The organism is Halomonas sp. BN3-1, from assembly GCF_003056325.1.
Classification (GTDB): domain Bacteria; phylum Pseudomonadota; class Gammaproteobacteria; order Pseudomonadales; family Halomonadaceae; genus Halomonas; species Halomonas litopenaei.
Genome location: NZ_PYVV01000013.1, coordinates 114,767 through 168,232 on the forward strand (window position 1 = coordinate 114,767; position 53,466 = coordinate 168,232).

Genomic DNA, 53,466 nt, shown 5'->3' on the forward strand with positions numbered 1-53,466 from the left:
CGCCGTGGGTGATGATGACATCGGCGTCGATCAGGGCGCCAAAGAAGGCGGGACGCAGCACGCCCCACTTGCTGTCGTCGAATACCAGGATCCGCTGGGCGGCGGTTTCGATGGCGGCCTGCTTGGGCGCCACTTCATGAAAGTGAAAGCAGCTCAGGCCCCGTGCGGCATGCACCCCGGCGGCGGAGAGAAAGGCGCGATTGATGCCGAGTCCCCGGACCTGGCGGGCGATGTCATCGCCGTCGAAGGACTGGGAGACGCCCTGATAGACGCCGCCCAGCAGGATCAGTCGGATGCCATCGAAATGGCTGACCGCATTGGCCACGTTAAGGGCGTAGGTCACCACCGTCAGGTCTCGTCGGCTGGCCAGTTCTGCGATCATCGGCACCAGGGTGGTGCCGCAATCGATAAACAGGGTATCGCCGTCTTCCACGTAGCCACTGGCGCGGCGACACAGACGCGCCTTGATATCGGCGCCGCGATCCTGTTGAGTTTCCAGGTCGTAGACTGGCGTGAAGTGGGGGTCGTCGCGGCGAACCAGATGCCCGCCCATCAGCATCAGAGGGCTGTCCTTGGTGGACACGTCGCGCCTCAGGGTCATCTCTGACACACCGCAGAGGATGGCGGCGTCCGCCAGCCTCAGGCTGCCGCCTCCGGCGAGCGCCTGCAAAAGGCGCTCCTGTCGCTGAATACTGCGCTGATTCATGGATTCTCCCCCGCGCCTCGACGGTCATGGCTTGCTGCCGTCGTTTTTCAATAAGCATGCCCTGAACTACCGGGTTCAGCCAGTGCCCGGGCAGGTAAGAAAACGCCACTGCACAAATGTTATTTTTCTCACATCAAGTGTTACTATACACTCATTGACGGATGGGCCCAGCCCGTGCCGGCCAATTCCGCTCGACAACAATCACTCGACACGAGCCGCCGCCATGCCCCATCACCTCTATAATTCCTGTTCTGATACCCCATTCGGCATAAGAGATTTCCGCCCCGTTCGAGGCAATTGCCCGCTATCAACGCGATGCGGGACGCCAGACCAGGCCCGAAGTGCGATGATCTATTCTTCAACGTTCATATTTTGATGAGGCGAAGGAACCTATGACACTCCTGATGAGCCTGGTCGGCATGGCCACCCTGATCGCCATCGCCGTCGCGTTCTCCTACAACCGCCGTGCCATTCGCCTGAGAACCGTGGGGGGCGCCTTCCTGATCCAGGCTGGTCTCGGGGCCTTCGTCCTTTACGTGCCCTTTGGCCAGAAGGTCCTGAAAACCGTATCGGACGCCGTCAGCCAGGTGGTGCTCTACGCCAACGACGGCATCGATTTCCTGTTCGGCGGCCTGGCCAACGCCGACAGCGTCGGCTTCGTGTTCGCGGTCAAGGTGCTGCCGGTCATCATCTTCTTCTCGTCGCTGACGGCGGTGCTCTACTACCTGGGCATCATGCAATGGGTCGTGCGCCTGCTCGGCGGCGCGCTGCAGAAGCTGCTCGGCACCTCGCGTACCGAGTCGCTGTCCGCCACCGCCAATATCTTCGTCGGCCAGACCGAGGCGCCGCTGGTCGTGCGGCCCTTTATCGCCCGCATGACCGCCTCCCAGCTATTTGCGGTGATGTGCGGTGGCCTTGCCTCGGTGGCGGGCTCGGTGCTTGCCGGCTACGCCGCACTCGGCATCCCCATGGAATACCTGGTGGCCGCCTCCTTCATGGCGGCCCCCGGCGGCCTGCTGTTCGCCAAGCTGATCATGCCGGAGACCGATCCCGAGGCGGACAAGGCCGACCGCGTCTCCGAGGTCATCGAGGACGAGGACAAGCCGGCCAACGTGCTTGACGCTGCCGCCGGTGGCGCCTCGTCCGGCCTCAAACTGGCGGCCAACGTGGGCGCCATGCTGCTGGCCTTCATCGGCTTGATCGCCCTGCTCAACGGTATCCTCGGTGGCGTCGGTGGTTGGGTCGGATTCGAGGATCTCAGCCTCGAGCTGATCCTGGGCTGGGTGTTCTCGCCGCTGGCCTTCCTGCTCGGCATTCCCTGGGAAGAGGCGACCCTGGCGGGGTCCTTCATCGGCCAGAAGCTGGTGGTCAACGAGTTCGTCGCCTTCATCAACCTGGCCCCCTATATCGACGGCGAGCAGCTCGTGGCCGCCACCGGCGAGGTGATGAGCGACCATACCGCCGCGGTGCTGTCCTTCGCGCTGTGCGGCTTCGCCAACCTGTCCTCCATCGCCATCCTGCTGGGCGGGCTCGGCAGCATTGCCCCGAGCCGTCGTCACGACATCGCCCGCTATGGCCTCAAGGCGGTACTGGCCGGCACCCTGTCCAACCTGATGTCGGCCTGCATCGCCGGCTTCTTCATGACCCTGGGCGCCTGATCCCACGTCGCGGATCCAGCGCCCGCCCTCATATCTTCGGCCGCCCGAGGCGGCGGCCTGTCCCACTCCAGGAGCCTCCCATGTCCCCCCAGTCGACCAACCCCTCCGTGATCGCTCGCCAGGCACTGTCCTTGATGGATCTGACCAGCCTCAACGATGACGATACCGACCATGTCGTCGAGGCCCTGTGCCAGCGGGCCAAGACGCCGCTGGGCCACACTGCTGCGGTGTGCATCTATCCGCAGTTCGTGGTGCCGGCGCGGCGCGCCCTCACCGCCCACAACCTCAGCGGCCAGGTCAAGATCGCCACCGTGACCAACTTCCCCCACGGCGAAGACGATGTCATGGCAGCCGCCCGCGCTACCCGCGAAGCGGTGGCTTCCGGTGCCGACGAAGTGGACGTGGTCTTCCCCTACCGCGCCTTCATGAATGGCGATGATCAGATCGGCCAGGAGCTGGTCGAGATGTGCAAGGCCGCCGCCAGCGGCCGCACCCTCAAGGTGATCCTGGAAACCGGCGAGTTGAAGGACGCCGAGTTGATCCGCCGGGCCAGCGAGCAGGCCATCGCCGGTGGTGCCGACTTCCTCAAGACCTCCACCGGCAAGGTCGCCGTCAACGCGACGCCCGAGGCCGCCCGAGTGATGCTGGAAGTCATCCGCGACGCGGACCGCCCGGTCGGCTTCAAGGCCGCCGGGGGCGTTCGCAGCGTCGAGGACGCCGCCGTCTATCTGGAGCTTGCCGCCGAGATCATGGGTGCCAACTGGGCCCGTCCCGAGACCTTCCGTTTCGGCGCCTCGGGCCTGCTCGACAACCTGCTGATGACCGCCGGTGTCGGTGTCGACGGCGGGGGCCAGTCCGGAGGCTACTGATGCTGTTGCAGGATATTCTTGCCGCCAAGCGTGACGGCCAGGCGCTGTCCAGCGAGGCCATCCGCCAATTCGTGATGGCCATCGCCGATGACAGCGCCGGTCAGGAGCAGATCGGCGCCTTCGCCATGGCCACCTATCTCAACGGCATGACGCTGGATGAGACGGTGGCGCTGACCGAGGCGACCCGGGACTCCGGCAGCGTGCTGGACTACCGACAGCTTGATCTGCCGGGGCCTATCCTCGACAAGCATTCCACCGGCGGCGTGGGCGACCCGGTATCGCTGATCCTCGGCCCCTGGCTCGCCGCCTGCGGAGCCCACGTGCCGATGATCTCCGGTCGTGGTCTGGGCCACACCGGCGGCACCCTGGACAAGCTCGAGGCCATCGCCGGCTATGACGTCACTCCTCGGCGCACCACCTTCGAGCGCCTGCTCAAGGACGTCGGTGTGGCCATCGTCGGACAGAGCGGCGATCTGGCGCCGGCGGACAAGCGCCTCTACGCGGTGCGCGACGTCACCGCCACCGTTGCCTCGTTGCCGCTGATCGTTGCCTCGATCCTCGGCAAGAAGCTCGCCGAAAACCTCGATGCCCTGGTCATGGACGTCAAGATCGGCAACGGCGCCTTCATGGCGAACGACGACGAGACCCGAACCCTGGCAGCCACCATCGCCGACGTCGCCCGACGTGCCGGCACCCCGACCACGGCGGTGCTCAGCGACATGAACCAGACCCTGGCCGAAAGCGCCGGCAACGCCATCGAGGTACGCGAGTGCCTGGCGATCATGCGCGGTGAGCAGCGCGATTCGCGGCTGTTGACGCTGACCCGCCGCCTGGCGGTGGAAGCGCTGCTGGCCGGCCGACTGGCGACGTCCAAAGAGGACGCCGAACGCCAGCTCGAGGCACGCCTGGCCAGCGGCGACGTGGCCGAGCGCTTCGAGCGCATGGTGGCAGGTCTTGGCGGACCGACCGACCTGCTGGAAAACGCAGGCGCCCTGCCCGCCCCGGCCCCGGTGATCCAGGACGTCCTGGCCGAGCATCCGGGACGGGTGGCACGCCAGGACGTCAAGGCGCTGGGCATGGCGGTGGTCGAGCTGGGCGGCGGGCGCCGCCGTGCCGGCGACGCCATCGACCATCGTGTCGGACTGGACGCCATCGCCGCCATCGGCCAGACGGTCGACCGTCACACCCCGCTGGCGCGCATTCACGCCGCCAGCCAGGCGGACGCTGACAGACTCGCGGCACGGGTACGCGAGGCCTTCACCTTCGGCGACGAGGGCACGCCCCCGCCACTGGTGCACGAGACCTTGTGCGATCCTTCGATAACGGGAGAGACACCATGAGCCGCGCGATCGTGCTGGTGATGGATTCCTTCGGCATCGGTGCTGCCCCCGACGCCGAGCGCTTCGGCGACGCCGGCGCCGATACCCTGGGCCATATCGCCGAGGCCTGTGCCCGCGGGCAGGCCGACGACCGTGGCCGCCGCGGCCCGCTGCAACTTCCCAACCTGGCCCGCCTGGGGCTCTATCACGCCCACCGCGAGGCCACCGGCGCCAGCGCCGCAGGCATCCAGCTGGGCGAGGTCGACGGCGCCTACGCCCACGCCATGGAGGTGTCCTCGGGCAAGGACACCCCGTCCGGGCACTGGGAAATCGCCGGGGTCCCGGTGCGCTTCGACTGGGGGTACTTCGAGGACAGGGAGCAGAGCTTTCCGCCGCTACTGCTCAAGGCATTGATCGAGGAGGCGGCGCTACCCGGTGTGCTGGGCAACTGCCACGCCTCAGGCACCGAGATCATCGCCCGTCTGGGTGAAGAACACTGCGCCAGCGGCAAGCCCATCGTCTACACCTCCGCCGACAGCGTCTTCCAGATCGCCGCCCATGAGGACAGCTTCGGCCTTGAGCGCCTGCTGTCATTGTGCGAGACCGCCCGGCGGCTGCTCGAGCCCTACAATATCGGTCGGGTGATCGCGCGCCCCTTCGTCGGTGACGACGCCGCGAGCTTCCAGCGCACCGGCAATCGTCGCGACTACAGCGTCGAGCCGCCCTCGCCCACGGTGCTGTCGAAGCTTCACGACGCCGGCGGCGAGGTCGTGGCCATCGGCAAGATCGCCGACATCTACGCCCACTGCGGCATCAGTCGTCTGATCAAGGCGTCGGGCCATGACGCTTTGATGGCGGCGACCCTGGCGGCCATGGATGAACCGGTGGCGAGCGACACCCAGCGCCTGATCATGACCAACTTCGTCGACTTCGACATGGTCTACGGCCATCGCCGCGACGTGTCCGGCTATGCGGCGGCGCTGGAAGCCTTCGACCGACAGTTGCCGGCGCTGCTCGAACGGCTGACCGACGACGATCTGCTGGTGATCACCGCCGACCACGGCTGCGACCCCACCTGGCAAGGCAGCGACCACACCCGCGAGTTCATCCCGGTGCTGGCCAGCGGCGCCGGGCTTGCGGCCGGATCGCTGGGGCGTCGGCAGAGCTTCGCCGATATCGGCCAGAGCCTGGCGAGCTATTTCGGTCTTGCCCCCATGGCCGACGGTGAGAGCTTTATCGAGCGCAAACGAGCATTGGATAGACGAGGAGCTTAGATGGCTACCCCCCACATCAAGGCCGAACGCGGTGATTTCGCCGACACCGTGCTGATGCCCGGCGATCCCCTGCGCGCCAGATACATCGCCGAGACCTTTCTCGAGGATGCGCGACTGGTCAACGAGGTGCGCAACATGTACGGCTACACCGGTCGCTACAAGGGACGCGAGATCTCGGTCATGGGCCACGGCATGGGCATCCCCTCGGTATCGATCTACGCCAAGGAACTGATCACCGAATTCGGCGCCAGACGGCTGATCCGCGTGGGTTCCTGCGGCGCCGTGCGCGACGACGTCAAGGTACGTGACCTGATCATCGGCCTCGGCGGCAGCACCGACTCCGGCGTCAACCGCTCGCGCTTTCGCGGCCTCGACTTCGCCGCCATCGCCGATTTCGACCTGACCCGCGCCGCCGTGGACGCCGCCGGCGCCCAGGGCACCCCAGTCAAGGTCGGCAACATCTTCTCTGCCGACCTGTTCTATCACCCGGACCCAGCGCTGATCGACTGCCTGCGCAAGTTCGACATCGTCGGCGTCGAGATGGAGGCCGCCGGGCTCTACGGCGTCGCCGCCGAATTCGGCGCCCGCGCACTGACCATCTGCACGGTATCGGACCATATCGTCAACGGCGACAGCCTCTCCAGCGACGAGCGCGCCACCAGCTTCGACGAGATGATGACCATCGCCCTCGAGACCGTGCTCGAGGACGACCACCAGCAAACCAGCCGCCAGGAGACCCCCCGATGAGCGATCCAAGGACGACAGAGACCGTCGACGCCGATATCGTCAAGGCGCTGATCGAGGTACGCGGCCGCGCCTACGTGCCCTACTCCAGCCACCCGGTGGGCGCCCTGCTGATCAGCGACTCGGGAACCCGCTACGTCGGCGCCAACGTCGAGGTCGCCCACTACAAGGGGCTGTGTGCCGAGGCCTCAGCCATCGCCGCCATGGTCACCAGCGGCGAGACCCGGCTGAAGGAGGTCTACGTCATCGGTCCCGGCGAGCATCTGTGCACCCCCTGCGGTGACTGCCGTCAGCGCCTGCGCGAGTTCTCCTCCCCCGAGACCCTGATCCGGGTGGTGGACGCGGACGGCCAACTGCTCAAGCGCTACACCATGGACGAGTTGCTGCCGGACTCCTTCGGGCCGGAAAACCTGGGCAAGGACTCCGCCTTCGCCAGCTAGGCGAGCGAATTCACTTCCTCGGAGTTGTCCGCTCTGGCATTGCCGAATCGGCTCGATTTGCCTGGCAGACCTGCCGGAGCGCCAAACGAACTGACTCGGCAACCGGAGCCCTACTGGATGCCCTGAAACAATCTCGGATTGTAGATCCGTGCCCGGATGTCGATGAGCGAGACTTTATCCATGTCCGGGTGCAGCGGATTCACCACCGCCACCTGATCAATACCCGCAGCAGCGGTACTTGGCACCAGCAGTATCAAGTTGCGGGCCGCCGACAGGAACGCGGTACCGAGTCGCCGCGTGTGTTCAGGAGGGGGAAACAGGTCCCAGCCATCAGGCAATTCATCGACTCCGACCTTCTCGACGGCGCTGCTTTGTACGTCATAGATGCCCAGGCGAAAATCCTTCGGGACCAATCGCGGGTCTGGAATATAGTTACCCATTTCCAGCATGGCGACGGAGGCGCTGGTACCGAAATACAGCACCGGATGGCCGGGGTCATTCCAGCGCGCTCCATCGTGATAGCTGGCACCGCGCCCGGACAGGTTGGCCAGAAAACGCTCAGGAGCGATACGGTACAGCCTCATCAACTGAAGTCGCCGTGACTGATCTTGCGCAGCACCTGTCGTACCAGTTCACGGCCAGCAAAGGTATCCAGGAGTTCGATCGGGCGCGAGCCGGCGAGTGCGGGTACCTCGGCGTGCAGCCATTGATGACCGACCGCTTCGTCAGCGAACACCTCACCTACCTCGACAAACAACTTCAGCGTGTCGAGCACTTCTTCGCTTTGCGCACGCCCCAGCGCCTTGCGCTTGTAGAAGCGATGCAGATTGCCGGAGTCCGTCTCCAGCAGTCGTACAAAGAGATCGCGGTCGGCCGACAGTGCATCAATCGCCTGTTTGAGCACGCTTCCCGGCAGCCCTTGCCTGACGGTTCTGATAAAAGCGGCTGAATCGGTGTACACCTCGCGGGGCAGGTCGATCTGCGCCATCACCCCGCCACCCGCTGCACGGTCCTTTTCGAGAAGCTCCATCGCGGTCTCCCGGCGCTCACTCGCTGGCACGGCGCCAGCAACGTTCCCACCTGTACGCTTCAGCATACCTCAGATCGAAGTTTTACCAACATCAATATGACCTAAGCCCAGCAAGGGTGCCCCCTCGCCGACTCGCCACCGCACAGCTGAACGCGTCACCGCCAGCGGGCAGCACCGGCCCGAGGGATTCAACTCGTTCTGGATCACCAGCCCCTGCAATATCATCCACCTGGTGTCACCCGCCGATGACTCGCCCCCCTACGATATGACAAAGGAAAACTGAGCCAACCGCATGCGGCTGCCACAGCCCACCGGACGCAAAAAAGGCCACCACGGGTGGCCCACAAGGCTTGCTGGACTAGCCTGAGATCGGATCTATCAGATGTGCGGTGGAGTCTTTCGCGTGGCGAGACTGGCAGCGACATCACGCACTTCGGCTTGCGCTCTCTATCACTTGATTGCGTCTTCGCTCACTGGTGTCAGCACCGTCTACCCATCCCGCTACTTTCTCCTACGACGAAGGCGTTCCGACAACCCATTCGAAATCTCTTGCACCTTTCCACGCAACTCGTGCTCCTCTGCCATGCCCTTGGCAGACTGCCATGCTCCTTCGGCAAGGCCTCGGCTTGCATTAGCGACCTCAACAAGTTGCTGCTTGCTCAACCACTCCATCATGCCAGGGCGCACCTTGAGCCTGTCATTTACGGCGTGGAGTTCGGTCTGATAGATCGCCGGGTGTACACCGCACATGGCTATTACTCGCAAAGTGTCGGCTAACCTTTGCTCTGGATACAGCCTACCCGAGCCAGCAAGAAGACTCAGTCGCTGGAGGCACTCACCGCAAAAGGCGTGGTCATCCTCAAGGCGCCAAGCCAAGTAGCCTCCCTCCCGGCTATCAGGCAGACAACCAAGCTTCTGGTTCAACTGAGTTTGTTTATCAGCCAATGCTTTCACGACGCGCTGCTGAAGGGCATCCAGGTCCCGGTGAGCTTGCAACTCCCACTCACGGTGGGCCTTCGCCTTGATCCGCCGCAGTTGCTCGGTCAACTGGGGGGCCGTCATCTGTGCCAGCGCGGGCGACCCTGATCCAAACACCAAAGCGCCGGCAGGGCCGAACAGCAGCATACCCAGGGAAGCACCTGCCACGCTTCCACCAGCGGCTAGTCCCGTACGTACCATACCGTCGAACAGCACCTGCTCCACGGCCTGCTTTCCGGTAAGCTGACCGCGCCGGTAAGCGATGAGGCCCCTTGCGACGCTGATTGTGCCGGCGAGACTGATTACACTGGGGTTGAGCAGTTCCACACCGGCGCCCAAGGAGTCGCGGGTGACCTGATTAACCACCTCGTTGCTCAAGCCTTCGATGAAAAAGACGTTGTCTGCCCACTCCTCGGGTATCTGGGAGGCCAGTTCAGCATTTGCGATAACAGGATAGTCATACCGTTCGAAGTGTTCTCTCAAGCCATCCAAGGTGGCATGAAACTTGACTTGAAATGGCTGACCATCGACCAAGATATCCCAGCCCGGCTGATTGGCGGTCTCCGGTAGGCTGACGGTATGACCTGCGGCCGTCAACTGGGCAGCGACAGCCCGCTCTGCCACGTAGCCCTTGAGCTGGCTGACACCACCCAATACTTCCCTCTCACCGCCAGAAAGCAGTTGAACAGCCATCTCAGCGAAGCTGAGGCTTCCATCAATATCCTCACTGCGCACAAAGTTGGCCGCCTCGAGCACAGTGGGATCAACGGCTGCTACCGAATAGAGCACATCACCCACCGTGAGCGTTGCCATCGCGGCTACTGTCGAGCGCTCGCTTACCTGGTGCGTTTCCCCGCTAATCCGAGGGTCAATGGCGATATCATCATCAGAGATAAACGATGGCAATGGCTGGGCCATGGCCTCAAGTACGTCATCGGGCGGTAATGCGACAGAGTGAGTGGCTACGACAGCTAGGCGCTGCCACTCATCGCGATAGCGCTGGAACTCCTCATCACGGATTCCTACAACGCTGGACAGATGCGGCGCCAGAGCAAAGCAACTCCTGGCGGAGTCGAGGCCGGATGGGCCTTGCAGCTTACCCTGCAGCGTGAGCATAGCGACCACTCTTGCCGCCACCGCAGCCCTGATCTTGTCGCGTGCAGAGCGCAGGAACAACCACCCGCCCCCACCCGCAACGGTCAGAATGGTGATCGGGTTGGACAGCACAGAAACGATCGAGACCAGGAGAGGCCCACTGGCCAGAGGAATAAAGGCTGAGGCCTGAGCGGCCAAGATGTAGGCCGAAAAGCCCGCCGCACTAACGCCGGCACCAAAAGTGCCAAGAGAGCCTCCAAGCAGCAGCGCCTTGCGGAGCGCAGCATCGTTATGACGATTTGCCTGTGTCTCGTCCAAAAGCCGCTGGTGACTTTGTTCATCCAGCGCATCGAGCGAAGCGACAGCGCGTCTAAGCAGTTCACGACGCTGCTCAGCGGTGGGCGGAGCTTCCTCATCCGTAAGCGTCTGCTCAAGCAGTTCGTCCAAGACCGGAAAAACCACATCATCCAGGGTGATGGCGTGCTGCCCCTTCGCCAACCAGCCCCGCTGTTGGAGCCAACGACGCCCCGAGTCAACCAACTTGGGTGGGTCCAACACATGAATCAATCGCGCCGTCAGATCATCCGCCAGGAAACCGCAGCCTCGGAAAGTAGTGGTCAGCCGCGCGGGCAGACCCAACGCATTTCGCAAGCGAACCCATAGCAGCAGCCTAAGCAAATGATCATTGTGCTCGGATTCTAGCCAGTAGCGCTGACGTTCGCTGAGCTCTCTGGCCCCTTCCACTGCCTCAGGCGCGCTCAAGCGTGGCAGCACGTCTTGGGACTGGCTTCCGCGCCTCCGCTTAACCCACTGGCCAAGCTGCCGGCCGATAGCTCCCGCGCGTTCGCTATTCTGTTCAGCGCGCTTAGCCAGACGGCGTTGCCAATGACTGTCATCGAACAATGCTAAGCAGGTAGCGAGAAGCTCACGGTTTGCACTTCCCAGCCCAGACAGAGTGTCTGTAGGCGAGAAAGAAATCTCTGAGGGCAGTTCGCGTCTATCTGCCATAGGCCTCACTCCTGAGTTGAAGCTCGAACGGGCAGCCGTTTCCGTCAGCTTTCATGAAGTTTAGCGTCATCCAACATCCGCTGGAGCTCGTCCACGGACTTTTCCGCCTTCCACCTCATAGTCGTTGACCAAGGCATTGCAGTTACTTGCACGACGACCTGCCCAGCCTGACAGTGCTCGCCGGGCTCGGTCATGCCGGGGAATCACCGACAAAGTCTAGGCTTACAATCGATGCACCAGCGAAGATGAAATTGCGTCCATCGCTACCTTTGCCTACTAGGTAGCGGAAATTATGGGCCAGATTCTCTGCAGCCTCCTTTCCTTTCAAGAACGCTTCTCCGCAAAGACGCCCCGCCGAGTCTCGATGGCCCGACAGGGCTATACTCACCAATGTCCTTGCCTACCGCCTGCAGCAGCTTCATCTGCCCCGACCATCCTGTGGCGATGGGGCGCCGCCGGGCGATCTCTGAAGCACTGCTACCTGGGAGTTCCCCATCGCCACCCGGGTAGGGGCCAGCCGTGTTCAGATCTCACCCACGCCCGCTGCTGGCATCGAGGTCTCACAGATGAATGCCAACTTCTCTCCCGGCGAAAATATCGCCATGAAGATTCCGGCCCACGAGTACGAGGCGACCGTTGCCTTCTACCGCGAGATCCTGAAGTTCGAGGAATTGACGCCCCCCGGTGACCGGGAGACGCCACGCTTTGCCTTCGGCGACAAGATACTGTGGCTGGATCGCGAGCCGCACTTGAGCCAGGCGGAGATCTGGCTTCAGATCTTGGCCAGCGACATCCAGGCCGCCTCGAGCTACCTCGAACAGCGTGGCTGTCAGCGCTGCGACGAGATCGAGCAGCTGCCGAAAGAATTCAACTCGTTCTGGATCACCAGCCCCTGCAATATCATCCACCTGGTGTCACCCGCCGATGACTCGCCCCCCGACGATGTGAGATTGGAAAACGGAGTCGATTGACTGCAGCTGCCGCAGCCAGCCGGACGCAAAAAAGGCCACCACTGGTGGCCACAAGGCTTGCTGGACTTGCCTGAGATCGGTTCCATCAGACGTGCTGTAGTGTCTTTCGCGTGGCGAGACTGGCGGTGACGCCACGCGATTCGAAGGCTCGTTTGTCCCAAGTGGTGGCCGCGCTTGCTTCAGGCCGCTTTGGGTTCATGAGCCCCACGACGTCAGACGCTTTGCTTCAGGCCACCTTTCCCTTGCTGAAGCGCTTCTTCAGGTAGGCGACGATGTCCATGGATTCGTACATCCAGGTCTCGCTGCCGTCTTCATTGGTGATCAGCAGGCACGGCACCTGAATCTTGCCGCCGCCTTCCTTCAGTGCCTTGCGGTGCGCCGGGTTGGCGCCCGCGTCGCGGATATCCACCTCGACGCCGAGCTTGTCGAGTTCACGGCGCACAAAGGCGCAGAACGGGCAGTGGGCGAAATGGTAAAGCGCGAGATCCTTGGCAACGGTCATGGTGACGACTCCCTCGTGGGTGATACCGCTCGTTGACGATGTGGTCGGTGACGTCACTCCCTTCAAGAGTCGACGACACCCGAAACAGTTGGTGCAGGCGACGGCGCGTTCCGGAGGTTCAACCTTGGCGCTGAGCCTTGGTACCAGACCTTGCCGCCGCCCGACTTGCTAACTTGGTGTCGACACTCACGAGTTCCTGACAGCCTTTCCCGACTTTTCTCACCTCAGTGCAATGTATGCGGGGTACAGCACAACGCCGTCAGGTCCCCGGATCGGGCGAGGCGCCGGTAGCACTGGTTTGATGATGGGGGTCTGCCACCCCGGCCTGGCCTCGGGCGCGCCCGCTGGCATCGCGCCCCTGGTGGTCGGCCTCGCCCTCGCTGGTGGTACCATCGAGACGCCCGCCGCCACGGCCTTCCATGCTGACGCTGAGGCGCGGCGCGCCCAGTTCGACGCCCATCTCCTCCATGCGCTGCTTGAGCAGCATGTTGAAGGCACGGGCCACGTCCCACTGCATTTCCGGCGAGGTGCGAAAGCGCATCCGCAGGATCGCGCAGCCATCCTCGAAACGATCGATACCCTGCATTTCCAGCGGTGACCAGATGTGGTGGCGCATGATCGGATCCTGGCGCAGATCCCGGGCGGTCTCCTGCATCAGGGTGGTGGCGTCGTCGATCTTCATGTCGAAGGGAATGCGGATCTTCATCAGCGCCACGCCGAACTGCCGCGACATGTTATGAATGGAGTCGATACGCGAGAAGGTCAGGATATGCACGATGCCGTCCAGGTCACGCAGGCGTACGGTCCTGAGCGTCAACCCTTCCACCGTGCCCATGTGGCCATTGATCTGAACGAAGTCGTCCACCGCCAGGGAGTCCTCGATCAGGATGAAGATGCCGGTGATCAGGTCCTGCACCAGGGTCTGGGCGCCGAAGCCGATGGCCAGACCGATCACCCCGGCACCGGCCAGCAGCGGCGTCACGTTGACCCCCAGATTGGCCAGGCCGACGATGGAGGCGATGATCACGATGGCTGCGAAGATCACGTTGCGAATCATCGGGGTGATGGTCTGGGCCCGCGCCTGGTTGACCCGACGCCCGCGCGAGCGCGCCGAGGAGGTCAGCGCCCGCTGGATGGCGGTATCGGCGAAGATCCACACCAGCCAGGCCAGCAATACGGTAAAGGCGATCGCCAGGATCGCCTGGCCGATGCGCACGCTGGCCACCCCTTCGCGGCCGATGCCCACCAGCGAGCCGCCCCACACCTGCAGCGACAGCTCGGCGAACACCAGCCAGGCAAGCACATGCCCCAGGGTATAGGCGAAACGTTCGAGCCGGCGGCGATACTCGCTGTGGTGGCGGTGGCGACCCCGGCTGTGGTCATGACGCTCGTTCTGGCGGCGCAGCAGCGCGGTGACCACCAGCGTCAGCACCAGCAGGGCGGCGTTGATGATCGAACGGGCCAGTGCGGTACCGACATCGCCTCCGGTGACGAAGATCGCCACCAGCGAGGCCCCCACCAGCAGCAACGCGGGAATATGCCACAGCCGACCGATCACCCGAGTGACCTCGGTGGGACTCGAGCAATCGCTGCGGATGGTGTAGGTGCGGTTGCGAATCAGATGCTTGATCGGCCGCTTGAAGCGAACGATGAAGCGGAAGGTCAGCACCGCGGCCAGGATATTGGCCAGCACCGAGGCTAGCGAGGACAGGTCGACCCCCAGCAGGTCCACCAGACGTTCGGTCTTGAAGGCGTCGCCGAGGGCGATCAGTGCGCCGATGACGAACAGCGGACGCAGAGCCCGCTGCTGCAGCAGCTTGACCGCGGTATAGCGATGCCCGCGGGTGAACACCGAGATGACGATCTCGACCACCACCGACAGGATGCGCCCGCACAGTGCGGCGTAGGCGATCACCGATACGACGGTGCGCCCGGCGCTGCCGGGCACCAGCTGTGACACCCCCAGCACCGCCAGAAAGGCCAGCGCCCAGGGCAGCATGCGGCGCAGAAAGTGAGCCGCCAGCAGCCACGCCTTGGGCTCTCTCGGCAGGTCCATCGGCCAGCCCCGGCGGGACCCGATCAAACGCCCCAGCGCCACCAGGATGATCACCATGCCACCCCAGATCGTCAGCAGGATGCTGAACTCCACGGCGAACTGGGCCAGCGCGCTATGGCTGGTGTCGGCGATCAGGCCATTGATATCGCGCCAGCCCTCCGCCAGCTTGGCGCGCCACTGGGCCATGGGCGAACCGGCCCCTTCGGCCTGCTCGCCAAGCTCGGTGAAGGTATCGGCAAGCGCCCCCAGCAGTCCCTGGGAACTGGTGCCGGTTTCCGCTGCGGCCTGGCCCGCGTCGCGCAGTGACCTGAGGCTATCGAGCAACTCCTGACGGCTCTGGTCGCTTTCCAGCGTCTGGATCAGGGTATCCAGGGATCGCTGCAGCTCTTCGGAGGAGGCTTCCTGTGGGGCCTGTTCACCGCCCCCGGCCAGGGCCTCCAGCGCCAGGCCCTGGGCCGACGCCTGAACGGGCAAAATACATGCCCCAATGAGAAAGAGAAGCACAAACCATTGAAATATGTGAACTATTTTACTTCTATGCAGCAACATTCGTGCTCCCTGCCGGTGAGGACTCGGCGCCGCCGCCGATGAAAAGTGACCGCCTATGGTAGTCTGCGAAGTAACGTCCCACTAATGCCTTATCAGGATGCCGCCATGAAAGCTCAAGCGCCACCCGAGCCCACCACCGCCGACGGAGACATCCGCAAGGTGGGAGTGGAAATCGAGTTCGCCGGCCTGGACCCCATGGCCACCGCAGAGATGGTCCAGTCCCTGTTCGACGGTCGTATCGAGGTCCAGAGCGCCCACCGGATGAAGGTCAGCGACACCCAGTGGGGCGACTTCAAGATCGAACTGGACTCTCAGTACGTCCACCCCGAATCACCCGAGGACGCGGCCAAGACACCCGGCGACGACTGGGATCGCATGCGCCGCGACCTCGACCGTCGCTCTCGCGAGCTGCTTGGCGACATGGTCACCGGACTGGTGCCGACGGAGATCGTCTGCCCCCCGGTCCCCTGGGATGAGCTCGACAAGCTCGACGCGCTGTTCGACGGACTGCGCGAGCACGGCGCCAAGGGCACCGAGGCCAGCCTGATGTACGGTTTCGGTCTGCATCTGAATCCGGAGCTCCCGAGTCTCGAGGCCGAGGACATCCTGCGCTATCTGCGCGCCTACCTGCTGTCCGCCGACTGGCTGCGCGAACAGATCCGGGTCGATATCACCCGGGAGGTGCTGCCCCACGCCAATCCCTTCCACAAACGCTACTGCCTCAAGCTGTTCGACGAGGACTATGCTCCCGATATCGACCAGTTGATCGATGACTATCTGGCCGACAACGACACTCGCAACCGCGATCTGGACATGCTGCCGTTGTTCGCCCACCTGAGGCCCGACCATCCCCACGAGCTGTTTCGCAAGGAACTTGTCCAGCCGCGACCCACCTTTCACTACCGTCTGCCCAACGCTCAGCTTTCCGAAGCCGACTGGGGCGCGGTGACCGAATGGAACCGCTGGCTCGAGGTAGAACGCCTGGCCTGCGCGCCCGAGACCTTGCATGAGCGTATGGCGGAGTATCGAGCCCGTCACCTCGACAGCTCGCTGTGGCAAAAGATAAAGCACAAGCTCAAGGGAGACTCCAAGGATGGCTGAACGCCCGGTGATCGGTATTTCCACCTCCGACCACAAGAGCCTGCTGGCCTGGTGCTTCGACTGGTTCGCGGTGTGGCGCCATGGAGGCAAACCGCTCAGGCTATCGCCGTCGCGGCCACGACCGGACCGGCTCGATGGCCTGATCGTCGGCGGAGGTGATGACATCCAGGCGCATCTGTACGGCGGCGAGATGCAGCTCGACGTGCGCGTCGATCCAGAACGTGACGAACTGGAACTCGAGCTGCTGGCCCGCGAGATCCCGCGCAATACACCGGTACTCGGTATCTGCCGCGGCTCGCAACTGATCAACGTCCACCTGGGTGGCACCCTGGACAGCGACATCTACACCACCCACGAAGGGCTCAAGCGCCGGCGCACCGTGCTGCCACGCAAGACCGTTGACATCGTCGAGGGTAGCCGACTACATCAGCTGCTGCGGGTCAGCTGGTGTCGCATCAACAGCCTTCATCACCAGGCGGTGGAACACACCGGTCGCGGTGTCGATATCGTGGCACGTGACCGGGACGGCCTGGTTCAGGGGATCGAGTCCCGTGAGCACGACTTCCTGCTGGGGGTTCAGTGGCACCCGGAATTCCTGATCTTCAATCGCCCCCAGCAACGACTCATCCGCGCTCTGGTCGACGCGGCGAGAAAGCCCCACGCCGAGCGCCAGGTGCCACCGGAACCCCGCGCCGAACGTCCCACGCAAAGCGCCTCCTGAGCACGAGCCTTCGAGGGTCAATGCAGCTGCGCGAAAAAGCCCGCCAATCGGCGGGCTTTTCCATGTGGCAACAACATCGTGGCAACGACGTCGCTGACGCGACCCGGCCGGATCAGGCCAGCTTGGCGTCCAGGCTGATCTCGGCGTTCAACAGCTTGGAGATCGGGCAGCCGGCCTTGGCCTTCTCGGCGGCCTCCTGGAACACCGACTCGTCGGCGCCGGGGATGCTGGCGCGAGTGGTCAGATGCACCTTGGTCACGGCGAAGCCACCGTCGACCTCATCGAGGGTCACCTCGGCGCTGGTGTCGATGCTGTCGGCTTCAAGGTCGGACTCGCCCAGAATCATCGACAGTGCCATGGAATAGCAGCTGGCGTGGGCCGCACCGATCAGCTCTTCCGGATTGGTCCCGGCCTGGCCTTCGAAGCGCTGCTTGAAGTCATAGGGAACATCGCTGAGCGCGTCGCTGTTGGTGGACACAACGCCCTTGCCCTGCTTGAGACTGCCCTTCCACTGCGCGGATGCGGTGTTGGTGATACTCATGACGACTCCTTCCAGTTGAGATACACGGGCTGGTAAACACACTACGGTGGCGCCTCTTCCTGAGGCGCTCGCCCCGCCACCTCCCATCGATGGGCGGTACCTGCGGGGCCAATCATCCCTGGCGGGACAACTGATGACTTCACCATGCATCTTGTACCGAGGTCTGTCCAGCCTCGTCTTGCGCGCCGACGGTCATGGCTGCGATAGTCGATCGCATCTCTGGAAAACTATTCCGCAAAGGTGTGCGACATGACGACTGCCAAGGTTCTGCTGGAAACCGGAAGCACCGCCGAGGCCCTGCCTGCCCTGGGCCAGGGCACCTGGTACATGGGTGAAGGGCGTGCGCCCCGGCGACAGGAAATCGCCGCCCTGCAACGTGGGCTGGAGCGAGGTCTGCGGCTGATCGACAGCGCCGAAATGTACGGCGACGGTGCCGCCGAACGCCTGGTCGGCGAGGCCATCCAGGGTCGCCGCGACCAGGCGTTTGTGGTCTCCAAGGTCTACCCCTGGAACGCCGGTCGCGACAGCGCCATCGCCGCCTGCGAAGCGAGTCTTGAGCGCCTGGGCACCGATTACCTGGATCTGTACCTGCTGCACTGGCCGGGGAGCATCCCACTGGACGAAACGCTGGAGGCCTTCGATCGCCTGGTCGCTGCCGGCAAGATTCGTCGCTTCGGTGTGTCGAACTTCGACGTGGACGATATGCAGACGCTGGCTCGCCTGCCCGGTGGCGGCGACTGCGCGGTCAACCAGGTCCTCTACCATCTGGCGTCGCGGGGAATCGAGATTGCCCTGAGGCCATGGCAACGCCGGCAACGGATGCCGCTGATGGCTTACTGTCCGCTGGCCCAGGCCGGCGCCGTCGGCGCAGATCCCCTGGCCGACCCGCAACTTGGTGAGCTCGCCGCGGACCTCGGCCTGACCCCGGCGCAACTGCTGCTGGCCTGGGCCATCCGACCGGTCGAGGGCCAGCACGAGGTCATCGCGATTCCCAAGGCCGCCTCCCCCGAGCACGTCGACGACAACGCCAGGGCGCTGGAGGTAACCCTGGACGAGGCAACACTTGCGCGACTCGACGCCCTGTATCCGGCGCCACAGCGTAAGGTGCCGCTGGATATCGTCTAGGTGGGTCCAACCTGATGAGAGAGCTGAGTGCGCCTTCGGCTCAGCGAAAGCGCGCTTTCAATTCCGCCAGCCGCTCGGCCAGACTGTCGCTGCCGATCTCCCTCAACCTTTCGATATTGCGCTCGGGGATAGCCTCGGGGTCGGGATAGTGGGCCAGCGCCCTTTCCAGACCCTCTTCACGCAGCAGATGCCAGACCGGCCAGGGAGAACGATTGGTGAAGTTGGCCGGATCATCATCATCCACGCCGTCGAAGACATAGTCAGGGTGGAAGCTCGCCAGCTGGAAGACGCCCTCGTAGCCACGGTCGGCGAGCAATGCCTCGGCCATGGCCAGGGCGTCGAGATAGTCGTCGAAGTCGGCAAGCCCTCGGGTGAACACCAGCAGACTGGTCTCCACCTCGGGTGTCGTCTCGAGGTGGTGGCAGGCCTCCATCAGCGCCACCAGGGCGTCCTCGAGCCTGCGCCCGTCGACCTCGATATAGCGAATCGATCCGCGTGTGACCTCACGCCCGGCGAAGGGGCAGACGTTGAGGCCAACCACGAATTCCTCGACCCAGGCTGCGGTGGCCGCAACGCCGGGTGATACCTCTGTGTCGGACATGGCGAGTTCTCGGATGCTTGAGTGAAGGCCGGCTCAGCGCCGTGACGCCAGCCTGTCGGCCAGCCTTGTGGGTTCGGGCAACTTGTAGCGGCCGAGGCAGGCCACCGCCCAGGCCCTGGCCGAATCCACCGACAGCCGGTGGCCCGGCGACACGAACACCGGCTTGACGCCGGCGCGCGAGCGTAGCACGACCCCGATGCGCTCGTCGCCGTCCATCAGGTCGGTACTTTCCGCACGCCCCTCGGGGACCTCGCCATGGCGCCCGGTCAGGCGTTTCTTGGCCACGCCCAGGGTGGGCAGATCCAGCCACAGTCCAAGGTGCGCCGCCACCCCGAGGCGCCGGGGATGGGCGATGCCGTGGCCATCCACCATGACCAGATCCACGCGGCTGTCGAGTCGTTCGAAGGCCGCCAGGGCCGCCGGTATCTCACGAAAGGACAGGAGCCCCGGCACGTAGGGCATGCGCGTCGGCTGACGCGCCACCACCTGCTCGATCGGCGCAAGCCCCGGCCAGGACAGCACCACCACCGCGGCGCGGGTGGTGTCGCCTCCATCTTCGAAGCCGATATCCACTCCGGCAATGTGTTCCACTTCACCGAGGGCGTCCTCGCGTATCAGGCGTCCTGCCAGGGTACGCTGCAAGGCGATGGCCTCCTTCGGTGCCAGGTCCCAGTCGTGCAGCGCAGTCTCTCGTGTCCTGGGGTGCTGGGTCATGTCACCTCCCTGTTGATGACCTGCGGTGGCTGAAGACACCACCCGCTCGCGGTAGACTACGCGCCAGTCACGGGGATCAACAAGCTGCCGGCCGCAGGGCCTGGCGCTCCATCAGGGAGGACGGATGAGGATCATCCACACCGCAGACTGGCATCTGGGCCAGAGCTTTCACGGCCAGGAACGTCACGAGGAACATCGCGCCTTCCTCGACTGGCTGGTCGACATCCTCGCCGAACGCCAGGTGGACGCGCTGCTGGTCGCCGGCGACGTCTTCGATGTGGTCAATCCGTCGCTGCGCGCCCAGGAGCTGCTCTATGACTTTATCGTCAGGGTCCACCAGCGCTGCCCTGACCTGACCATTGCGCTGATCGCCGGCAATCACGACAGCGGCAGCCGCATCGAGCTGCCCGCCCCGCTGATGCAGCACCTGCGCACCCATGCCCTTGGCCGGGTGCGCTTCGTCGATGACGGCGCGCTGGACAGCGATCGCCTGCTGGTGCCCTTGAGCGATGCCCAGGGTGAGGTCCGCGCCTGGTGCCTGGCGCTGCCCTTCCTGCGTCCAGCGGAGATCACCGGTCGTGGCCGGCAGAGCAGACAAGCGGCGGGCGCAGCAGGAGGAGAGACGAACGCCGGCGACGACTATGTGGCCAGCGTCGAGCGGGTCCATCGCGAACTGATCGCGGCCGCCCGGGAAAAGCGCGAGCCTGGCCAGGCGCTGATCGCCATGAGCCACGCCCACCTGCGTGGCGCCGCCGTCTCCGAGGCCAGCGAACGCCCTATCGTCATCGGCGGCGAGGAATCGCTGTCGGCCTCGCTGTTTCCCGAGGACATCGACTACGTCGCCCTGGGGCACCTGCACCGCGCCCAGCGGGTCGGCGACGAGCGCATACGCTACAGCGGTAGCCCGCTGCCGCTGGACTTCAGCGAGGTCGACTACCCCCACCAGGTGCTAATGGCGGACTTCGCCGATGGCGCCCTTGCCCATGTCGAGCCCATCAGCGTGCCGCGGGCGGTGGCCATGCGTCGCCTCGGCCCTGCCCCGCTGGAAGAGATCCTGGGCGCGATCGAGGCGCTGCCGGCCCGCGACGGGGCAGGCCCGGTCGAGCGCTGGGACTGGCTCGAGATCAACGTGCGCCTGGACGCCCCGATGCCGGAGTTGCGCTCGCGCATCGAGCAGGCGCTGGGCGACCGGGCGGTACGCCTGCTGCGACTGAAGCGCGAGCTGCCGATCACTGAGTCACAGGCACCCGGAGGTGGCGAGCGCCTCGAGGACATCGGACCCCGTGAGCTGTTTTCGCGCACCTGGAAAGAGCGCTGGGGCGAGGCGCCGGACGACAGCGTGATCGCCGACTTCGACTGGCTGTGCCAGCGCGTCCAGGACGCGGATGCCGAAGACCAGAGCGCGGATGCGCAAGTCCAGCACACCACCGAAGGGGGCACGCAGCCATGAAGATTCTCGCCCTGCGCCTGTCCCAACTGGCCTCCCTGCCCGGTCCAGTCGAGCTGGACTTTACCGCGGCGCCACTGGCCGATGCCGGCCTGTTCGCCATCACCGGCCCCACCGGCGCCGGCAAGAGCACCCTGCTCGACGCCCTGTGTCTGGCGCTGTTCGGCAATACGCCCAGGCTTCGCCACGCCCCGGGGCGCGACTCCCATCTGGACGACCTGGACGGCTCTCGGATCGCCACCGCGGACCCCCGCAGCCTGCTGAGGCGCGGCGCCGCCAGCGGCTACGCCGAGGTCGACTTCATCGGCCGCGACGCTCGCCGTTACCGCGCGCGATGGGCCGTGCGGCGCGCCCGGGACAAGGCCGACGGCAAGCTGCAGGCGGTGGAGCAATCGTTGACCGACCTGGACGACGAACGCCTGTTGACCGCCCAGAAGCGCGAATTCGCCGAGCTGATCCCCGAGCGCCTGGGGCTATCGTTCGAGCAGTTCACCCGCGCCGTGCTGCTGGCCCAGAGCGAGTTCGCGGCCTTTCTCAAGGCCGACGACAACGCCCGCTCGGACCTGCTCGAGAAGCTCACCAATACCCAGGAATACTCGCGCATCTCGGTCGAAAGCTACGCCCGGGCCAAGGAGGCCCGCGACGCGGTGGCCCGCCAGCAGGCGCTGCTCGCCGAGGACGCGCCCAGCGACGACACCGCACGCCAGGCCATGGAGCAGGAACTCGCCGAGGCCGAAGGCGAGCTGGACACCTGCCAGCGGCAGATGAAGGCGCTGGACGAAGAGGCCCAGTGGCTCGCCCAGGACGCCCAGTGGCGCCAGCGCTGCGAACAAGCCGACGCCAGCCTGGTCGAGGCAGAGGCCCGATGGGAGGCACTGAGCGACCAGCGCCGTGAGTGCGAGATGCTCGAGCGCGTCGCACCCTGGCGCCCCCAGTTGCTGCGCCAGCGTAGCCTGTCCCGACAGTTGCCGGACCAGCGCCAGCAGCTCGAACTAGCCACGTCAGCCCTGGCCCAGGCACGCACCGCCCTGGAACAACAGCACCAGCAAACCAGCCGTCGCCGCCAGACCCTGGAGGACAGCGAGCAGGCGCTCGAGCAGGCCCGTCCCGCCATCGCCCAGGCCCGTGAAATTGCCAGCGAGCTCAAGGGCCGCGAACAGCAGCATCGACAGCTGGAGGACGAACACCACCAGCGCAAACGCCAGCGCGAGGATCTCGACGGGCAGCAGCGAGCCCTGGCAGAGCGCCATCGCCGCCATCTGGAGCAGCGCGACGCCGCCACCCGCACCCTGTCACGCCATCTGGGCCAGCATCAGCAGGTCGCAACGGCCAGGGCCGAGGCCCAGCAGCACCTCGAGGACGCCGGCCATCGCCTGCTGGCGCTGTCCGAGCTGGAGCAGCGCTGGCGTCTGCTGCGCCAGCTCGATGAGCAGCAGCGCCGGCTCGACGCCGAGCGCCGCCGCGACAGCGCACAGCGCGACGAACTGCTGGACCAGGGCAAGCAGGCGCGGGCGCGCCTGGACCACGCCTCGGCGGAGCACGAGCAGCTCACGCGCTTTATCCAGCGCGCCCGCGCCACCCGAAGCGACAGCGTCGCCGACATGCGCGCCACCCTGGAACCGGACACCGCCTGTCCGGTGTGTGGCAGTCACGATCACCCCTGGCGCGACTCGCCCCCCGCCACCCCGGAGGCCACCCAGCTCGCCGCCCAGATCGCACTGGAGGATGATCAGCTCGCCGAGTCCGAAAGCCGACTCGGCGAGCTGCGCGAGCAGCGTGACGCCCTGTTCGGTCGCTTTCAGGCGCTGAAGGCCAGCGTCGAACAGGCCGAGACCAGCCTGCTCGCGCTTGAACCTCGAAGGAACGAGGCCCAGGCCGGTCTCGAAGAAGCCCAGGCCAGGCTCGACGACCCGGCGCTCGCCGAGCAGTGGCGCGCCCTCGACGCTGAGGCCCGCCAAGCCTGGCTCACCGAGCACAGCGAAAAGGCCCGCCAGCGCCAGCAACAGGCTCGCGAGCGCCTCCAGGCACTGGACGACGCCGAACGCCAGCTTGCCCCGCTGGCAGAGGCCATCGAGGAAGACGAGCGAGAGCGTCAGGCGCTCACCTTGCGCGCCACCACCTTCGACGAGGAACTCAAGCGTCTCGACGACCAGCGTCCCGAGCTGACCCGCAGCATCGACGAGCACAGACGACGCCTGGCCGAGGCGCTCGGCGATGACCGCTCGGCGGATGCCTGGCTCGAGCGCCTCGAAGCCCAGGTCCGCCAGGCACGTCAGGACCACGAGCAGGCCCGCCAGGCCCATGACCAGGCCCAGCGTCAGGTGCTGAGCCTGACCCAGAGGATCGAGCACGAGGGCAAGGCGCTCTCGGTGCTGGAGGACGAAAAGACCCGCCTGGACGCCGAACTGGAACGCTGGCGCAGCGAGCATCCGGACATCACCGATGGCGACCTGGAGCGGCTGCTCGACCAGGCCGACGATGCGCTCAAGGCCCTGCGCGCCCGACTGGACGGCGCCCGCGAGGCCTGCCAGACCGCCCGCACCAGTCGCGACGAGCGCCGCCAGGGCTGGCGCGCCTGGCGCGCCCGCCATCTGCCGGAGCAGGACCCGCAGACACTGCTCGACGAGGCCACCCAACGCCAGCTGGATGCACGCCAGGCCGACCTCGACGCCAGACGTGAGGCAAACCGGCCGCGGCTGGAGGCCGCCCAGCAACGCCGCGATGGCGCCCTGCACGCCGTGCGCGACGATGATCGACGCCGGCAGCGCCAACGCGATGGCCTCGAGGCCCTGGAAAGGGCCAGGGCCGAGCATCATCGCTGGGGCCGCATCGCCGAGCTGATCGGCGCCGCCGACGGCAAGACCTTCCGGCGCATCGCCCAGGCCTGGAACCTGGAGCGCCTGATCGACGAGGCCAATGTCCACCTGGCGGGCCTCAGCCGGCGCTACCGTCTGGTGAGAGGGGGCAGCCCGCTGGGGCTCCTGGTGATCGATCAGGACGTCGCCGACGAGCGTCGCTCGGTGCACTCGCTATCCGGCGGCGAGACCTTTCTGGTGTCACTGGCCATGGCGCTCGGGCTCGCCTCGCTGGCCTCGGGGGAGCTGGCCATCGAGTCGCTGTTCATCGACGAAGGCTTCGGCAGCCTCGACCCCCAGTCGCTGGCGCTGGCGATGGACGCCCTCGACGGCCTCCAGGCCCAGGGCCGCCGGGTCGGGGTCATCTCCCACGTCCAGGAAATGCACGAGCGCATTCCGGTGCAGATCCAGGTGCATCCCGCCGGCAATGGCGAGAGTCGGGTCGCGCTGTCTGACTGAACCCCGTCCGCCCCGCACGTCGCTGTTGGGCGGACCTGGTCTTGGGCGGACCAGTCTTGGGCGGTTCCTGTCTTGGGCGGCCTCAGTCTTGGGTGACTCAGGAGAGCAGCGTGCTCGGGCGGTAACCCGGGGCGATACGCTGGGGCGCGTCGCCTGGCCATGGTACATTGACGCTCCTAGTGACCTCAGTCGACGGAGCCTTCATGACCGCACACGACCTGCTCAAGACCCTGGTGGGCTTTGCCACCGTGTCTCGGGATTCCAACCTGGAATTGATCGCCTTCGTCGAGCAGTGGCTCGACCGCTACGGCGTCGATCACTGGCGGGTCGAGAGCGACGACGGTTCCAGGGCCAACCTGCTGGCGCGCATCGGCCCGGCGGTAGAGGGCGGTGTGGTGCTCTCGGGCCATACCGACGTGGTGCCGGTGGTGGGCCAGCCATGGACCAGCGATCCCTTCACCCTGACCGCCGGCGAGGGCGACAATGCCGGGCGCCTGTACGGTCGCGGCACCTGTGACATGAAAGGCTTCATCGCCTGCGCCCTGGCCGAGGTTCCGCGCTGGAGCGAAATGGAGCTTGAGGTACCGATCTGGCTGGCGCTGTCCTACGACGAGGAAATCGGCTGCGTCGGCGCCCCGCGCATGATCGAGACGCTGATGGCCGAACACCCCCGCCCTGCCGCCGTGGTGGTCGGCGAGCCGACCCTGATGGAGCCGGTGGTGGCCCACAAGGGGGCCAGCAACTTCCGCACCACGGTGATCGGACGCGAAGCCCACTCGAGCCAGGTGTATCAAGGGGTCTCGGCGATCCACGTCGCCGCCCGCCTGGTCACCCGCATCGAGGACGTGATGGCGGAGCTCAAGGAAGAGGGTCGGGTCGACGAGGCCTTCAGCGTGATCCACTCGAGCCTGCACGTGGGCAAGATCGAGGGTGGCACCGCCATCAACATCATGGCCAGGCGCTGCAGCTTCGAATGGGAAATTCGCCACCTGCCCACCGATGACGCCAAGGGGCTGCTGGCCCGGGTCGAGACCACCGCCCGCGAACTCGAAGCCCGCATGCGCCAGCGCGCCCCCGAGGCCTCGATCACCACCGAGGCGCTCAACACCACCGTGCCGGCCCTGGCCGATCGTGACAACAGCGAGGCGCTGGGCCTGTGCCGCGAACTGCTCGGCGACAGCCCCGACGGTGCCGCCGTGGCCTACGCCACCGAGGCCGGTCAGTTCCAGCTCGCCGGCCTGCCCACGGTGATCTGCGGCCCCGGCAGCATCAGCCAGGCCCACCAGCCCGACGAATACATCGAGCGCGAACAGCTCGACGCCGGCAGCCGCTTCATGGTCGCCCTCGGTGATCGCCTCAAGCGCGGCTGAATCTACACCTGCAAGCGCCCCTGGATTCCCCTTTTCGAGCCAAGACCGTGACCCACACTGCTTCAAGCCCGGCGAGGCCCGTTGAGCCGCCTCGCCTTGCCATCTTCAAGACCGGCGACAGCTTCGCCGATGTCGTCGCCGAGCACGGCGACTTCGAGGACCTGTTCAGCGCACGTCTCGACGGCTTTCGTCGTCGTGGCGGCGTCATCGAGGTGATCGACGTTCGCCGCCAACCGCTGCCGGCAATCAGTGATCAGGACGGGGTGATGGTGACCGGGTCCCACGCCATGGTGTCCGACCGGGAAGCCTGGAGCGAAGCGCTGAAACCCTGGCTGAGGGAGGCGCTCGACCGCGGCCTGCCACTGTTTGGCGTGTGCTATGGCCACCAGCTGATGGCCGAGGCCTTCGGCGGCAGCGCCGGCTACCACCCCCGAGGGCGGGAATGCGGCACGCGTACCCTCACGCTGACCGAGGCCGGTCGCGGGGACCCGCTGTTCGGTGCGCTGCCCGATGCTTTCGCCGCCCAGCTGACCCACGCCCAGAGCGCCCTGTCACGCCCCGAGGCCGCCACGGTCCTGGCGGCCAACGACCATGACCCCAACCAGGCCCTGCGCTATGGCCCAGCCCAGTACAGCGTGCAGTTCCACCCGGAATTCACCGTCCAGGTGACCGCGGCCTACCTGGCGCACCAGCGCGACATTCTTGTCGCTCAGGACGAGGACGTCGAGGCACTCGAGCGGTCTGTGATCGAGACCCCCGAGGCCAGCAGCCTGCTGGACGCCTTCGCCCTAACCCTGTTCGATCGGCGAAGCTAGCCAGACGAGATATCTCCAGGCAAGCAGGTCGCCTGGCGCTGGGCGATACGCGGCGCTGCACCCTGGTGCGGCGTCGCCTCGCGTTGCGGCTCCAGTGTCAGGCGGCAGCGCTCCCGCGGGCTCGGCCCCCAGCGAAGCTGATAGCCCCGGTGTGCATCGATTCCCCTGACCACTGCCATGCGCCCCTGACCCAGCACCGCCAGCACGTCGCCATCGGCGTCGATCAACTGCGCGCCGAAAGGCGCCGGCGTGGTCACCCGCACCAGGGTCGGCGCCCCCACCAGGGTGTCGTAGGTCAGCCTGACGATAGCGCCTCGGCGAGGCGCTATCCGCCTGGCATTGCCCTTGAGCTCGACGCCATCGGTCATGCCGGAGGGATCCAGCGCCACCCGGTTGTAGCGGTAAGGCGTCAGTCCGCTGATCGCCCCCTTGCCCCGCCCGTCCAGCAACACCTGGTCATGTTGAGAAATCGCCGCGCCCTTGGCGCCCGGCGCCTCGATGACCGCCATGGTCTCGCCTTGATCCCGCGTCAGCACCAGGCCACCCGCATAGGCAATGGCGGTGCCATCGGCGCTGGCGCTGTAGCTGCGGTAGTCATCTCCGGCGCTGAGGTTGAGGCCAAGACGTACCCTGGAGGTGTCCATCCCCAGGTTGCCGCCATAGCTTGAATCGTGCGACCGGTCATCACGGCTGTGGTTGACGTAGACACCATAGTTCAGCGCGCCGCTGTCGCCGCTGAGGTTCAACTGGCCCGAGCGATGATCGCCCCGATGGGCCAGATTGGAGGTCAGTTGCAGGTGGCCTCCCAGCGGAACGCTGAGATTGAGGTAGAACTCGTTGGTGTAGTCGCCTTCGGTCTCGCTACGGCCTGCGGTGGCGCTCAGGGTGCCCCAGGAGAAGCCACGACTGACACCGACCTGATAGGTGGTCGCGTCCTCGCGATCCCAGTAGTCGGCGCTGATGCCAGAGGCAAACAGCCTGGTGCCGCCGGCCAGGGTCTGGGTCAGATTGACCTCGAGACGTTGGCGTTCACGGTCCCGTGGTGAGGATGTCGTGCCGTCATCGCGCAGCAGCGCAACGTCCGAAAGGCTCAGATAGTGCTGACTGGAAAAACGGTAGTTGACCACCGACAGCTCGGTGTCGGTGGGATCAAAACGGGTGTTGTAGCTCACACGAAAGCTCTCGCCACGCGGGCTCTCCGGCTCACCGCTCAGCGCCTCCAGGTGATTCGCCCGGGTCATGGTGGCATCCAGCGCGAAGGCGCCCAACAGGGTCGACACGGCGCCACCGGCAAGCCCCGCCATATAGTCCTCGGCCAGGATGGCGCCGGAGTAGAGCGTCAGCCGATTGCTGACCCCGCGTCGGTATTCGGCCTGAACGAACCGGGGCAGGTCGACGAGGCCGTCATCCCGATACTCCCCCAGGGTCAGGTGGAAGCGGTGGGCGCCGGGTCGCAGCAACTGTGCCACCGAGGTATAGGGCAGCACGAAGGCGCGCTCGCTGCCGTCGGCCTCGGTAATGGTGACCTCAAGGTCGTCAGCCACATTGGTGGCGTAAAGGTCGTCGATGGCAAAGGGGCCGGGCGTCACGCTGGTCTCGTAGATGACGTCCTCCCCCTGACGGATCGTCACCCTGGCGTTGGTGCGAGCGGTGCCTCGCACTACCGGGGCGTAGCCCCGCCGGGACGGAGGCAGCATGGCATCGTCGCTGGCGAGCTGGACGCCGGTGAAGGGTATCGACTCGAATCCCATCCCGGAGGTCTGATACTCGCCGATGACCAGGTCGGCCTGCCAGGGCGTCACGTCGTGGCGCAGGTAGGTGTTGGTGACATGATAGTGGGCGGTCTCGCCACTGGCGTCATCGAGACTGGCATTGTGACGAAGCTGCCAACCGCCAAGGTTCACCCCGGCGTTGATCCCGAGTCGATAGTCCTCACGGGACTCCTGCCCGTCTCGCTCGCCACGGAAGGCATTGCTGTTGTAGCGAACAAAGGCGCCATTGATGCCGTCCTGCCACGCCTCGGCCGGCACCTTTCCCCTGACGCGATGTCGCAGATAGGCCTGGGGCACGCTCAGTTCAAGTCGCATGTTCGCCGAGTCGATCGAGCTATCGACGTAGGGATAGCGAGCGGCCAGATCGACGCACTCGCGGCCTGAGTCGCCTCCCCCTGCCGCGGGCTTCAGCGGCAGGCGCTTTATCGCATCAAGCGACAGACACAGACGCGTCCCTTCCGGGTCCTCACCGATCGTCACCGTCTCGCGACCGAACGCCTGGCCATTGACCAGAACGTCGAGTTCATAGCGACCAGGGGGGACCGTCATACCCTGCTCGAAGCGGGTCAGGTCCATGCCCTGGAGTGATCCTTTCAGCAGCTTGGCGTTGAAGGCGTACTCGACCCGGCGCTCGGACGCACCGCCGGTCACCCTGCTACCCTCGTCGGCCCGGGCGGACAGACCGGCGTCGGTGACGAGTGACAGCCCCAGCGCAACGAGCACAGACAGGCCTTCGTGCCGCCGAAAGCCTCGAACCTTGCCGGCTGCTGTGCCAGACAGACGTTTCACAGCTCGAATCGGCGCCGCTGCGTCACCCCGTAGTCATTGATCCAATCGAAGAAACCCTGGGAGGTTGCCAGCGGTTCGATGCCGAAACGGCGGGAGCTCTGGGCCGGGATCAGACTGCCACGCGCCGTGACCTGGTGCTCTTCGTTGCCCAGCCCGACCCGACGAAGCGACACACTGTAGGGGCTCTCATTGCGGGCCACCAGCGTCCAGCGGCCTGGCCCCCGCTCAAGCTCCCAGTGAAGCTGCTCGGCGGCCTGCTCGGGGGAAGCGGCAAGCCCGACGGGTCGATAGAACAGCTTGATGCGGGTGCGGTATGCCAGCTGCAGCACGTTGCGCTCCGGCGCCGCCTGGGTGGCGGGCACCTCCAGCACGTTCAACCAGTAGACAGACTCGCGATCGACAGGCGCCACCTCGCCCAGATAGGCGATCCGAATCGCCTGTCCTCCATGGGCATTGATGCGTGTCACCGGCGGTGTCGTCAGAAACGGCACCTCGACACTCTCCGGCGTGGAGTCCGGGTCGCCACGATCGATCCACACTTGCACCAGCGAGGGCGTATCGCCCGCATTGGTCAGCGCGACGCTCACATCCCTGGCATCGGCGGGGTAGATCACCCGGGTGCCCGAGACCACCACACTGGCATCGACACGACTGACAAGGCTGCAAAGCGCCACCAGCGCCAACAGCGCCACTCCCCTTCCCCACGACTCCCGTACACGCATGATCCCTATGCCTTTCTGTAGCCTTTATGAAGCCTTGCCAGACGCCCTACCTCCGCGCACTTCTGCCAGTGCGGGCGGTCTGCGAGATCTATTGGTAGTTCAGGGTATACACCGCTGAGGTGCTGACGGTCCCCGCGACGGCGTCCGCGCCACTGGCGTAATAACGCGCGGTGTAGCGAAGTTGAGTCGCCGTGGTGTCGTCGGCCAGATCCATCGCGGTGGCATCATTGGCGATCAGATTGATCACCTTGTTGGTATGGTCGAGCAGTTGTATCTCGACGTTCTTGGCGCCGCCGGTGCCTGCGGTATTCACCAGATAGCCGGTGGCGGCATCGACATTGGTAGGCTCGAAGTACGGCTTTACATTGTCCACGGCAGCGGAGCAGTTCATGTCGATGGTGAAGGAGGTGTCACCCGCCGTCTCACCGCTCTTCAAGTCGCTGACACTGACCGTTGGAAGCACCACAGTGCCATCCCCGGTTCCCGCATTGTTGACCTTTACCGTACAGGTCGTGGCAAGCACCTTCCCGGATATCGTGATGGTGCCGGTGGCGGCGTATCCATTGCCTGCCAGGGTAAAAAGCATGACGCCAAGCAGCCATCCCTTGCCTGTTTTCCGTTCCATGTTCCGTCGCTCCATTGCAATCATGCCTTCAGCCCGGCCGGGACAAGAGAGACCCTGTCACCGCACCTGGATGTTACACTTTGCAACATTATGTCGTGCTTCGGCCATCAGGAGCGGCGGCATCGCATCAGAGGTTGACGTAGATCAGAGAGGGAAAGTCGACGTTGAGGGGAATGAGGATCGCATCGGGCCCGCTCCCCGGGAGCCAACGCCCAGGAAGCAGCGAAACATGCACACGCAAACGGGCCGGTGGATATCCACCGGCCCGTTCACGAAACTTGCCTTGTCGTGATCCGATGCGTCATCGGATCAACAGGGGCCTTGTTCCGGCTGTCGGCTCAGGCCCCTGGCACCCCGATCAGGCGCGCGACTGGCGACGCACAGGCGCCTCGTCATCGCGACGACGACGGGGAGCACGCTCGCCGCTGCGCTCGCCACCACGCTCAGCGCGATCACCGCCACGGTCTTCGCTGATTTCCAGCGGACGACCGGCCACACGGGCACGTGCCATCTTGGCCAGGATGCTGGCCGGCAGACCATTGGGCAGCTCCACGGTGGAAAAGCCGTTACGGATGTCGATGCGGCCAATACGGGCGCCTTCGATACCACCTTCGTTGGCCAGGGCTCCAACCAGTTGGCCTGGCTTGACGCCATCCTTGTGGCCGACGGAGACGCGGTAGCGGGTCATGCCTTCGCTGGGTCCACGGCTCTCGCGACGACGCTGCGGCTTGCCGTCACGCGGGGCGCGGTCATTGCGCTCCTTGCGCGGCGCCTGCAGGCGACCGATGGGTGCCTCGTCGGCACGCGCCATGGCGGAGAAGGCACAGGCCAGCTCGATGGGATCGTAGCCTTCCTCGACCAGACGCTCGACCAGAGCACGCTGCTCTTCGGCACCCTTGGTGACGGCGGCGATCACGCGCTGATGGAAGACGTTGTCGCGGTGGGCACGAATGGCGGCCTCGTCGGGCAGCTCCATGACCGCCATCTTCTGGCCGGTGGCCTGCTCGAGCCAACCTACCTTGCGGCCTTCACGGAAGCCGGCGAAGGTGATCGCCACACCGTTGCGGCCGGCACGGCCGGTACGGCCGATGCGGTGGGTGTAAGCCTCGGCATCCTGGGGCAGGTCATAGTTGATGACGTGGGTGATGCGCGGCACGTCGAGGCCACGAGCGGCCACGTCGGTGGCGATCAGCACATCGACCTTGGCACGCTTGAGGCGAGTGATGGTGCGCTCGCGCAGGCTCTGGTCCAGATCACCGGACAGGCTGGCGACGTTGACGCCACGCGCAGACAGCTGCTCCATCAGCGTGGTACAGGCGGCACGGGTGCGCACGAACACGATGGCGGCGTCCACCGGCTCGACTTCAAGGATGCGCGACAGCGCTTCCAGCTTGGCGCCACCATCGACGCGCACCAGGCGCTGTTCGATGCTCTCGGCGGTGGTGGTACGCGCCTCGATGGCGACCTTGACCGGATCCACCAGGTAGCGATTGACGATGCGCTCGATCTCGGTGGGCAGGGTCGCCGAGAAGAACACACGCTGGGCGTTCTCGGGGGTATCGGCGACAACACGCTTGACGTCGTCGATGAAGCCCATGCGCAGCATCTCGTCGGCTTCGTCCAGCACCAGAGCGTTGAGGCCGGAAAGCTTGAGGCTGCCACGATCCAGGTGATCGATGACGCGGCCGGGGGTACCGACCACTACCTGGGCGCCACGACGCAGCGCGCTGAGCTGCTCACGGTATTCCTGGCCGCCGCACAGGGTGGCGACTTCCAGACCCTTGAGGTTCTGGCCGTACTTGCTGAAGGAGACGGCTACCTGTTGAGCCAGCTCGCGGGTCGGTGCCAGCACCAGCACCTGGGGCTCACGCCGATCGAGTTCAATACGAGACAAGATGGGGAGCGCGAAGGCAGCGGTCTTGCCGGTGCCGGTCTGGGCCTGGCCCAGCATGTCGCGGCCTTCCAGCAGGGCTGGAATGGTCTGCGCCTGAATGGGCGAGGGAGTCTCGTAGCCCAGGGTCTCGATGGCGGAGAGAACGGCAGGCAGCAGGGCCAGATCACCAAAAGACGGTGAAGCGACAGTCGTCGAGGTCATGAATCACACCTTGGTAGGCCGGGGTTACCGGCAAAATAACGTGGTTGGCGTCCCTGACGCGCCCGTATTCGGGGCGAACAGAAATACGTCGCTCTACTCGTGGTAGAGCAAGGTCAACAAGTCTGTTGTCAACATTCGGAGTCGGGGACGCCGGTCGCACCTGGCATCGGCTCACGCAACTGCGTGGAGCCATCGTGGCGACCGTTTGCACCGCGGGCGTCGGGATCGACGTCGGGTGCTCCATCTTCACAATTCGAACGCGTCTTGCGCGTTGCAGCATCTGTTTGAACTCTCGAGGCCGCTTGGGCGTCGGAGGTCGCTGCGTCATGATGGTGGGGTCAACACATGCGAGGAGGGCGCATGCTACCATCGACTCGTGGCTCTGACCAGCCCTTTTATGATCGAGCCCCCTTTTTCTGCACCGGAGACACCAATGCCCCAACTATGGGTCGACGCCGACGCCTGCCCCAGAGTCGCTCGCGACATCATCGTCCGCGCCGCCGAACGCACCACCACCCAGACCTGGTTCGTCGCCAACCACCAGATCCCGTTGCCCAGTTCGAAGTGGGTCAAGGCCATGGCGGTGAGCCACGGCTTCGACGCCGCCGACAACGAGATCGTCAGCCGCATCGCACCCGGTGACCTGCTGGTCACCGCCGATCTACCGCTGGCACTGGAGGCGCTGGACAAGGGGGCCATGGTAATGACCAACAGAGGCGAGACCCTGGATCGCAACAACATCAAGGCACGCGTGCAGATGCGCGACTTCATGGAGACGCTGCGTGCCAGCGGCGAGCACACCGGCGGCCCCAAGGGCTACTCGGACAGTGATCGACGGGAGTTTGCCAACGCCCTCGATCGCTGGCTGGCCAGGCACGCACGCTGATCGAGCCGCCCGGACCGGCTCACGAGCCGGTCCCCTCCCCCACCCACGGCTCACCAGCGGATCCTCTCCGCCAGCGTCTGACTCAGCCCTGGTAGACGCCTTCTGAGGCCAGACGCTCTCTGTCGTGGTCCCGATCCAGTCTCAGCACAGGCCCCAACGGCACGATGGCGTTGGGATTGATGGTGTCGTGGCTCATATAGTAGTGGCGCTGGATATGATCCAGGTCCACGGTCTCGGCGACACCCGGCCACTGGTAGAGCTCGCGCAGGTAGTGCGACAGATTGGGATAGTCCTCGATGCGATAGAGGTTGCACTTGAAGTGGCCATGGTAGACGGCATCGAAACGCACCAGGGTGGTGAACAGACGAATATCGGCCTCGGTCAGCCAGGCTCCGGCCAGATAGCGATGATTGGCAAGCCTCGCCTCGAGCCTGTCGAGACAGGCGAACAGCGCCGAGACGTGACGTTCGTAAACCGCCTGATCGGAGGCAAAGCCCGCCTTGTAGACACCATTGTTGATGTTGTCGTAGACGTCGGCGTTGATCTCGTCGATGGTCTGGCGCAGGAACTCGGGATAGAAGTCGAGACGATTGCCGGTCAGCTCGTCGAAGGCCGAGTTGAACATTCTGACCAGTTCGGCCGACTCGTTGTTGACGATGCGCTTGCGCTGCTTGTCCCACAGCGCCGGGACGGTCACCCGACCGGTGTAGTGAGGGTCGGTCAGGGTGTAGAGCTCATGATGAAAGCTCACGCCGTTGATCGAGTCACCACTGGAGCCTTCGGCCTCGTTGTAGCTCCAGCCCTTGTCGCCCATCAGCGGACTGGTGTGGGAGACGTCGATCAGCGCGTCAAGCCCCTTGAGTCGGCGCATGATCAAGGTGCGATGGGCCCAGGGACAGGCCAGACACACGTACAGGTGAAAACGTCCCGCCTCGGCCTTGATGCCTGGCTGGCCATCGGGGCCCGGCGCGCCATCGGCGCTGACCCAGTCTCGCAACTGGGCGGACTCTCGCACGAACTCGCCGCCGGTACTCTCGGTGTCGTACCACTGGTCGTGCCAGACCCCATCGATTAACAGTCCCATACGGTCTCTCCCGTGAAGCGCCTTGGAGAGCCCAGCATACGGTGGAAAGAATCGACTACAAGCGCACATTTTGCCGCCAACCTTTCGATTCTTTCGAACCCATTGCCTCCGATGTGCCCAGACCTCAGCAACTGCAGTCCCGGACAGCCTGACGCAGATGCTCCGCCATGGCCCTGGTGGCGGGTCCCGCCCGGTCGGCGTCGCGATGATACAGCTGGATGGGCACCTCACGCGTACCGCCGGCCTGCAGCGGCAATGGCTTGAGCCGGCCACTGGCCAGTTGGTCGCGAATGCGGGTCTTGGGCAACCAGGCAAACCCCAGCCCGTGCTCGAGCATCTCTACCGAGGTGGCGATATGGCTGACGGTCCAGCGCTGCTCGGCCTTGAGCCAGCCCGAATCGCGCGACGCCCTTTGCGACGAGTCCCTCACCACGACCTGGCGATGGTGCTCCAGATCCCTGAGGTCCAGCGGCCTGCTCATGGCATGTAGAGGGTGGTCCGGGTGAGCGACCGCGATAAAAGGCACGCTGACCAGGGGTTCGCCCAGGTAGCCTGACGTGGTCACCCCTGACACCACCAGGTCGGCTCGGCCATCCTCGAGCATTTCCACACCACCATTGAGTACCGACTCGTGCAATTGCAGCCTGACTTGCGGAAGAGCGCTGGAGAAAGCTTCCATCGCCTTGGCCAGTACGTTCGAGGGAAAGATCTGGTCGATGCTCAGCACCACCTCGGCCTCCAGGCCTTCCCGCAGTCGAGCGGCGATATCCACGAGCGCGTCGGAGCTCTCCAGCAACTGGCGGGCACGGCGCAGCAGCAAGGCCCCTTCCTCGGTAAGCCGAACCTGCCGCCCCACCGGTTCCAGCACCTTGACCCCCAACTGCTCCTCCAGCTTGTGCACTGCATGGTTGAGGGTCGAAGGGCTCTTGTGAACGGCTTCGGCGGCCCTGGCAAAGCCACCGTGATCGACCACGGCGGCCAGCATCTGCCACTGTGCGAGCGTGACACGCGACATGCTTGAATCCTTTTGACGATATCCATTGAGCATGCCAGCCGACGGCGCCAATGACACGACTTGGCATCGATGAAAGTCGCATCGATGAAAATCACGATACGCCCCTCCCGCGCGAGGCCTTGTACGGCGCCTGGCCAGTCATTGGACTTATATCAACAAAATGAGACTTATCGTCCTTCAGGGGGAGTAGAAAGCACTACGACTTACCGGGGGGTTGCATTTGTTCAACGCTAAGGGTCCAATGAACAACAGTTAATAAACAGCGTTCGAACAGGGTTTTGTCACAGCTTCATCCATTCCTGGCGCCCCCGGTCACATAAACCACCGGGCGATGCGCCATCCGCTGTATGGCCATACAGTCTAGGCATACCATACTTCATGGGGTATGGTGCAATAGCCTATATATTTACCTTCATCAATTTTTCTATGGCCCTTTTACCATGATGCGAATCCTCCATTCGCTGCCCCGCACGCACAAGCTGCTGCTGTTACCCGTTGCCACCATGGTCACCGTGCTGGGCGCCCACAAGATTGTCACCACCTACGAAGACGTTCAGCGAGGCAATGAATCGCTGGAGTCAGTTCTGGTTCCGCTAGGAGAGTCTGCCTCGCCGGAACTGCCATCGCTGAACTTCGAGCGAACCCAGGTCGCCGAAGCCATCGACCTGGCGCTGGATGCCACCAGCCAGCACATCCCGATTTCCCAGCTCAAGGCCAGCGAAATCGTCGACATCGACTTCGTCGACGAGGCCCACGCCGACGTCAAGTTCGAGAACGCCATGCGTTCATCGTCGGGACTACCTCCTCTTACCTTACAATCCTCTCGCACGCTTCCTGGCGCCGCTGATTCATCCACCGCGGCGCCAGTTGCGTTGGACGGCAATCCGCAGCCGCCCGCCTTCAAGCTCGACGAAGGCTCCCTGCATATCGCCGTGGTGCTCGGCACCGTGGCCAGTGGGCTGCTGGAGCAGCAGTCACTGGACGTCGCCAGCGACGCCACTTCCTATGAGGATGTCAGCGAAGACGAGCTCGAACTGTTCGATGAAGGCCCGATCGTGCTCGAGGAAGAGATTGCGGCCAACGAGCCGTTCGTCCCGACCTGGCAGACCTATCGCGTCCAGCAGGGCGACACCTTCGCCGAAATGGCCGAAAAGACCCTGGGGCTGGGCTACAGCGAGGTCATGGCGCTGCTCGAGGACCTGCCCGACCAGAACGTGCTGACCCGCTGGCGCGTCGGTAACACCTTCGAGTATCAGCTTGGCGAGGACGGTCGACTGCTGGCGCTGCGCATCATGAAGAACGTGCGCGACGGCTACCTGATCGAACGCCAGGATTCAGGCTTTGACGTGGCGACCATCGAGCGTGCCGGCGAAGCCTCACAACGCCTTTACGCCGGCACCGTGAGCGGCAGCTTCGCTCGCTCCGCCGAGGCCGCAGGCCTGAGCCGTGCCGAAGTCTCGGAGATGGCACGGGTGCTCGAGAAGAAGCTCGACTTTCGCCGCGACACCCGTCGCGGAGACAGCTTCCGGGTACTGGTCGAGTCCGACATCATCGACGGCCAGCGCCTGGACCCCCGCGTGCTGGCGGTGTCCTACGACGGCGAGCGCATGGACCTGACGCTGGTGCGCAATCCCGAGGACAACAACTTCTACACCCCCGAAGGCCAGAGCCTCGACCCGGCCTTCAACCGCTACCCGTTCTCCGGCAGCTACCGCATCAGCTCCAACTTCAACCTCAACCGCCGCCATCCGATCACCGGCCGCGTCAGCCCGCACAAGGGCACGGACTTCGCCGTGCCGATCGGCACCGGCATCGAGACCCCGGCCAATGGTCGCGTGGAAAAGGTCGGCAACCACCCGGCGGCGGGTCGCTATATCGTGATTCGTCACGACAATGGCTACAAGACACGCTACCTGCACCTGTCGCGCCCGCTGGTCAGCACCGGACAGCGCGTGACCATGGGCGAACGGATCGCCCTGTCGGGTAACACCGGTCGCAGCACCGGACCTCACCTGCACTACGAGGTCATGGTCAACAACAATCAGGTCAATGCGATGCGCGTGGCCCTTCCGGAAAACCAGAGCCTGTCCGGTCAGGCGCTGGCCTCCTTCCAGCAGGAAACCGGCCCCACCCTGGCCGCGCTTCAGACCGCCAAGCCCGGCTCCGAAGTGGCGCTGGCCAACGACCTGGCCGCCGACAGCGACATCTGATGCTCCGCTGCGGTTGATCACGACAAGGCCCTGCAACAAGGCCCTGCAACAAGGCCCTGCTGCGACACAGCAGGGCCTTGTCGTTTCAGCCCAGGAGACTGGGGCAGAGGAGACAGAGCCAGAGGAGACAGGGGCACACGAGAGACAGGTGTAGAGAAGACAGGCTCAGTCGGTTCGGTGCCAGGCGCAGCAGCACCCTACAGCGCGTGGTATTCACCCGCCTGCCGTCCTCAGGCGCGCCCGCGCCAATAGTCCATGCGCCGGACCAACTGGTCCTTCCAGTGTTGCGCCAGGGCTTCGACACCGTGCAATTCGGCCATGGTATCCAGGGGCGCCCTGCGGTCTTCCAGCACCCGCCAGCAGGCCTCCACGCTCCACCTTTCATCACCGCGCTCGACCACCTCGATGACAGGCCCCGGCGCAATCCATCCTTCCTCCAGCACGCGGTAGAGCCAGCCCATCCGGGCCTCCTGCATAAAGGCCCGCGCCAGCCCCGGCTGGCCGGTACGGGCATCGACCTTGGCGCAGGGTTGCCTGGGCTGGGTCACCTGCACCAGCGCTTCGCCGATGCGATAGACGTCACCGATACGCACCTCGCGCTCATCGGCCCCTTGGCTCGCAATATTCTCACCCAGCACGCCGGCCTCCAGCACCACACCGGCGTCGGGATAGCGCTCGCTCCAGCGGGGATAGTGATCGGCGCAGTAGTGACACAGGGCGCGGTCCACCCCACCGTGGTCGACCTGATTGGCCTGGCTGTCATTGGAAAGCCCCAGTCGGGACAGCCATTGAGGCTCAGCGGCAGCGACCTTGTAGATACCACTCTTCTCACCGAAGCCCGGCAGCATCTGCGGCTCGCTGATATAGGGCCCCCTGACATCTGAAAATTCCATCCTTGCCCCCATCCTCCTTCTCTTGTCGCTATTCGCCGCCCATGCTTGAGCGCTTGTCGTGCTCCTTGCCCCCGCTTGCGAATGCCGCCTGGGAATCCTCCGGCTCCGCTGGACGCCCTGCATCAAGACGCACCGGTATTCAGCCGCCACGTGCGCCTTCATACATGACCATCCAGGCGACGCCGAAGCGATCCTTCACCAGGGCAAAGCGCTCGGCCCAGAAGGTTTCCGACAGGGGCAACATGATCTCTCCACCTTCAGCAAGCCCGGAACAAAGCCGTTCGGCTTCTTCGCGCGTGTCCACTGACAGCGCCAGAGAAAAGCCCTGAGGCGCCTCCCCAGAGGCGTCCGACCCCATCAGCACATGACCCGCCACCTCGATCTGCATATGCATGATGTGCTCTGGTGACGGTGTGCCCGCTTCCCCGCATCCAGCATCAGGTGCATCGGCGGGCATGTCCCTGTAGCGATGAAGCTCGCTCACTCGGCCGTTCATCAGCTCGGCATAGAACGCCAGGGCCTCTTCACACTGGCCGTCGAAAAACAGGTAAGGGTAGATTTGCATGAGCTTTTCCTGATGACTCAACGACGTTCTTTCGATGCTCGGGTCGGCGGTCCGAAGGACTGGCGCCGGACGTCATCAAGATAGCCCAGAAATCACTTCGATGAGGCGTAGTAGTCGTCCAGCAGCCGCATTCCCTGCTCGATGTCGGCGGTCACCGCGCGACAGAAGGCGTCCCTGTCCCCCCGGCGCAGCGCCTGGGTAATCTCACGATGGTGATCGTCGGCGATGGCGGAGCCGCCCCAACGCGTGCAGATAAAGCCCATGCTGGGACCGTATTGCTGCCATAGCTGCTCGACCAGCGGCAGCAATACCGTCGAGCCGCTCAGCCGGTAGATCAGAAAGTGAAAGGCGTGGTTGCCACGCATATAGCTCTTGAGATCAGCAGCTTCGATGGCACGATTGATGCCATCGTCCAACGCCTCCAGGGCGTCGATGTGCTGGTGCTCGATCGCGGTAAAGGCTTGCCGGGCCAACTCGGTTTCCAGCCGCCTGCGGGCGAACAGCACCTCGGTGAAGCGCTCCCGGCTCAAGTGCGGCACGATGATCTTGCGGCTGTCGACAAACTGCAGAGCCCCCTCGCTCACCAGCCAGCGCAGCGCCTCCCGAGCAGGCATGGCGCTGGTGTCATAGCAGGCGGCGATGCCGCGGATCGAAAGCACCTCGCCCGGACTGAAGGCCCCTTCGCACAGACGACGCCTCAGGTCCCGGTGAATTCGGGTCGAGGCGGTATCCGGCAGGTAGGGCGGAGGCGATGGTTCCGTGCCGATCGGCGCGACCATGGCGTCATCGCTATTGTCAGTATGAACGTCGGTCATTGCGCTTCCTTGTCACTCCTCTGTCCATTCCTCTCTCCATTCCTCTCTGCCATTCCGCTCTCTATTCCCCTCGCCATTCCCCTCGCCATTCCTTTCTCCACTTCACTCCTCACGCCAACCCACTATAACTTTTCTATCACTCCCCTTTTGCTTCTTTTGCCGGCCGCCCGTCGACCGCTCGTCTGTCACCATCGGCGGAAAACCCGACAGGCCGCTGGCCTGCCACCATCACGGCGATATCTACCTGCGTCTGGCGTCAAGACTAGCCCATCTCGATGACGATAGCCCACGCCGAGACGCCGCAGCCTGGGCCGCCCAGGGTCGAATTCGCATCTTGTGCGCATCTGCAAGCCCTGCTAGTGTGATCACAACATGTGATCACACCAATAACAAGCTGCCATCGTTTCGGGAGTCGTCATGAGCGAACCGCGCTGCGCGTCCTACTACGCCGCGACCATCCACGAAGAAGCCGAATACCCCAGGCTCGAGGGCGAGCATCGGGTCGACGTTGCGGTGATCGGAGGCGGCTTCACCGGCGTCAACACCGCGCTGGAACTCGCCGAGCGTGGCTACCGGGTAGCGCTGGTCGAGGCCAACCGGATCGGCTGGGGGGCCAGCGGTCGCAATGGCGGTCAGGTCACCGGCAGCCTGTCGGGGCAGGATGCCATGCTCAAGCAGCTCTCCGGCCCGCTAGGGCGAGAGGCAGCCGAGAACTTCGTCTGGGATCTTCGCTGGCGAGGCCACCACATTCTGCGTCAGCGTGTCGACAAGTACGCCATCGCCTGTGACCTGAAGTTCGGCCACCTGCACGCCGCCTACCGACCGAGCCACATGGCCGAGCTTAAGCGCGACGTCGAAGCGGCCCAGGGCCACGAGATCGCCCGGCACCTGAGTTTGCTGGACGCCGATCAGACGCGCGAACTGGTGGGCACCGAGCTCTACCATGGCGCGGTGCGCAACGACTACAACATGCACCTGCACCCGCTGAACCTGTGTCTTGGCGAGGCCCGCGCCCTTGAGGACCTGGGCGGCTTGCTGTTCGAGGACACCCGGGTCACCGAGATTCGCCACGGCGCTACCCCCTGTGTCGTCACCGAGCGTGGCCAGATCCACGCCGACAGCGTGGTGCTGGCCGGCAACGCCTATCACCGGCTGGAGCGCAAGGCGCTCAAGGGCAAGCTGTTCCCCGCCTCTCTCGGCATCGTCACCACCGCCCCGCTGAGCCGGGAGCAGCAGGCCGCGATCAATCCCCAGGACCTGGCGGTCTACGACACCCGCTTCGTGCTCGACTACTACCGCCTGACCGCCGACGGTCGCCTGCTGTTCGGTGGCGGCGCCAACTATTCCGGCCAGGACTCAGCGGATATCGGCGCCGAACTGCGCCCCCGGCTCGAACACACCTTCCCGCAGCTCAAGGGCATCGCGCTCGACTACCAGTGGCAGGGCAAGGCGGGCATCGTGATCAACCGCATCCCTCAGCTCGGCAAGCTGTCACCCAACGTCTTCTACGCCCAGGGCTACTCGGGCCACGGCATCGCCACCTCGCATATCGTTGGCAACATCATGGCCAGGGCGGTCAGCGGTCAGCTGGAGGAGTTCGACCTGTTCGCCGACATGCGCCACTGGCGCATCCCGGTCAGCGAGCGCCTCGGCAACGGCCTGTTGGCCGCGGGCATGTGGTACTACCAGTTGCGCGAAAAACTGCGCTGAGCGTCCGCCGCCGACTCGCCGTCGGCAGCTCGATATCGACCGGACCTTTCACCATCAACGACGCCAACGACAACATCAACGACAACCAATAGCTGTCACGCCACGCTCCTGATCGACGCGACCCACGGCCATCGCCAGGTCGCTTCACCAACAACAATGATCGTCCAGGAGGACATCCATGGAAGCGTTTTTCCCCGCAGGCGGCTGGCTGGTGCTGCTGCCCACCGCCGTTGTACTGCTGCTGGCACTGTGGAGCCGTCGCGCGCTCGAGCCGCTGGTGGCCGGCGCCTTCGTCGGCACCCTGTTGATCGAGCCGACCAGCGCCCTGTCCACCCTTTCCGAGAGCCTGCTCAACGTCCTGACCGACGAGGACGTGGCCTGGGTGATCGCGGTATGCGGGCTGATGGGCTCGATCATTGCGCTGCTGCTGAAATCCGGCGCCTCGCGTTCCTTCGCCGAAAGCCTGTTGCGCTACATCACCAGCAAGCCCCGGGCGCTGCTCGGCTGCTGGTTCATGGGCATCGTGCTGTTCGTCGACGACTACCTCAACTCCCTGGCGGTCGGCACCTCGATGCGTCAGGTGACGGACCGCTTCAAGACGTCGCGAGAGATGCTGGCCTACGTCATCGACTCCACCGCCGCACCGATCAGCGTACTGATCCCGATCTCGACCTGGGCGGTGTTCTTCGGCGCGCTGATCGAAAAGAACGGCCTGGCCGCCGACGGCCAGGGAGTCTGGACCTATATCCAGGCCATCCCCTTCATGTTCTATCCGTGGATCGCGGTGGCCATGGTGCCGCTGGTCGCCTACGGCAAGATTCCGCTGTTCGGCCCGATGAAGCGCGCCGAGCAGCGCGCCCAGCTCGAGGGTCGCTGCGTGCCGCCCGGCGCCGAGCACATCGATGAAGAGATCGCCCACCTGGCGGCCAAGGACCAGACACGCAGCAGCGTCTGGATGTTCCTGCTGCCGATGATGTCGCTGGCCTTCTTCACTTGGTACTTCGATCTCGATTTCCTGATGGGCATCTTCGTGACCCTGGCCGGCATGATCGTGGCCTTCATCGGCCTGAAGAAGCTGACCCCCGGCGAGACCTTCGACAACATTCTGGAGGGCTTCAAGTCGATGCTGGATGCCCTGGCGGTGCTGGTGGCGGCCTTCATGTTCAATGACGTCAACACCACCCTGGGACTCAACGAGTACATCATCACCACGGTCGAACCGCTGATCAACGCCCAGATCCTGCCCTTCATCATCTTTGCGCTGATGGGCTTCGTCTCCTTCGCCACCGGTTCCAACTGGGGCGTGTTCGTGATCATCCTGCCCATCGTCACCACCCTGGGCCACAATCTGGGCGCCGACATGACGCTGGTGATCGGTGCCACCCTCTCGGCCAGCACCTTCGGCAGCCACGCCTGCTTCTATTCGGACGCCACGGTGCTGACGGCCCAAGCCAGCGGCTGCACGCCCTTCCAGCACGCCTTTACCCAACTGCCCTACGCGGCCCTGGCCGGCTTGCTGGCCGCCGCCCTCTATCTGGTACTGGGATTCATGTGATGACGAAAGCACCGTCCAACGACGCCATCTTCTGGTCACACCGAGACAACGGGCGAGTCCCACTCGCCCCCCTCTCCATTGATAAACAGGCCATCGATGAACAGGCCATCGGTGAACAGACCGGGGATAAACAGGCTATCGATGAACAGACCGGGGATGAACAGGCAGACGTGGTCATTGTCGGCGGTGGCTTCACCGGCCTGTGGACCGCCTATCACCTCAAGCGCCTGGCCCCGGAGAAAGACATCCGGGTCCTCGAGGCCAGGCGTTTCGGCCACGGCGCCTCCGGGCGAAACGGGGGCTGGGTGGTGGGCAACCTGGCGGGCCTCGAGCGGCACCTGAAGGGCCTGACCCTGGCCCGGCGCCAGGCGCTGTGCGAGCTTTTGTCCGCCAATGTCGACGAGATCGGCACGACCCTCTCGCAGGAAGCCATCGACGCCGACTTCCACAAGGGTGGGGCGCTCTACGCGGCGGCGCGCTACCCGGCCCAGGAGGCGCTCCAGCGGGACTACCTCGCACACCTACTGGAACTCGGCCATCGCCAGCATGACTGCCGCTGGCTGTCCGCCGACGAACTCAGCGACCGGGCCCGCTTCCGCCGCCCCTTCGGTGGCATCTTTCATCGTCAGGTCGCCACGCTGCACCCCGGCAAACTGATCGATGGGCTGGTCGAGCGACTCGCGGCCATGCGGGTCAGGCTTTACGAACAAAGCCCGGCGACGAGCATCGACGACGGCAAGGTGACCACGCCCCAGGGCAGCATCCGCGCGCCGATGATCGTGATGGCCACCGAAGGCTACAACACCCTGCCCCAGCTACGTCCCCACCTGGTCCCGGTCTCCAGCCTGGTGATCGCCACCGAGCCCTTGAGTCAGAGCCAGTGGGATGCCATCGGCCTGGCACAGCGGCCGACCTTCGCCGACGCCAGCCGGTTGATCAACTACGGCCATCGCAGCCGCGATGGTCGCCTGATCTTCGGCGCCAGGGGTCGCTACCGCTTCAACGCCCGTCCGCGTCACCAGGCCTCCATCACCCAGGGCGACATCCAGATGCGCAAGGCGCTGCTCCAGGATCTGTTTCCCGACCTCGGCGAGGTCGATATCAGCCACGGCTGGGGCGGCACCCTGGGCCTCTCGCGCAGTTTTCGCCCCCACGCCCTCGTCGATCGGCGAGCCGGCATCGCCACCGCCGGCGGCTATGCCGGCGAAGGCGTCGCCGCCAGCCACCTGATGGCGCGCACCCTGGCCGAGATGCTCTGTGGACAGGACACTCCGCTGACACGGGCCCCCTGGGCCTTCGATGGCTGTGCACTGGACCAGGTGGTTCGTCGCTGGGAGCCCGAACCCCTGCGCTGGCTGGGCGCCCAGACCATCACCCTGAGCTACGCCACCGAGGAGGCCCTGGCGTCGCGTGAGCGCCACCTGCCGCTGATCGGCCCGGCGCTGAGCCGACTCAACGACCGTTTTGCCGCCGTGATCGAGTAGACAGCGACAGCCGCGATGCAGGCCGCACACTCGTCACCTTGCCCCGGAACTGCCAAAGGAGACACCGCCATGTTGATCGTTCATAGCGACGCCACCCGCGACCGTCGCACTCTCACCGAGCTGTTTGCCGGCCAACTGGTCGCGCCCTTCGAGTGTCCCGAGCGGGTGGACTACATCATCGAACGCGCCAGGACCGAGTCCATCGGCGAGATCCGCGGCCCCGACGAGCATGGACTGGAGCCGGTGCTGGCCATCCATGACGCGGACTACATCGACTTTCTGCGGGTTGCCTGGCGCGACTGGCAGGCGGCCGGTTACCAAGGCGAAGCGATTCCCAATATCTGGCCGACACGACGGATGCCCGGCGGCCCCATACCCCGCCATATCGAGGGCCGCCTTGGCTACTACGCCCTGGCCGGAGAAACCTCGCTGAACGCCGACACCTTCGCGGCGGCCCTGCTCAGCAAGGACATCGCCCTGACCGCCCTGGACCAGGTGCTCGACAGCGGCGCGCCAGCCTTCGCCCTGTGCCGACCGCCCGGCCATCACGCCGCGCGGGACCAGTACGGCGGCTACTGCTTCATCAACAACGTGGCGGTATCCGCCCAGCGGGCACTGGACCGGGGCCACCGGCGTGTCGCCATCCTCGACATCGACTTCCACCACGGCAACGGCACCCAGGACATCTTCTACGAGCGCAGCGACGTGCTCACTCTCTCGCTGCACGGCGACCCCATGGACGAGTTTCCCTACTTTCTCGGCTTCGCCAACGAGACCGGACGAGGTGACGGCGAGGGCTACAACGTCAACTACCCCCTGCCCAGCGGCACCGACTACGCCCGTTGGGCGCAGGCACTGGATGACGCCATCGCGCGCGTCAGGGACTTCGCCCCGGACATGCTGATCATCGCCCTCGGGGTCGACACCTTCAAGAACGATCCGATCAGCTCCTTCACCCTGCAAAGCGACGACTATCTGGACATCGGCGCCCGCCTCAAGCGCATCGGACTGCCCACACTATTCGTGATGGAAGGCGGCTACGCGGTGGAAGAGATCGGGGTCAATGCGATCAACGTGCTCAAGGGCTTCGACAACGCCTGAGCCCCGGCACGCGGCACAAGGCACGACCGATTCGACGAAAACGCTGGACGCCCCGTACGACATCAGTAGGTCGCTTGTCCCGGACGGGCGTCAGCGCCACGCGAGCACCGCCGGTTTTCCATACTGGTTTGCCACGGGGACCGTGCACGGTTCGGCGAAACGTCTCCCCCGACGCAGCCGCCAGACCGCATCGACGACGGCAACCTGGAACGGGCGGTAGACCACGCCCTGAGCAGCGCTCAGAACAACAACAGCAACAACAGGAACCGACCCATGACACAACAACGACGTTCCAGCCTCCCCGAGGCCCCCGACGGCCAGGACAGCGGCCTCAAGCGCATCCTTGGCCTGCCTGCCCTGGTGTTCTTCGGCCTCGCCTACATGGTGCCCCTGACCGTATTCACCACCTACGGCGTGGTCACCGAAACCACCGGCGGCCATGTGCCCATGGCCTACGTGATCACCCTGGCGGCGATGTTCTTCACCGCCTACAGCTACGGCAAGATGGTCGAGCACTACCCTACCGCCGGCTCCGCCTACACCTACACACGCCGCGCCTTCGGTGGCCGTGTGGGCTTCATGGTGGGCTGGGCGCTGCTGCTCGACTACATCTTCCTGCCGATGATCAACTACCTGGTGATCGGGATCTACATGAAGGAGGTCTTCCCCGCCATCGATCAGGGCGTCTGGGTGGTAGGAGCCATCGTCGCCGTGACCGCACTGAACATCCTGGGCATCAAGCTGGTGGCCAAGATGAATCTGATCATCATCGGCTTTCAGTTCGTCTTTCTGGCCACTTTCATCGCCATCTCGCTGAAGGTCATCGCCGGTGGCGAAGCCCCCTCGCTGCTGGCGCCCTTCCACAGCGAAGGGCTCCAGTGGACCACCATCGTCGGTGGTGCCGCCATCCTGTGCCTGTCGTTTCTTGGCTTTGACGCCGTCTCGACCCTGTGCGAGGAAACCCGCGAGCCCAAGCGTGACATTCCCCGCGCCATCATGCTGTGCACCCTGATCGGCGGCGGCCTGTTCATTCTGGCCTCCTGGGTCGGGCATCTGGTGTTCCCCGACTATCACAACTTCGGCAGCGCCGACTCGGCCGCGGTGGACGTGATGCGCCGCGCCGGCGGGGGCTTTTTGGTCGCCTTCTTCACCGCTGCATATGTAGCAGGCTGCTTCGCCTCGGCCATGGCCGCCCAGGCCAGCGTCTCCCGGATCCTGTTCGCCATGGGCCGCGACCAGGTCCTGCCCAAGGTCTTCGGCAAGCTCAGCCAGCGCTACGGCACCCCGCTGGGGTCGACGTTGATCGTCGGCGCCATCTCGCTGATGGCGCTGGTCATCAGCCTGGAGCTGGCCGCCACCATGATCAGCTTCGGCGCCCTGGTCGCCTTCTCCTTCGTCAACCTTTCGGTGATCAAGCACTACCTGGTGGATGAGCACCTGATGCAACCCAAGAACCTGCTGCGCTACGGCGTCATGCCAAGCGTCGGCTTCCTGTTGACCATCTGGCTGTGGTCGAGTCTGTCGCTCAACACCTTCCAGGTGGGCCTCACCTGGGTCGCCGTCGGCTTTGCCTACCTGCTCTATCTGACCCGCCTGTTCAAGGTCGAAGTACCGGACCTGGAGCTCAAGGAAAACTGAGCGCTGACCGCGGCGCCTCCGATCAGAGCGTCGCGGTTTACAGCCCCTGCCCACAGCGCCGACATCCCGGGATGTCGGCGCTCTTCTTTGGCGCACCACAAACCTTGCAAGATCGCGCATCGAGGCATCGCATCGACCTTTTTTCCGGCCGTGTTGTGGCAAGGCACAGCCATGAAGAGCACCGCTGCAGGACTGCCCTAAGGTAAGAGACAGCTATCGAGAGTCCCTTCCCATGGAGAGCCCCGCCCATGACGCCACGCCTGCCCACCCTGATGCTGCTGACACTTGCCCCGCTGTCCACCTGCCTGGCGGCAGAAACGATCTACGTGGTCACCAACAAGACCGAAGGCAACTCGGTCGCCGCCTTCCATGCCGACGATGACGGCACGCTTTCCCTAGCCTCCGAGTATCCCACCGGGGGCCTTGGTACCGGTGATCTGGAGATTCCGGCTCTGGAGAAGAACCCTGACCACCCGCTGGCCAACGGCGACGACCCCCTGATCTCCGCCAACGCCATCGCGGCCTCCGCGGACGGCGGCTGGATGGTGGCGGTCAACCCGGGCGACGGTACCCTCAGCCTGATGAACCGCGCCCCCGACGGCAGCCTTCAGGCCGTCAACAGCGTGACGGCCTCGGACCGTTTCCCGATTTCTGTCGCCATCCACGGCCACCTGGTCGCCACCGCCAGCGTGGGTGACAGCAACCAGGCCGGCTCCATCGCGCTGTATCGCCACACCCCCGAAGGACTGATCGCGATCCAGGGCAGCCGGCGCGACCTGGGTGCCCGCCCCTCGACCATCGCCTTCTCGCGTTCCGGAGCCTTCGTCATCGTTAACGAGCTGGTGACCGGCAAGATTCACAGCTTTGCGGTCAGTGACGATGGTCTGTCCGCCGATCCGATCGCCAGCGTGGACAGCCCGCGTGCGCCGGCCGAACGCTTCCACGCCATACCGGTGGGCTTCGCCATCGGCAAGGGGGACCAGGGCGAGACCCTGCTGATGTCGGAGGCACGCTTCCTGACGCCGGAGTTCGGCCTGCGTGAAGAGGCCGACAAGGTACCCCAGAGCCCGCTCTACAGCTGGCAGACCAGCTCGGTTTCGAGCTATGTGCTGGATGATCAGGGCGGACTCACCCTGAAGACCGCCGACGCCCTGACCGGCGCTGCCATGGAAGGAGGCGAGATCGCCAACTGCTGGGTCGCGCTGAACGCCGACGGCGACACCCTCTACACCGCCAACGCCCTGTCGAGTTCCATCAGCCGCTACAGCGTCAAACCGGACGGCAGCATCGCCCTCGAGGATGCCACCGCCTACAAGGACGACGGCGAATTGCTGTTCTTCTCGGACATGGCGCTGAGCCCCGACGGCGACACCCTCTATCAGCTGGTCGGCAACACCGGCCAGGTGATGGCCTTCGATGTCGCCGAGGATGGTGGTCTATCCCTGCGCACCAGTGCAGGCGGACTGCCGGAGCTCGGCAGCTACGGCCTGGTGGTGCTGGAAGACGGCTAGCCTTGTGGCACTGGAAGACGGCAGATACGGCGACGCCTGGAGCCCTGCCCAAAGAGTCGACGAGCACGGGCACTTTTCAGGCTAGCCCTAGCGAAAGTGCGGGTTCAGCCTGCCAATTTCGTAGAGATCGTGAAGGTAGACGTCCAGCTTGTAGACCAGGTGGGTGGCGACGATCAGCAGCGCGATCAACGAAAGCAGGACGGCGGGATCGTTGGCCCAGGCGAACGCCGGTGAGCCCAGTTCATAGCCGATGGTATAGACGCTGAGCCCACCCAGCCCCAGCACCGACAGGCACAGCGCGATGATCACGATGATCAGGGTGCCACGCAGGTCCCGGCTCGGCGGGCGGGTCGTCCAGCTCGCCAGATGGCGGACCATGATGCACCCATTGGTGACGATCTGGCGACGGCGGCGCAGCAGCATGGCGGCATTGACCGGCTCGTCATCCCGGGAAAAGGCCGCCAGCGCTACCCTGGGGTCGACGCGGCCATCGAAGCGCTCGTTCACCGCCCGGGCAAAGGCCTCGCGATCACCGGTATTCCTGGCCTGCTCGGCCAGCCGAGACAGCTCCTCAAGCGCCTCGGCGTCCATTCCGGGACGCTTCTCGAAGTCGGCAAAGTGCTGCTCGTAGTAGATGTAGTAGACCTGATAGATCGACAACAGCACGGCCGCGTAGATCATCACGTAGAGGGCGATATCTGACATGCGTTTCTCCCTGTCCCTGGCGGTAGGCCGTCGAGACACTCGATCCCGAAGCGGCACAAAGATCCCCATTATCTGAATCTTTTATTATGGCCGGTAGCGGGTGTTTTGCCGCACCCTTGTCGGCCACCTTGTGACACAAGCAAGAGCCCCCGACGGGCATCCGACGGGGGCTCTTGCTGCAACGGCGTGGTTTCAGGGCAGGAGCCGAATGTTCGGCTCCCCACCCTGCTCGCCTACTGTGACGCCTGATCCGGCAGTTTGTAGGCCATCACGTAGTCACCGATGGTGGTGCCGATCGAGCCATGCCCCCCGGCCACCAGCACGACCATCTGCTCGCCCTGGCTGTTGAGGTAGGTCATCGGCGTGGCCTGGCCGCCGGCTGGCAGCCGCGACTCCCACAGCTGCTCGCCGGTGGTCAGGTCGTAGGCACGGAAGTAGTCGTCCACGGACGCCGCCAGGAAGGCCACTCCTCCGTCGGTGATGATCGGACCGCCGATACCCGGCACCCCCATCTCGAAGGGCAGCGGCAGCGCTGTCATGTCTTCGATGGTGCCGTTCTTGTGCTGCCAGGCGACCTCACCGGTACGCAGGTCGGTGCCGGCCACGTAGCCCCAGGGCGGCTGCTGACAGGGAATGCCCAGCGGCGACAGGAACGGCTTCATCTCCACCGCATAGTCGGCACCGGCGTTCTCGTTGAGCCCCTGCTCACCCTGGTTGGTCTCGCCGAGTTCGGCGCCGTCCTTGGGCACCAGGGTACTGGTGAAGGCCAGATACAGCGGCATGCCGAACATCACCTGGCGCTTGGGGTCCACCGCCAGGCTGCCCCAGTTGAAGACGCCGAAGTTGCCGGGGAAGACGATGGTGCCCTGCTCGGACGGTGGGGTGTACTGACCCTCGTAGCGCAGCGAGCGGAACTGTATACGGCAGACCATCTGGTCGATCAGGCTACCTCCCCACATGTCGGCCTCGCGCAGCTTCGGCGGACGGAAGCTCAGGGCAGACCTGGGCTGGGTCGGTGCCGCGTAGTCGCCTTCGATGGTGCCCTGCGGTGCCGGCTCCTCGGTGATCGGGAAGATCGGCTCGCCGGTGGCGCGGTTGAGGACGTAGACGTCCCCCTGCTTGGTCGGCACCACCAGCGCGGGCTGCATGCCCTCGTCGGTCTCCAGGTCGACCAGGCTCGGCTGCGCCGGGGTGTCCATGTCCCACAGGTCGTGGTGGACGAACTGCTGGACCCACTCCACCTGGCCGCTGTCCAGACGCAGCGCCACCACCGAGGTGGCGAACTTCTCTTCGGCCTCACTGCGGAAGTGGCCGAGCTGGTCCGGGGTCCGGTTGCCCATCGGGAAGTAGATCAGCCCCAGCTCCTCATCGGCGCTGGCCACCGCCCAGCTGTTGGGGGAACTGGTGGCGTAGGTCTCGTCCTCACCGATCGGCGCGGTCTCGTCCGGGTTGCCGGAATCCCAGTTCCAGCGCAGCTCGCCGGTCCTGGCGTCGTAGGCGCGGATCACGCCGGAGGGTGAATCGACGGCGTAGTTGTCATTGACCGCCCCGGCCACCACCACCAGGCCATTGGCCACCACGGGGGGCGAGGTCGAGTAGTAGAAGCCGGACTGGGTGAACGGCATGTTGTGCATCAGGTCCAGCTCGCCGTTGTCGGCGAAGTTGGCGCAGCGGGCACCGGTGGCCGGATCGACGGCCAGCAGGCGCGCATCGGAGGTCGGCATGAACAGTTGGGCGTCGCACTGGATCGGCTCCAGCGCCTCGGCCGGCTGGCTCGCCGCCGCGACGTCGAGGCTATCGCCATCGCCGGATGCCGGCGGCAGGTAGGAGACGCCGCGACAGGTCTGGTGCTGGCGTGAGCTTTCCGCCGGCACCTTGGCGTCATACTGCCAAAGCTTCTCGCCGCTATCGGCGTCAAGCGTCACCAGCCAGTTGTGCGGCGTACACAGAAACAGCGCATTGCCCACCTTCAGCGGCGTGGCCTCGTAGGTGGTCTCCCCAACGTCGTCAGGGCCCTTCCTGTCACCGGTCTGATACTGCCAGGCCAGTTCCAGTTCGCCGACATTATCCGGGGTGATCTGGTCCAGCGGCGAGTAGCGCTGACCCAGGTTGCTGCGGCCGTAAGCATGCCAGCTCGCCTCCGGCGAATCGCCAAGCTCGGGTGACTGGACGATCTCGTCCTCGTTGAGTCGCCCCTCGATGCGATGAGCGTCTACCGCCAGACTACCCAGCAGGCCTACGCCCAGCAACGCCCAGACCGGCAACAGCACCGCCGTACCCAGACGCTTGCCGGCACGCGGCGGCCACAACAGCGGAATGGCTAGCAGCATCAACAGGCCCATGCGGGTGGCCAGCGGCCACCAGTCATAGCCGGATTCCCAGAGGGCCCAGGCGGCCGTGGCGACAAGCAGCCCGGCGTAAAGCAGCTGCGCCGGCACGCGACGGGAGCGCGCCATGGCGCCCACCGCGATCAGCACCAGACCGGCCAGGGCGTAGTACCAGCTTCCACCCAGGGTGACCAGCCAGGCGCCGCCCCCCAATAGCGAAAGCCCCACCAACAACAAGATGAGGGAGTAGATGATCATGATCCAAGGTCCTTGCGCTGAATCGTTTAAGTGGCCGGCATGTTAATTGATTAGCATGAGAATTAACATGCCGGTGCACAGCTTCAGTGTAGGCCCTCTTCTTGTAATACAGGCAAGTTGCCTGCGTCTTTTCTGGGCACGGCCAAGGCGACCAGGAGTCACCATGGAGGCCGATGGCGCCTCAGCAAAGGCTCTCGCAGCGCTGCGGACGATCCCCCATCCTGGCCAGTCCTTCGTGCAATGCCTCGAGCTCGGCCCGTCGCCCCCGGGCGCCGGCTTCGAGACAGTCGAGCGCCCAGTCGGGCAGTTCGGCGCTCAGCCGGTAGTGGACCCACTGTCCATCGCGACGATCCTGGAGCAACCCACAGCGGCGCAACTCCGCCAGGTGGCGTGACACCTTGGGTTGCGACACCTCGAGCACCGCGGTCATTTCGCAGACGCAAAGCTCTCCTTCCTGCAGCAGCAACAGCATGATCGACAGGCGCGTCTCTTCCGACAGGCACTTGTAGAGGCGTAACGGGTCCAGCGACATCATCGGCGTTTCCTGTTCATCTTTGCCTGTTCATCTTTTTTCCCTAGGCAGCGGCTTTCTTCGTTCAGCGTCACGGGGTTCCTCCGCGGGCCGACTATCCTAGATACCATCTCCCCTAACCGGCCACAAACATCCCATCAGGCGGTTTGTGGCCGATATTCGGTTTGTGTCTTGAGGACACCATAGGCGATGTGGATCAGCTTCCGCATCGCCGCACCCAGGGCCG

At 64.9% G+C, this 53,466-nt stretch carries 43 protein-coding genes (1 of these 43 running past the window's edge); 22 read left to right on the forward strand and 21 right to left on the reverse strand.

Annotated elements, in window-relative coordinates; genetic code table 11:
• Window positions 1–706, reverse strand: partial view of a DeoR/GlpR family DNA-binding transcription regulator gene (locus tag C9F12_RS17335; protein ID WP_045991921.1) — the 5' portion only. It extends 59 nt beyond the left edge of the window; the window shows 706 of its 765 coding nt (coding positions 1–706); it begins with the start codon at window positions 704–706; the stop codon falls past the left edge of the window.
• A gap of 392 nt (window positions 707–1,098) precedes the next feature.
• Here C9F12_RS17335 and C9F12_RS17340 point away from each other — a divergent pair, with 392 nt between their 5' ends.
• The 6 genes from C9F12_RS17340 to cdd all read left to right on the forward strand — a co-directional run bounded on the left by C9F12_RS17340 (window position 1,099) and on the right by cdd (window position 7,010).
• Complete coding sequence (locus tag C9F12_RS17340; protein WP_045991920.1) at window positions 1,099–2,364, forward strand: NupC/NupG family nucleoside CNT transporter; 1,266 nt, start codon at window positions 1,099–1,101, stop codon at window positions 2,362–2,364.
• Between the two features lie 80 nt (window positions 2,365–2,444).
• Complete coding sequence (gene deoC, locus C9F12_RS17345; RefSeq protein WP_108131547.1) at window positions 2,445–3,233, forward strand: deoxyribose-phosphate aldolase; 789 nt, start codon at window positions 2,445–2,447, stop codon at window positions 3,231–3,233.
• The gene (deoA, locus tag C9F12_RS17350) at window positions 3,233–4,573 is read left to right on the forward strand and encodes a thymidine phosphorylase (protein WP_108449686.1); all 1,341 of its coding nucleotides are present in this window, start codon (window positions 3,233–3,235) and stop codon (window positions 4,571–4,573) included. Before deoC ends, deoA begins: the two co-directional genes overlap by 1 nt.
• A complete protein-coding gene (locus C9F12_RS17355; RefSeq protein WP_108449687.1) occupies window positions 4,570–5,826 on the forward strand; it encodes a phosphopentomutase in 1,257 nt (418 codons plus the stop codon). Before deoA ends, C9F12_RS17355 begins: the two co-directional genes overlap by 4 nt.
• Entirely contained in the window at window positions 5,827–6,573 is a 747-nt protein-coding gene (gene deoD, locus C9F12_RS17360) for a purine-nucleoside phosphorylase (RefSeq protein WP_108449688.1), read from the forward strand. It begins immediately after the preceding gene.
• Window positions 6,570–7,010: a cytidine deaminase gene (gene cdd / locus C9F12_RS17365; RefSeq protein ID WP_108449689.1), complete on the forward strand. Its 441-nt coding sequence runs from the start codon at window positions 6,570–6,572 to the stop codon at window positions 7,008–7,010. The genes deoD and cdd overlap by 4 nt, the downstream gene beginning before the upstream one ends.
• A 110-nt stretch (window positions 7,011–7,120) precedes the next feature.
• Here cdd and C9F12_RS17370 read toward each other — a convergent pair whose 3' ends face one another.
• The 3 genes from C9F12_RS17370 to C9F12_RS17380 all read right to left on the reverse strand — a co-directional run bounded on the left by C9F12_RS17370 (window position 7,121) and on the right by C9F12_RS17380 (window position 11,121).
• Window positions 7,121–7,594 (reverse strand): RES family NAD+ phosphorylase, encoded by a 474-nt coding sequence (locus C9F12_RS17370; RefSeq protein WP_108131542.1) that lies wholly within the window; start codon window positions 7,592–7,594, stop codon window positions 7,121–7,123.
• On the reverse strand, window positions 7,594–8,040 hold the full coding sequence (locus C9F12_RS17375) for an antitoxin Xre/MbcA/ParS toxin-binding domain-containing protein (RefSeq protein ID WP_045991913.1): 447 nt from the start codon (window positions 8,038–8,040) through the stop codon (window positions 7,594–7,596). The genes C9F12_RS17370 and C9F12_RS17375 overlap by 1 nt, the downstream gene beginning before the upstream one ends.
• Before the next feature lie 501 nt (window positions 8,041–8,541).
• On the reverse strand, window positions 8,542–11,121 hold the full coding sequence (locus C9F12_RS17380) for a hypothetical protein (RefSeq protein ID WP_108449690.1): 2,580 nt from the start codon (window positions 11,119–11,121) through the stop codon (window positions 8,542–8,544).
• Between the two features lie 566 nt (window positions 11,122–11,687).
• Here C9F12_RS17380 and C9F12_RS17385 point away from each other — a divergent pair.
• Window positions 11,688–12,092 carry a hypothetical protein gene (locus C9F12_RS17385; RefSeq protein ID WP_108449691.1) on the forward strand — a complete coding sequence of 135 codons (405 nt, stop codon included), beginning with the start codon at window positions 11,688–11,690 and terminating at the stop codon, window positions 12,090–12,092.
• A gap of 226 nt (window positions 12,093–12,318) precedes the next feature.
• On the opposite strand, the gene C9F12_RS17390 is transcribed toward C9F12_RS17385, so the two are convergent.
• The gene (locus tag C9F12_RS17390) at window positions 12,319–12,594 is read right to left on the reverse strand and encodes a glutaredoxin domain-containing protein (protein ID WP_052704282.1); all 276 of its coding nucleotides are present in this window, start codon (window positions 12,592–12,594) and stop codon (window positions 12,319–12,321) included.
• 259 nt (window positions 12,595–12,853) lie between these two features.
• The gene (locus C9F12_RS17395; protein WP_240184289.1) at window positions 12,854–15,127 is read right to left on the reverse strand and encodes a mechanosensitive ion channel family protein; all 2,274 of its coding nucleotides are present in this window, start codon (window positions 15,125–15,127) and stop codon (window positions 12,854–12,856) included.
• Window positions 15,128–15,304: 177 nt separating this feature from the next.
• Here C9F12_RS17395 and C9F12_RS17400 point away from each other — a divergent pair, with 177 nt between their 5' ends.
• Window positions 15,305–16,300: an amidoligase family protein gene (locus C9F12_RS17400; RefSeq protein WP_108131539.1), complete on the forward strand. Its 996-nt coding sequence runs from the start codon at window positions 15,305–15,307 to the stop codon at window positions 16,298–16,300.
• A complete protein-coding gene (locus C9F12_RS17405; protein ID WP_045991909.1) occupies window positions 16,293–17,021 on the forward strand; it encodes a gamma-glutamyl-gamma-aminobutyrate hydrolase family protein in 729 nt (242 codons plus the stop codon). The genes C9F12_RS17400 and C9F12_RS17405 overlap by 8 nt, the downstream gene beginning before the upstream one ends.
• Window positions 17,022–17,133: 112 nt before the next feature.
• Here the strand turns inward: C9F12_RS17405 and C9F12_RS17410 are convergent, their stop codons facing one another.
• On the reverse strand, window positions 17,134–17,562 hold the full coding sequence (locus C9F12_RS17410) for an OsmC family protein (protein ID WP_045991908.1): 429 nt from the start codon (window positions 17,560–17,562) through the stop codon (window positions 17,134–17,136).
• A gap of 249 nt (window positions 17,563–17,811) precedes the next feature.
• Here C9F12_RS17410 and C9F12_RS17415 point away from each other — a divergent pair, with 249 nt between their 5' ends.
• Window positions 17,812–18,687: an aldo/keto reductase gene (locus tag C9F12_RS17415; protein ID WP_108449693.1), complete on the forward strand. Its 876-nt coding sequence runs from the start codon at window positions 17,812–17,814 to the stop codon at window positions 18,685–18,687.
• Window positions 18,688–18,727: 40 nt separating this feature from the next.
• Here C9F12_RS17415 and C9F12_RS17420 read toward each other — a convergent pair whose 3' ends face one another.
• Window positions 18,728–19,288 (reverse strand): DUF1415 domain-containing protein, encoded by a 561-nt coding sequence (locus tag C9F12_RS17420; protein WP_108449694.1) that lies wholly within the window; start codon window positions 19,286–19,288, stop codon window positions 18,728–18,730.
• A 33-nt stretch (window positions 19,289–19,321) separates the two neighbouring features.
• Complete coding sequence (gene nfi / locus C9F12_RS17425; RefSeq protein WP_045991905.1) at window positions 19,322–20,002, reverse strand: deoxyribonuclease V; 681 nt, start codon at window positions 20,000–20,002, stop codon at window positions 19,322–19,324.
• A gap of 124 nt (window positions 20,003–20,126) precedes the next feature.
• On the opposite strand from nfi, the gene C9F12_RS17430 reads away from it, so the two are divergent.
• From C9F12_RS17430 to C9F12_RS17445, 4 genes are all read left to right on the forward strand, one after another.
• Window positions 20,127–21,452, forward strand: a complete 1,326-nt coding sequence (locus C9F12_RS17430; protein ID WP_108449695.1) for an exonuclease SbcCD subunit D C-terminal domain-containing protein — start codon at window positions 20,127–20,129, stop codon at window positions 21,450–21,452.
• Complete coding sequence (locus C9F12_RS17435) at window positions 21,449–24,763, forward strand: AAA family ATPase (RefSeq protein WP_108449696.1); 3,315 nt, start codon at window positions 21,449–21,451, stop codon at window positions 24,761–24,763. Before C9F12_RS17430 ends, C9F12_RS17435 begins: the two co-directional genes overlap by 4 nt.
• 203 nt (window positions 24,764–24,966) lie before the next feature.
• On the forward strand, window positions 24,967–26,133 hold the full coding sequence (argE, locus tag C9F12_RS17440; protein WP_108449697.1) for an acetylornithine deacetylase: 1,167 nt from the start codon (window positions 24,967–24,969) through the stop codon (window positions 26,131–26,133).
• Between the two features lie 47 nt (window positions 26,134–26,180).
• Complete coding sequence (locus C9F12_RS17445; RefSeq protein WP_108449698.1) at window positions 26,181–26,948, forward strand: glutamine amidotransferase; 768 nt, start codon at window positions 26,181–26,183, stop codon at window positions 26,946–26,948.
• Here C9F12_RS17445 and C9F12_RS17450 read toward each other — a convergent pair.
• The 4 genes from C9F12_RS17450 to C9F12_RS17465 form a co-directional block, all read right to left on the reverse strand.
• Window positions 26,945–29,443, reverse strand: coding sequence for a fimbria/pilus outer membrane usher protein (locus tag C9F12_RS17450; protein ID WP_108449699.1), 2,499 nt, complete (start codon window positions 29,441–29,443; stop codon window positions 26,945–26,947). The two genes, C9F12_RS17445 and C9F12_RS17450, sit on opposite strands and share 4 nt — an antisense overlap.
• A gap of 62 nt (window positions 29,444–29,505) precedes the next feature.
• Entirely contained in the window at window positions 29,506–30,231 is a 726-nt protein-coding gene (locus tag C9F12_RS17455; protein ID WP_108449700.1) for a fimbria/pilus periplasmic chaperone, read from the reverse strand.
• Between the two features lie 88 nt (window positions 30,232–30,319).
• Window positions 30,320–30,856 (reverse strand): fimbrial protein, encoded by a 537-nt coding sequence (locus tag C9F12_RS17460; RefSeq protein ID WP_052704279.1) that lies wholly within the window; start codon window positions 30,854–30,856, stop codon window positions 30,320–30,322.
• 358 nt (window positions 30,857–31,214) lie between these two features.
• Window positions 31,215–32,951 (reverse strand): DEAD/DEAH box helicase, encoded by a 1,737-nt coding sequence (locus tag C9F12_RS17465; protein WP_108449702.1) that lies wholly within the window; start codon window positions 32,949–32,951, stop codon window positions 31,215–31,217.
• A gap of 433 nt (window positions 32,952–33,384) precedes the next feature.
• On the opposite strand from C9F12_RS17465, the gene C9F12_RS17470 reads away from it, so the two are divergent.
• Window positions 33,385–33,837: a YaiI/YqxD family protein gene (locus C9F12_RS17470; RefSeq protein ID WP_045991898.1), complete on the forward strand. Its 453-nt coding sequence runs from the start codon at window positions 33,385–33,387 to the stop codon at window positions 33,835–33,837.
• An 82-nt stretch (window positions 33,838–33,919) separates the two neighbouring features.
• On the opposite strand, the gene C9F12_RS17475 is transcribed toward C9F12_RS17470, so the two are convergent.
• Together C9F12_RS17475 and C9F12_RS17480 are read right to left on the reverse strand one after the other, a co-directional pair.
• Window positions 33,920–34,921, reverse strand: a complete 1,002-nt coding sequence (locus C9F12_RS17475) for a glutathione S-transferase family protein (RefSeq protein WP_045991897.1) — start codon at window positions 34,919–34,921, stop codon at window positions 33,920–33,922.
• 124 nt (window positions 34,922–35,045) lie between these two features.
• Window positions 35,046–35,936 carry a LysR family transcriptional regulator gene (locus tag C9F12_RS17480; RefSeq protein WP_045991896.1) on the reverse strand — a complete coding sequence of 297 codons (891 nt, stop codon included), beginning with the start codon at window positions 35,934–35,936 and terminating at the stop codon, window positions 35,046–35,048.
• A gap of 440 nt (window positions 35,937–36,376) precedes the next feature.
• Between C9F12_RS17480 and C9F12_RS17485 the strand changes: the two genes are divergently transcribed.
• Window positions 36,377–38,146 (forward strand): peptidoglycan DD-metalloendopeptidase family protein, encoded by a 1,770-nt coding sequence (locus tag C9F12_RS17485; RefSeq protein WP_108449703.1) that lies wholly within the window; start codon window positions 36,377–36,379, stop codon window positions 38,144–38,146.
• 230 nt (window positions 38,147–38,376) lie between these two features.
• Here the strand turns inward: C9F12_RS17485 and C9F12_RS17490 are convergent, their stop codons facing one another.
• The 3 genes from C9F12_RS17490 to C9F12_RS17500 all read right to left on the reverse strand — a co-directional run bounded on the left by C9F12_RS17490 (window position 38,377) and on the right by C9F12_RS17500 (window position 40,419).
• A complete protein-coding gene (locus tag C9F12_RS17490) occupies window positions 38,377–39,039 on the reverse strand; it encodes an MOSC domain-containing protein (RefSeq protein WP_162816517.1) in 663 nt (220 codons plus the stop codon).
• A 139-nt stretch (window positions 39,040–39,178) separates the two neighbouring features.
• A complete protein-coding gene (locus C9F12_RS17495) occupies window positions 39,179–39,625 on the reverse strand; it encodes a VOC family protein (protein WP_124802494.1) in 447 nt (148 codons plus the stop codon).
• A gap of 71 nt (window positions 39,626–39,696) precedes the next feature.
• On the reverse strand, window positions 39,697–40,419 hold the full coding sequence (locus C9F12_RS17500; protein ID WP_108449706.1) for a GntR family transcriptional regulator: 723 nt from the start codon (window positions 40,417–40,419) through the stop codon (window positions 39,697–39,699).
• Between the two features lie 417 nt (window positions 40,420–40,836).
• Here C9F12_RS17500 and C9F12_RS17505 point away from each other — a divergent pair, with 417 nt between their 5' ends.
• From C9F12_RS17505 to C9F12_RS17530, 6 genes are all read left to right on the forward strand, one after another.
• A complete protein-coding gene (locus C9F12_RS17505; RefSeq protein WP_108449707.1) occupies window positions 40,837–42,129 on the forward strand; it encodes an FAD-binding oxidoreductase in 1,293 nt (430 codons plus the stop codon).
• A gap of 178 nt (window positions 42,130–42,307) precedes the next feature.
• On the forward strand, window positions 42,308–43,684 hold the full coding sequence (locus C9F12_RS17510) for a Na+/H+ antiporter NhaC family protein (RefSeq protein ID WP_045991891.1): 1,377 nt from the start codon (window positions 42,308–42,310) through the stop codon (window positions 43,682–43,684).
• On the forward strand, window positions 43,684–45,168 hold the full coding sequence (locus C9F12_RS17515; RefSeq protein WP_108449708.1) for an FAD-binding oxidoreductase: 1,485 nt from the start codon (window positions 43,684–43,686) through the stop codon (window positions 45,166–45,168). The genes C9F12_RS17510 and C9F12_RS17515 overlap by 1 nt, the downstream gene beginning before the upstream one ends.
• A 69-nt stretch (window positions 45,169–45,237) precedes the next feature.
• On the forward strand, window positions 45,238–46,269 hold the full coding sequence (locus C9F12_RS17520) for a histone deacetylase family protein (RefSeq protein ID WP_108449709.1): 1,032 nt from the start codon (window positions 45,238–45,240) through the stop codon (window positions 46,267–46,269).
• A 273-nt stretch (window positions 46,270–46,542) separates the two neighbouring features.
• A complete protein-coding gene (locus C9F12_RS17525; RefSeq protein WP_045991889.1) occupies window positions 46,543–47,907 on the forward strand; it encodes an APC family permease in 1,365 nt (454 codons plus the stop codon).
• Between the two features lie 248 nt (window positions 47,908–48,155).
• Window positions 48,156–49,418: a 3-carboxymuconate cyclase gene (locus C9F12_RS17530; protein ID WP_108449710.1), complete on the forward strand. Its 1,263-nt coding sequence runs from the start codon at window positions 48,156–48,158 to the stop codon at window positions 49,416–49,418.
• A gap of 87 nt (window positions 49,419–49,505) precedes the next feature.
• Here C9F12_RS17530 and C9F12_RS17535 read toward each other — a convergent pair whose 3' ends face one another.
• The 3 genes from C9F12_RS17535 to C9F12_RS17545 all read right to left on the reverse strand — a co-directional run bounded on the left by C9F12_RS17535 (window position 49,506) and on the right by C9F12_RS17545 (window position 53,243).
• Window positions 49,506–50,123, reverse strand: coding sequence for a hypothetical protein (locus tag C9F12_RS17535; RefSeq protein ID WP_108449711.1), 618 nt, complete (start codon window positions 50,121–50,123; stop codon window positions 49,506–49,508).
• Between the two features lie 233 nt (window positions 50,124–50,356).
• Window positions 50,357–52,708 carry a glucose/quinate/shikimate family membrane-bound PQQ-dependent dehydrogenase gene (locus C9F12_RS17540; RefSeq protein WP_108449712.1) on the reverse strand — a complete coding sequence of 784 codons (2,352 nt, stop codon included), beginning with the start codon at window positions 52,706–52,708 and terminating at the stop codon, window positions 50,357–50,359.
• 181 nt (window positions 52,709–52,889) lie between these two features.
• Window positions 52,890–53,243: a metalloregulator ArsR/SmtB family transcription factor gene (locus C9F12_RS17545; RefSeq protein WP_108449713.1), complete on the reverse strand. Its 354-nt coding sequence runs from the start codon at window positions 53,241–53,243 to the stop codon at window positions 52,890–52,892.
• Between the last annotated feature and the right edge of the window lie 223 nt (window positions 53,244–53,466).

Excerpts from the sequence above, each read along its gene's own strand:
- C9F12_RS17340 (WP_045991920.1), top strand. The coding sequence starts at position 1,099 with ATGACACTCCTGATGAGCCTGGTCGGCATGGCCACCCTGATCGCCATC.
- deoC (WP_108131547.1), top strand. The coding sequence starts at position 2,445 with ATGTCCCCCCAGTCGACCAACCCCTCCGTGATCGCTCGCCAGGCACTG.
- deoA (WP_108449686.1), top strand. The coding sequence starts at position 3,233 with ATGCTGTTGCAGGATATTCTTGCCGCCAAGCGTGACGGCCAGGCGCTG.
- C9F12_RS17355 (WP_108449687.1), top strand. The coding sequence starts at position 4,570 with ATGAGCCGCGCGATCGTGCTGGTGATGGATTCCTTCGGCATCGGTGCT.
- deoD (WP_108449688.1), top strand. The coding sequence starts at position 5,827 with ATGGCTACCCCCCACATCAAGGCCGAACGCGGTGATTTCGCCGACACC.
- cdd (WP_108449689.1), top strand. The coding sequence starts at position 6,570 with ATGAGCGATCCAAGGACGACAGAGACCGTCGACGCCGATATCGTCAAG.
- C9F12_RS17370 (WP_108131542.1), bottom strand. The coding sequence starts at position 7,594 with ATGAGGCTGTACCGTATCGCTCCTGAGCGTTTTCTGGCCAACCTGTCC.
- C9F12_RS17375 (WP_045991913.1), bottom strand. The coding sequence starts at position 8,040 with ATGGAGCTTCTCGAAAAGGACCGTGCAGCGGGTGGCGGGGTGATGGCG.
- C9F12_RS17380 (WP_108449690.1), bottom strand. The coding sequence starts at position 11,121 with ATGGCAGATAGACGCGAACTGCCCTCAGAGATTTCTTTCTCGCCTACA.
- C9F12_RS17385 (WP_108449691.1), top strand. The coding sequence starts at position 11,688 with ATGAATGCCAACTTCTCTCCCGGCGAAAATATCGCCATGAAGATTCCG.
- C9F12_RS17390 (WP_052704282.1), bottom strand. The coding sequence starts at position 12,594 with ATGACCGTTGCCAAGGATCTCGCGCTTTACCATTTCGCCCACTGCCCG.
- C9F12_RS17400 (WP_108131539.1), top strand. The coding sequence starts at position 15,305 with ATGAAAGCTCAAGCGCCACCCGAGCCCACCACCGCCGACGGAGACATC.
- C9F12_RS17405 (WP_045991909.1), top strand. The coding sequence starts at position 16,293 with ATGGCTGAACGCCCGGTGATCGGTATTTCCACCTCCGACCACAAGAGC.
- C9F12_RS17410 (WP_045991908.1), bottom strand. The coding sequence starts at position 17,562 with ATGAGTATCACCAACACCGCATCCGCGCAGTGGAAGGGCAGTCTCAAG.
- C9F12_RS17415 (WP_108449693.1), top strand. The coding sequence starts at position 17,812 with ATGACGACTGCCAAGGTTCTGCTGGAAACCGGAAGCACCGCCGAGGCC.
- C9F12_RS17420 (WP_108449694.1), bottom strand. The coding sequence starts at position 19,288 with ATGTCCGACACAGAGGTATCACCCGGCGTTGCGGCCACCGCAGCCTGG.
- nfi (WP_045991905.1), bottom strand. The coding sequence starts at position 20,002 with ATGACCCAGCACCCCAGGACACGAGAGACTGCGCTGCACGACTGGGAC.
- C9F12_RS17430 (WP_108449695.1), top strand. The coding sequence starts at position 20,127 with ATGAGGATCATCCACACCGCAGACTGGCATCTGGGCCAGAGCTTTCAC.
- C9F12_RS17435 (WP_108449696.1), top strand. The coding sequence starts at position 21,449 with ATGAAGATTCTCGCCCTGCGCCTGTCCCAACTGGCCTCCCTGCCCGGT.
- argE (WP_108449697.1), top strand. The coding sequence starts at position 24,967 with ATGACCGCACACGACCTGCTCAAGACCCTGGTGGGCTTTGCCACCGTG.
- C9F12_RS17455 (WP_108449700.1), bottom strand. The coding sequence starts at position 30,231 with ATGCGTGTACGGGAGTCGTGGGGAAGGGGAGTGGCGCTGTTGGCGCTG.
- C9F12_RS17460 (WP_052704279.1), bottom strand. The coding sequence starts at position 30,856 with ATGGAACGGAAAACAGGCAAGGGATGGCTGCTTGGCGTCATGCTTTTT.
- C9F12_RS17465 (WP_108449702.1), bottom strand. The coding sequence starts at position 32,951 with ATGACCTCGACGACTGTCGCTTCACCGTCTTTTGGTGATCTGGCCCTG.
- C9F12_RS17470 (WP_045991898.1), top strand. The coding sequence starts at position 33,385 with ATGCCCCAACTATGGGTCGACGCCGACGCCTGCCCCAGAGTCGCTCGC.
- C9F12_RS17475 (WP_045991897.1), bottom strand. The coding sequence starts at position 34,921 with ATGGGACTGTTAATCGATGGGGTCTGGCACGACCAGTGGTACGACACC.
- C9F12_RS17480 (WP_045991896.1), bottom strand. The coding sequence starts at position 35,936 with ATGTCGCGTGTCACGCTCGCACAGTGGCAGATGCTGGCCGCCGTGGTC.
- C9F12_RS17485 (WP_108449703.1), top strand. The coding sequence starts at position 36,377 with ATGATGCGAATCCTCCATTCGCTGCCCCGCACGCACAAGCTGCTGCTG.
- C9F12_RS17490 (WP_162816517.1), bottom strand. The coding sequence starts at position 39,039 with ATGGAATTTTCAGATGTCAGGGGGCCCTATATCAGCGAGCCGCAGATG.
- C9F12_RS17500 (WP_108449706.1), bottom strand. The coding sequence starts at position 40,419 with ATGACCGACGTTCATACTGACAATAGCGATGACGCCATGGTCGCGCCG.
- C9F12_RS17505 (WP_108449707.1), top strand. The coding sequence starts at position 40,837 with ATGAGCGAACCGCGCTGCGCGTCCTACTACGCCGCGACCATCCACGAA.
- C9F12_RS17510 (WP_045991891.1), top strand. The coding sequence starts at position 42,308 with ATGGAAGCGTTTTTCCCCGCAGGCGGCTGGCTGGTGCTGCTGCCCACC.
- C9F12_RS17515 (WP_108449708.1), top strand. The coding sequence starts at position 43,684 with ATGACGAAAGCACCGTCCAACGACGCCATCTTCTGGTCACACCGAGAC.
- C9F12_RS17520 (WP_108449709.1), top strand. The coding sequence starts at position 45,238 with ATGTTGATCGTTCATAGCGACGCCACCCGCGACCGTCGCACTCTCACC.
- C9F12_RS17525 (WP_045991889.1), top strand. The coding sequence starts at position 46,543 with ATGACACAACAACGACGTTCCAGCCTCCCCGAGGCCCCCGACGGCCAG.
- C9F12_RS17530 (WP_108449710.1), top strand. The coding sequence starts at position 48,156 with ATGACGCCACGCCTGCCCACCCTGATGCTGCTGACACTTGCCCCGCTG.
- C9F12_RS17535 (WP_108449711.1), bottom strand. The coding sequence starts at position 50,123 with ATGTCAGATATCGCCCTCTACGTGATGATCTACGCGGCCGTGCTGTTG.
- C9F12_RS17540 (WP_108449712.1), bottom strand. The coding sequence starts at position 52,708 with ATGATCATCTACTCCCTCATCTTGTTGTTGGTGGGGCTTTCGCTATTG.
- C9F12_RS17545 (WP_108449713.1), bottom strand. The coding sequence starts at position 53,243 with ATGATGTCGCTGGACCCGTTACGCCTCTACAAGTGCCTGTCGGAAGAG.